General features: G+C 48.2%; 36 protein-coding genes and 1 pseudogene. 17 read left to right on the forward strand and 20 right to left on the reverse strand.

Features of this window, described 5'->3' with window-relative positions:
- Positions 1-76: 76 nt before the first annotated feature.
- The 3 genes from ACQY6I_RS17735 to ACQY6I_RS17745 all read right to left on the reverse strand — a co-directional run bounded on the left by ACQY6I_RS17735 (position 77) and on the right by ACQY6I_RS17745 (position 8,757).
- Positions 77-5,068 carry a DUF1592 domain-containing protein gene (locus tag ACQY6I_RS17735; protein WP_428242841.1) on the reverse strand — a complete coding sequence of 1,664 codons (4,992 nt, stop codon included), beginning with the start codon at positions 5,066-5,068 and terminating at the stop codon, positions 77-79.
- 938 nt (positions 5,069-6,006) lie between these two features.
- Positions 6,007-7,623, reverse strand: coding sequence for an S-layer protein (locus tag ACQY6I_RS17740; protein ID WP_428242842.1), 1,617 nt, complete (start codon positions 7,621-7,623; stop codon positions 6,007-6,009).
- A gap of 393 nt (positions 7,624-8,016) precedes the next feature.
- On the reverse strand, positions 8,017-8,757 hold the full coding sequence (locus tag ACQY6I_RS17745) for a metallophosphoesterase family protein (RefSeq protein WP_428242843.1): 741 nt from the start codon (positions 8,755-8,757) through the stop codon (positions 8,017-8,019).
- A 212-nt stretch (positions 8,758-8,969) separates the two neighbouring features.
- Between ACQY6I_RS17745 and ACQY6I_RS17750 the strand changes: the two genes are divergently transcribed.
- From ACQY6I_RS17750 to ACQY6I_RS17780, 7 genes are all read left to right on the forward strand, one after another.
- On the forward strand, positions 8,970-9,404 hold the full coding sequence (locus ACQY6I_RS17750) for a MarR family winged helix-turn-helix transcriptional regulator (RefSeq protein WP_428242844.1): 435 nt from the start codon (positions 8,970-8,972) through the stop codon (positions 9,402-9,404).
- Positions 9,405-9,629: 225 nt separating this feature from the next.
- On the forward strand, positions 9,630-10,877 hold the full coding sequence (locus ACQY6I_RS17755; RefSeq protein WP_428242845.1) for an MFS transporter: 1,248 nt from the start codon (positions 9,630-9,632) through the stop codon (positions 10,875-10,877).
- 206 nt (positions 10,878-11,083) lie between these two features.
- Positions 11,084-12,661: an alkaline phosphatase D family protein gene (locus ACQY6I_RS17760; RefSeq protein WP_428242846.1), complete on the forward strand. Its 1,578-nt coding sequence runs from the start codon at positions 11,084-11,086 to the stop codon at positions 12,659-12,661.
- Positions 12,662-12,712: 51 nt separating this feature from the next.
- Positions 12,713-13,273: an RNA 2'-phosphotransferase gene (locus ACQY6I_RS17765; RefSeq protein ID WP_428242847.1), complete on the forward strand. Its 561-nt coding sequence runs from the start codon at positions 12,713-12,715 to the stop codon at positions 13,271-13,273.
- Between the two features lie 627 nt (positions 13,274-13,900).
- Positions 13,901-15,424, forward strand: a complete 1,524-nt coding sequence (locus tag ACQY6I_RS17770; protein WP_428242848.1) for a sialate O-acetylesterase — start codon at positions 13,901-13,903, stop codon at positions 15,422-15,424.
- A 226-nt stretch (positions 15,425-15,650) separates the two neighbouring features.
- Positions 15,651-16,400, forward strand: a complete 750-nt coding sequence (locus ACQY6I_RS17775) for a hypothetical protein (protein WP_428242849.1) — start codon at positions 15,651-15,653, stop codon at positions 16,398-16,400.
- 368 nt (positions 16,401-16,768) lie between these two features.
- Positions 16,769-17,734, forward strand: a complete 966-nt coding sequence (locus tag ACQY6I_RS17780) for a transposase (RefSeq protein WP_428242850.1) — start codon at positions 16,769-16,771, stop codon at positions 17,732-17,734.
- Between the two features lie 298 nt (positions 17,735-18,032).
- Here ACQY6I_RS17780 and ACQY6I_RS17785 read toward each other — a convergent pair whose 3' ends face one another.
- From ACQY6I_RS17785 to ACQY6I_RS17860, 16 genes are read right to left on the reverse strand one after another with little or no spacing between them, the layout of a single operon-like run.
- Positions 18,033-21,902 (reverse strand): eCIS core domain-containing protein, encoded by a 3,870-nt coding sequence (locus ACQY6I_RS17785; RefSeq protein ID WP_428242851.1) that lies wholly within the window; start codon positions 21,900-21,902, stop codon positions 18,033-18,035.
- A gap of 24 nt (positions 21,903-21,926) precedes the next feature.
- Positions 21,927-23,294, reverse strand: coding sequence for an ATP-binding protein (locus ACQY6I_RS17790; RefSeq protein ID WP_428242852.1), 1,368 nt, complete (start codon positions 23,292-23,294; stop codon positions 21,927-21,929).
- Positions 23,261-24,754 (reverse strand): contractile injection system tape measure protein, encoded by a 1,494-nt coding sequence (locus ACQY6I_RS17795; protein WP_428242853.1) that lies wholly within the window; start codon positions 24,752-24,754, stop codon positions 23,261-23,263. Before ACQY6I_RS17795 ends, ACQY6I_RS17790 begins: the two co-directional genes overlap by 34 nt.
- Positions 24,755-24,758: 4 nt before the next feature.
- Positions 24,759-27,491, reverse strand: a complete 2,733-nt coding sequence (locus ACQY6I_RS17800; RefSeq protein WP_428242854.1) for a hypothetical protein — start codon at positions 27,489-27,491, stop codon at positions 24,759-24,761.
- A gap of 14 nt (positions 27,492-27,505) precedes the next feature.
- Positions 27,506-30,112, reverse strand: a complete 2,607-nt coding sequence (locus ACQY6I_RS17805; protein ID WP_428242855.1) for a hypothetical protein — start codon at positions 30,110-30,112, stop codon at positions 27,506-27,508.
- Between the two features lie 3 nt (positions 30,113-30,115).
- Complete coding sequence (locus ACQY6I_RS17810) at positions 30,116-33,190, reverse strand: baseplate J/gp47 family protein (protein WP_428242856.1); 3,075 nt, start codon at positions 33,188-33,190, stop codon at positions 30,116-30,118.
- Positions 33,190-33,636, reverse strand: coding sequence for a GPW/gp25 family protein (locus tag ACQY6I_RS17815; protein ID WP_428242857.1), 447 nt, complete (start codon positions 33,634-33,636; stop codon positions 33,190-33,192). Before ACQY6I_RS17815 ends, ACQY6I_RS17810 begins: the two co-directional genes overlap by 1 nt.
- 12 nt (positions 33,637-33,648) lie before the next feature.
- Positions 33,649-33,927 carry a PAAR domain-containing protein gene (locus ACQY6I_RS17820; RefSeq protein ID WP_428242858.1) on the reverse strand — a complete coding sequence of 93 codons (279 nt, stop codon included), beginning with the start codon at positions 33,925-33,927 and terminating at the stop codon, positions 33,649-33,651.
- A 9-nt stretch (positions 33,928-33,936) separates the two neighbouring features.
- The gene (gene vgrG / locus ACQY6I_RS17825) at positions 33,937-35,676 is read right to left on the reverse strand and encodes a type VI secretion system tip protein VgrG (protein WP_428242859.1); all 1,740 of its coding nucleotides are present in this window, start codon (positions 35,674-35,676) and stop codon (positions 33,937-33,939) included.
- 9 nt (positions 35,677-35,685) lie between these two features.
- Positions 35,686-36,354 (reverse strand): CIS tube protein, encoded by a 669-nt coding sequence (locus ACQY6I_RS17830; RefSeq protein WP_428242860.1) that lies wholly within the window; start codon positions 36,352-36,354, stop codon positions 35,686-35,688.
- Complete coding sequence (locus ACQY6I_RS17835; protein ID WP_428242861.1) at positions 36,344-36,505, reverse strand: DUF5908 family protein; 162 nt, start codon at positions 36,503-36,505, stop codon at positions 36,344-36,346. The genes ACQY6I_RS17830 and ACQY6I_RS17835 overlap by 11 nt, the downstream gene beginning before the upstream one ends.
- Positions 36,506-36,507: 2 nt before the next feature.
- Positions 36,508-36,957: a phage tail protein gene (locus ACQY6I_RS17840; protein ID WP_428242862.1), complete on the reverse strand. Its 450-nt coding sequence runs from the start codon at positions 36,955-36,957 to the stop codon at positions 36,508-36,510.
- Positions 36,958-36,987: 30 nt separating this feature from the next.
- Positions 36,988-37,422, reverse strand: a complete 435-nt coding sequence (locus ACQY6I_RS17845) for a phage tail protein (RefSeq protein WP_428242863.1) — start codon at positions 37,420-37,422, stop codon at positions 36,988-36,990.
- Positions 37,423-37,461: 39 nt separating this feature from the next.
- Positions 37,462-38,859, reverse strand: coding sequence for a phage tail sheath family protein (locus tag ACQY6I_RS17850; protein ID WP_428242864.1), 1,398 nt, complete (start codon positions 38,857-38,859; stop codon positions 37,462-37,464).
- Positions 38,860-38,871: 12 nt separating this feature from the next.
- Complete coding sequence (locus ACQY6I_RS17855) at positions 38,872-39,885, reverse strand: hypothetical protein (RefSeq protein ID WP_428242865.1); 1,014 nt, start codon at positions 39,883-39,885, stop codon at positions 38,872-38,874.
- A gap of 1 nt (position 39,886) precedes the next feature.
- The gene (locus ACQY6I_RS17860; protein ID WP_428242866.1) at positions 39,887-40,456 is read right to left on the reverse strand and encodes a DUF4255 domain-containing protein; all 570 of its coding nucleotides are present in this window, start codon (positions 40,454-40,456) and stop codon (positions 39,887-39,889) included.
- 1,409 nt (positions 40,457-41,865) lie between these two features.
- On the opposite strand from ACQY6I_RS17860, the gene dctP reads away from it, so the two are divergent.
- The 8 genes from dctP (at position 41,866) to ACQY6I_RS17900 (ending at position 49,301) form a co-directional block, all read left to right on the forward strand.
- Positions 41,866-42,876: a TRAP transporter substrate-binding protein DctP gene (dctP, locus tag ACQY6I_RS17865; protein WP_428242867.1), complete on the forward strand. Its 1,011-nt coding sequence runs from the start codon at positions 41,866-41,868 to the stop codon at positions 42,874-42,876.
- A gap of 159 nt (positions 42,877-43,035) precedes the next feature.
- Complete coding sequence (locus ACQY6I_RS17870; protein WP_428242868.1) at positions 43,036-43,614, forward strand: TRAP transporter small permease; 579 nt, start codon at positions 43,036-43,038, stop codon at positions 43,612-43,614.
- Between the two features lie 9 nt (positions 43,615-43,623).
- On the forward strand, positions 43,624-44,907 hold the full coding sequence (locus ACQY6I_RS17875) for a TRAP transporter large permease (protein WP_428242869.1): 1,284 nt from the start codon (positions 43,624-43,626) through the stop codon (positions 44,905-44,907).
- Between the two features lie 154 nt (positions 44,908-45,061).
- Positions 45,062-45,499 carry a universal stress protein gene (locus tag ACQY6I_RS17880; RefSeq protein ID WP_428242870.1) on the forward strand — a complete coding sequence of 146 codons (438 nt, stop codon included), beginning with the start codon at positions 45,062-45,064 and terminating at the stop codon, positions 45,497-45,499.
- Positions 45,500-45,799: 300 nt separating this feature from the next.
- Positions 45,800-46,507, forward strand: coding sequence for a GntR family transcriptional regulator (locus tag ACQY6I_RS17885; RefSeq protein WP_428242871.1), 708 nt, complete (start codon positions 45,800-45,802; stop codon positions 46,505-46,507).
- 343 nt (positions 46,508-46,850) lie between these two features.
- Positions 46,851-47,231 (forward strand): hypothetical protein, encoded by a 381-nt coding sequence (locus tag ACQY6I_RS17890; RefSeq protein ID WP_428242872.1) that lies wholly within the window; start codon positions 46,851-46,853, stop codon positions 47,229-47,231.
- A 352-nt stretch (positions 47,232-47,583) separates the two neighbouring features.
- Positions 47,584-48,756, forward strand: coding sequence for an MFS transporter (locus tag ACQY6I_RS17895; RefSeq protein ID WP_428242873.1), 1,173 nt, complete (start codon positions 47,584-47,586; stop codon positions 48,754-48,756).
- Positions 48,757-48,818: 62 nt separating this feature from the next.
- Positions 48,819-49,301: an N-acetyltransferase family protein gene (locus tag ACQY6I_RS17900; protein ID WP_428242874.1), complete on the forward strand. Its 483-nt coding sequence runs from the start codon at positions 48,819-48,821 to the stop codon at positions 49,299-49,301.
- A gap of 50 nt (positions 49,302-49,351) precedes the next feature.
- On the opposite strand, the gene ACQY6I_RS17905 is transcribed toward ACQY6I_RS17900, so the two are convergent.
- Positions 49,352-50,878, reverse strand: coding sequence for a glycosyl hydrolase 53 family protein (locus ACQY6I_RS17905; protein WP_428242875.1), 1,527 nt, complete (start codon positions 50,876-50,878; stop codon positions 49,352-49,354).
- A 619-nt stretch (positions 50,879-51,497) separates the two neighbouring features.
- Between ACQY6I_RS17905 and ACQY6I_RS17910 the strand changes: the two genes are divergently transcribed.
- Both ACQY6I_RS17910 and ACQY6I_RS17915 read left to right on the forward strand, forming a co-directional pair.
- A complete protein-coding gene (locus ACQY6I_RS17910; RefSeq protein WP_428242876.1) occupies positions 51,498-51,797 on the forward strand; it encodes a hypothetical protein in 300 nt (99 codons plus the stop codon).
- Positions 51,760-52,293, forward strand: a pseudogene (locus ACQY6I_RS17915) (hypothetical protein); the annotation flags it as partial. The gene ACQY6I_RS17910 and the pseudogene ACQY6I_RS17915, both read left to right, overlap by 38 nt.

The following is a 52,293-nucleotide window of genomic DNA, read 5'->3' on the forward strand; positions in this document are numbered from 1 at the left end:
AAGAAGTTGCGACGTTGCATCAACGCAGCTTGTTTTTCATGACTCATGTTAGACCTCTTCAATATCCGGTTTGCCATTAACGTACGACATTTTTACGGTAACGGACGCTGTCCATCGTGCCGAGTGCTTTCAGCAACTCAATGGTGCTGTAGTCGTTGGACTTCATAACGTTGTCCAGCTTCTGCACTTCACAGGTATAGTTATTGACCTCATCGTTGGAGAGCTCAATATCCATTGCCCGGTCCAGATAAGTTGACCCGGTCCCCATGGCCATCCGGAAAGTATTGTCGATAAAGCACTGACGGGTCACATCCAGATCAGCGATCGAATGCGCCAGTTCTTTAGCCCCGTTGAAGTTAATCGAATCTGTATCATCGGGGCTGGTAATACCGTACATCGTTCCCGAAGAGTCAATGGTCAAACCGTTGTAGTCCTGAGTTTGTGGCAAACCAACAGCATCGTAATCTTCAAAACCACCACCCAATGGGTTGATCATCTGAGCGTGGCAGGTTTGACACAAGCTGCCTGAAGTCTGGAACTCATACTTCTTACGGGCTGTCGCCAGGCCATTGTGTTCCTCAAGGTATTTTTCCCATTCGATTCTGGCCTGTTCACGGGCTTCATCGAAGTCATCACCGTTGAGTGATACACCGGTTGGCGGTGGAGGCACGTCATGACACATAAAGCGTTTACGTAAATAAACCGCTCTCAGGATTGGTCCGGTTTCCTGTTCATGAGCATGAACGGTCAGGAATGCGCCAGAAGTCACCAAGCCAGCACGGCTGTTGATGCCGGTCACTTTTTGCATGTTGTTACCGACCACGCCACCAAATCCATAGAAATCAGCCAGTGCCTTGTTGGCAAATGTGAAACTGCCGTCATAGAGTGCTGAGAATGGTTCACCTTGATCCAGTACCACATGATTGAAGACATCACGTATTTCCTGGGCCATGGCTTCACGTACTTCGGGGGTAAAGGTTGGGTACAAGTTGGGATCTTTGACCATATCCAATACCCGGTCCGTCCGCAGCCATTGTGCCGCAAAGTCACCAAAGTGTTTACGGGCACGATCAGTGGACAACAAGCGTTCCACTTGAGCGGATATTTGCTCATCAGTTTCCAGTCTTCCTTCTGCAGCTGCTTCCAGCAGAGTGTCGTCAGGTGTGGAACCTGTGAAGGTATAACTCAGATAGGAGGCCAATTGATAAGGTGTCAGGACATAAGCATTGCTGTCCAGTTCAACATCCGGCAGCGATGGTACGCTGACTTCGGCGGCTGAAATTTCCCATCGACTGATCGTCAGATCCTGCCCACCTTTGTATTCACCTTCCGCATCGACCTGTTTATTGATGACGGCAATGTACTGGTTACCGCTCAGGTCTTCAGTATGGAACTTATAGGTTTTCTCATAAGAGTGGTTGACTTCAACGGTTGCTATCGTCGTACCGTTAGACTCTATGGACATGGTCGGCCACAGGCCATTTTCGCTACTCTTCGAGCCTTTGACGGTTATCAGTACCAGGTCATCTCCGGTGAACGTTGCGTTGCTACCCTGTTGATTGTAAATCGCCAGAGTTTTTGTATTGCTGCTACTGATAATGGTTTGAATGGTGCCTGCCTGGTCATATACGGCATCGCCGTCACCGCCACCGCCATTTTCAACATCGCTTACGGAAATACCGGTTTCATCGCGATAGAGGAACTGTGGTGAGGTTAGTGCAGTTTTAAGAGCAAGGCCGATTCCATCATAAACGTTGCCGCCCGTGTAGTCTGCTGTGAACAATTCCTGATAGGCAATTGTCTCGTCTTCCGTGAGTGGTCGGCGGAACACTTTGGGCAGATAGTTTTCCACAAAGTTGGCGGCACAGGCATTGTCGTCATCGAAAGCAGAGCAGTTGATGATGCCTTCAAAGTTCTGTTCTGCCAATTTGTTGACGACCTTGGTAATGATCAGATCATAAGAATGTAACGCACCATTATCGATATTCGCCATGAGGTTATTGGAGAAACCGTCAATCATATTATCGGCTGGAATGGCATCGTAGGTACTTTGTCCCAAATCTGTCAGCAGATCGATTCCTGTCAGATCTTCAATAGAGTTCGAAAACTCGTTTCGAGTCAGCACTCTCAACATGCGAGGGCCGTAGTTGATATCGCAGGACAGCTCGCCACCAGGACCACCAGTGTTACCGTCATCCCACGTGCGGATATAGGCCGCGATGTCAGTTGCACAGGTGCCAGTACAGTTAGCGGCATTACCTTTGGGCATGGCATCGTTGATAAAGTTTGCCAGGGCCTGATTGTTGCTGCCGTAACTGGTTTTGGACGGATCTATTTTGATATTGCCTTGTCCAGTAGAGCCATGGCATCCAGCACATTGTGTGTCATACAGAGATTTACCGGATGCAGCATCGCCACCTGACGATCCGCCGCCGTCTCCAGAACCGCCGTCGCCAGAGCCACCATCACCAGAACCGCCGTCACCGGAACCACCATCACCACCGTCTCCTGATCCGTTGTCTGTCCAACTGCGAATATAGGCACTGATGTTGACTGCACAGGTACCCGTACAGTTAGCGGCGTTACCTCTCGGCATGACGTCATTGATAAAGTCTGTCAGTGACTGGCTGTTACTGCCATAAACAGATTTGGAGGAGTCAATTTTGATGCTGCCTTGGCCTTCCACGCCGTGACAACCAATACACTGGGTCTCGTACAATGATTTTCCTGTCGAGATGTCACCGGTTGAGCCATCACCACCGTCACCACCAGAGCCACCGTCGCCGCCATCACCACCAGAGCCATTGTCAGTACTGATTGGGTCACAACCAATGGCTTCTGTTGACACGACGAGGTCATCCATCCACACCTCAGCGCTGTTGCCACTGAAGCTATGGAAACCAAACATGACATAGTTGAACTTATCGCTCATCCAGTCTTTGCCCAGAGCGCCGTTATTCCAGTCTGCTCCGGAAGTAATGGAATGGACCAGTTCTCCATCGACCCACATACGTACTTCGTCATAGCTTGTATCGGCGTACAAGGCGGTCTCGACGCAATACCAGGTGTTTGGCATTAACGCTTTACCGGACTCCCACTGGCTGGCTATAGGCGCAATGTTATCGGTTGGAACGTCGTTAGTACCGAGAACTCCTTTGATCTGACCGATCCGCACTTCGTTATTGGCATCCTGGGTTTTCTTGATGCCCATTATGTGTTCATGGTTGTCGCCTGGAACATTACCCATTTGCTTGTTCATGCGGACAAAGGCACGCATATGCAGATGATCGGTCCCGGCCGGCAACTCGCGCACCAGCTGGGTCATACTGCCTTTAAAGTGAATGGAGTGTGTGCCACTGTAGGCGACTGAATCATCAACCAGGGCATAGGTGCCATAGTCTTTGGTGTTGGTCGTGTTGTAGTTATAACTCAGGAAGTTATCCCAATTGGCTGGCTGTCCATCGACGTCAGTGTTTTCAAAGGTTTCGCTGAACAATACGCCCGACGTTGAACCGCCGTTATCTCCGCCATTGTTGCCGCCGTTATCTCCACCGTTGTCGCCACCTGAGTCACCGCTCCAGGTGCGAATATAGGCAGCGATATCGGTTGCACAATCGCCAACACAGGCACTTGCATTGCCTATGGGCATGGCATCATTGATAAAGTTTTCCAGAGACTGACTACTGCTGCCATAAGCGGATTTGGTTGGGTCGATTTTGATATTGCCCTGACCTTCAGTGCCGTGACAGCGTTGACAGGTAGACTCGTACAATGATTGGCCATTGCTGGCGTCACCGCCGGAAGAACCGCCGTTATCACCACCATTGTCTCCACCGTTATCACCACCATTGTCGCCACCGTTATCACCACCTGAGTCACCGCTCCAGGTGCGAATATAGGCAGCGATATCGGTTGCACAATCGCCAACACAGGCACTTGCGTTGCCTATGGGCATGACATCATTGATAAAGTCTTTTAGAGATTGGTTGCTGCTGCCATAAACGGATTTGGTTGGGTCGATTTTGATATTGCCCTGGCCTTCAGTGCCGTGACAGCGCTGGCAGGTAGACTCGTACAACGTTTCGCCATTGCTGGCATCACCGCCGTTATCACCACCGTTGTCACCGCCACTATCACCACCGTTGTCGTTTACATCGCAACCAATTGGTTGAGTAGAGACAACAATGTCATCCATCCAGACATCTGTAGAGATGCTGCTGAGATTGTGAAACCCGAACATCACGTAGTTAAATTTATCGCTCGCCCAGTCACTGGGTAACGCATCGTTATTCCAGTCAGCTCCAGACGTGATGGAGTGGACCAGCTCACCATCCACCCACATATACAATTCGTCATAGCTTGTATCAGCATAAACGGCGCTTTCTATGCAATACCATTTTCCCGGTACCAGAGGGGAACTTGAACCCCAGTGGTCAAACGTTGGGGACAGATTGCCAGAAGGTACCACGCTGGTTCCCAGCGTACCCTGGACCTGGCCGATGCGGATTTCGTCGTAACCATCCTGGGTATTTTTAATACCCATGATGTGTTCCTGACTGTAATTCCGGGTGCCACCCATTTGGTCACTGAGTTTTACAAATGCACGCATGTGCAGGCGGTCAGTTCCTGCAGGCAGGGCGCGAATGATTTGCGTCTCGCTGCCTTTGAAATGAATGGCATGATCACCGGTGTGTGCGTCACCTGCCTCTACCAGTGCATAGTTGGTGGCATCGGGAGTATTGTTAGCATTGTAAATGTAACCAAGAAAGTTATCCCAATCTTCAGGTTGAGCATTTACACCGACTTGCTCGAAGTCTTCACTGTAAATGACCGGGCTGGAGTGGGTAGCCAACGCGGCAGAAAGTGTAGCATCTGTCAGTGTCGCGGAATTGATGCTCAGTAATTTAGGGTCAAGACTCGCATACTGCACGTTTGCCACTTCGCTATTAAGCGAAGTGTTGGTGTTCGACGATCTGGTTTGATCAGATTCGTCGCTCCCACATGCCTGTAGCAGAGTCAGAGAGGCAGCCACAATGGTTAGGCTGCTAATATATCGGATCCAGTACATATTGATTTCCTGATCTTGTTTTATAAGAAAACCGGTCGGGGCAGCCAGAAAATAACAGCAGGATTGATAACAGGATGATTAAAAAAACCTATCCTGTAACGACTCAATACATTTCTCTTAAGCTACGTCTTTATTAAAAAACATAATCTAAATTAAATGTAAATCGCACTTTTTAGCCGTATTTTGGTGGAAAAGATGCTTTAAAAATTGAATAAAAACGGTGTTTTTTTGTGGACAGATGACTCTCTGTATTTGAGTTTTTTACAGCTAACATATTATTTTTTTGAGTGCAATTTATAGAATAAAAATTAAAAATTTTTCATTTGTTTTTTCAGGTTTGGTGCGGTTTTTTTATATGAAAGTTGTGAACAGCCACGCAGTTATCTGACTTGGTTTTGATGGCTTGGTTCTAGCTGTTAACGATTGTGTTTCAACGCCTTCGGCTATGAAGTGCTTTCAAGAGAGGGGTTGTTAAATTTAGCGTCATATGTTTTCAAAGCATCTCCGTGTCGTTTTAGTACGTTAGGCTTATCGGAAGGATGCGGGTTTGAACGGATACCCTGGCATAGGTTGGTACGTCAGAGTTTGAAATATAACAGTGAGTGCGGGTTTTGTTTCAGTTTTTTCAGGGTTAATCGGTTTGGTTTTTATAATAACTTTCTAATTTACTGATAAAACGGATTGCATGTCATATTTTGAGTAAGTTGATGTTGAAAAAAGTCGGGGTCAAAGGACTTTGGCGGTGCTTTGAAATCAGGTTGTTTCTTGGTAAAACCTGAAAAAACTGAAAATGTGTGTTTCAGGCATTGAAATTTCAAAGTCAGTTGAGCAACTGCATTGTCATAATCAGGTGATTAAGAATCGATCTTTTTTAAGGTTGGAAGGGAGGTTCGTTACCAAACGAATTACGATTGGTAACGAACTGTCAGTGGTATTGATCAGTTGTGAACCGATATAAAAATTGGATTGGAATAGAACCACAGATCTGCGTAATTACGATTGTTAACATCTTCGTAATATTTCAGATAGTCGTCCATGGTCATAACCACTTTTTCAGAACGCTGTGGTTCGCCATTAACGGTTAGTCCTTCGACGTTGTAATCCAGGTTGGAACCACGAAGGCGCAGATATTGGTCTTTTTCTGCAGTGAAGGTATACGTCATCACATAGAAGCCTTCATTGTCCTGATACCAGTCTGAGGCGGTAAATGACTTTGCGACATGAGTACTGTCATTGTGATCGTTGTCGTAGGCTGCGGTGCCATGCACTGCTTTTTTACCTACGTCTCCCACGATCAGATCGATGTGATGCACTCCTGGATTTGCACTGTTATAGTTTTCATCATTTACCACTTGTTCGCGGTTATTGGTTTCCGGCACTTTGAAGCGGACGGTAACGGTAACGACTTCTCCTTGAGCGACGGACAGGTTGCCACCCATGGTTGTGGATGTACCGTTGTGATCCTGAAGGCTAAAATCGAGTGCGTTGATCAGATCTCCAAAGACCGAAAAAGTGTTGCCACTACGAAGTGCAGACAATAGGGTTTTGCTGTCGAGGTGGTCTCTTTTTTGTCCTTCTATCCAAGTATAGTTTTTAGCGTACTCACCAGGATAGTAACCACTGGCATAAGGAATGCGCGTCTTAAAGTGATGGTCCGAGTTGGCGGTGTTCCATATTTTCCGCCCTTCACCCAGAAGTGCATCCCACCAGCCGCCGAGTTCCGATACCACGGGATCAACGCCGCCATGAACACCATCTGCACTGGATGAACCGTAATCACCACGTTCGCCATTAAACTGATTTCCCACCATGCCTTCCGCCAGGAAAAAGACGTCGGGAGCGGCATCATTCAGCTCGCGGATATCCTTGATGGTGTAGCTGTTGGCGTAACGGCGAGGGTGATTCAACATGCCGTAGCTGCTGTCAGGGAACTTTTCTTCCAACCAGGCCAGCGCTGCCAATGCGTCTTCATGAGTGGCGTTCTGACGAACGATACCTTTGTCTTTCCAAGCCTGAAGGTCGGCTTCAGAAAAGTCGCTGTCGTTGTTTTTGTAGCTGAAACGGTATTCAAATTCTTTAATGGCGGCCAGCCGTTCTGCCTTATTGTTATCGTCCCAGAGAATGCCCACGTTGTAGTGTTCATGCGTTGGCATATCCCACTCAAATGTTGAGTAGATTAACTTATCCTGGTATTTGTCAGCCTGTAACGCGGCGACTCCAGGCAGTTCATATGTCGTTAGTGCATCGTAATACAATAATCCACCAACATCGTTGTCGTCGTTGTCCTGACTATTATTACGCATATGGTTGGAAATGCTGATGTAGTCCAACCCAAAATCATCAAAACCGTGGCTTAAAACATCTGCAAGGGGAGAGCGGGCATCCTGCGAGAGTGCTGTGTGCACATGCAGGTCACCGGTAACCCAGTAACCTTGACGGGCAGATCCGTTATCACTGCTATTGTCAGATGTTACTTGGTGCTTATCTTCAGTTCCGCAACTGCTCAATGCTGTGATTGCCATCAACAGTGGGACTACAACTATTCGATTCGTCATGAGTATACAGCCTGTCTTTATGTATGTTTCCGGACATTTATATCCATTGTTCGTGATCTAGGGTTTGATTGCTGTGTTAAATGTATCTGAGGCAATGGATAAAGGTCGTGCGTACCATAAAACGAAAATATGACAAATTAAGAACAGTTTTATGACAGATATTTTCCATATAAGAGTGGCCCGGAGAGTTGTTCGGATAACCTGTGGTGGTTGTTCACTGGGGTTGGCGGGATTGGCTGCGGTTGGTTACATTTGTTTAGGGGGGTCAAGGTGAATTGATAAAAAAATTTTCATCATAACTATTTTTTGATGAAGATGATGATGCAGATTCGTCCTATGAAGAAGCTGAGATTATAGAGCAAGCTGTGCCAGCTGCTAACATAACTGGTAGAGTTAAACCATGCCTGTGGTTAAATAACGTACCCAGTCATGGCGCTGTCGTTTCCCGGCATCCCTGGCCGCGTTCTGATAATCATAGGGGACTTTTATATGTTCAATCTTCCAACTCCCGGAAATTTTTTCAATCAATGCATAAGTGGCATGTGGCGCAAAATTCTGCATGGAGTGAAGAACGGGTTCATCATCGCTATAAGCGGGCAGACCAACACTACCGGGATTCACAATAAGCTGTTGTGTTGTGGTCATAACCATTCTGGGTATATGGGTATGACCGCATAAAATGACCTGAGAATGGTTGTCCTTCAGTAGTTCAATAATATCGCTGTCTGCACGTAGTTTTGGGTATCCGTCGCTAACGTCTTCGAGCAGATAAATCAGATCATCTGTTGGCGTGCCGTGGCAGAGATAAACCTCTTCCGTTAATTGCTGATCGAAAGGAAGTTGTCGCATCCACTCCAGAGGTTCTGGACCGAGATCCTGTAAAATAAATGCCATGGTCGGATTGTTACGAATGTCTTCTGCCGTAGACTCATAGATCTGCCTGTCCTGATTACCACGAATGGTTACCAATGAGTGCTGCATTAGCAATTCATAGGTGGCACGGGGTGCAACAGGGCCATAAAGAATGTCGCCCAGGTTAACGGTTATATCCACACTCCTTGTCTGTATATCATCCAAAGTGGCTTGTAAGGCATATACATTGCTGTGGATATCAGACAGTAGGGCGATTTTCATACAAAACCTTCTGAAGCGGGGAATTATTGCCTCATTTTGCCTAAAACCTTCGCTGCGAGCCAGTTTTGGTAGCATTGGAGCCATCGATGTTTTTCTAAGGAACCCCTATAAAGCTGATGGTATCTACCGTGTGGTTTAAAAGTATTGGTTGCTAATTTTAAATATGAAGGTAAACTTCACAGTTAAGCTTCATAAGTAACATAGTTCTGAATATGCCCCAGGATCTTGCGCATCAATTGGCGGTGGAATTAAGGCATCTGATTGCCCGTTCCCATCGGAAACTGAAAGAACAGGCCAACCTGGGAGATTTGAGCTGGACACAGGAACGGGTGTTGATTCATCTGTACCGACACGCGCCGGCCACGGTTTCTGACCTTGCTGTTTTGGAAGGTATGCGCTCACAGTCGATGGGTGCAACGGTTAACACGCTCAAACAGGCGGGGTATGTGATCGGCCAAAGTGATCCAAATGATGGTCGTAAAACCCTGTTGTATCTGTCCGACGAATTTAAACGACATATCAGGCAAAAACGCCTTGCCGGAGAAGAGTGGCTGGAGTCGCTGATTTCTCAACGCTTGACCGAGCGGGAGCAAAAGACACTGAAGAATTCCCTAAAAGCCTTTAAGAAGCTATTACAGGACGAGTAATTATCTGACCAGCCCGCCCCGGGCAGACCAGCAGATTCTCAGAATTCCCACGAGTGCCCGGCAGTTATTGGAAGCGGGTTATCACGTAGTGATCATCATTCTCTTGGATTGGCCTGAATGGTCAACGCCTGCCGTGTAGCGGGTGATAAATACAACTCCATCATTGCGGGATAGTGTGAAGTAACCTCAAAAAAAATGTTTGAGGTGTCATTTGAGGAGACGTCATTGAAACAGGCTTTCCGTTCTTTAGCGAATACGAATTATCGTCTCTGGGCGATAGGCGCCATCATATCCAATATCGGTACCTGGTTGCAGAGAACTGCACAGGACTGGATTGTGATTGCAGAATTGTCAGACAAGAATGCGTCTGCAGTCGGTATCGTGGTGGCATTACAGTTCTTACCACAGATTTTTTTATTACCCTTGACCGGTTGGGCAGCAGACCGGCTTGATCGCCGCAAGCTGTTGATTGCCACCCAGATTTTGATGGCCATCCTGGCACTGCTGCTGGGCAGCTTGGCGCTGTCCGGTCATATCCAGTTGTGGCAGGTATATGTCTGTGCATTGTTACTTGGGTGTGTTACAGCATTTGACGCCCCGGCCCGCCATGCTTTTGTCTCGGATCTGGTCAGTGAAGAGGATCTGCCCAATGCCGTGTCGCTCAATGCGTTGTCGTTCAATGCTGCCAGAATGATCGGGCCGGCCATTGCAGGTATCGTTATTGCCAGTCTGGGGTCTGGTTGGGGGTTTATCTCCAATGCCATATCATTCATCCCGGTGATTGCCATCATGATGATGCTGAAAGTGAAACCGTGTTGCGCAGGAGTAGAGACGGTCCAGGAAGGTCCGGAGTCTCGCCAAACACTGTTTGATGGTTTTCGCTATATCTGGAGCCACCCGGAAATGACCGTCACCCTGATGATGGTGTCTTTGATCAGTATGTTTGGTATGAATTTTCCGGTTTATCTGTCCGCCATGACCGTACATGTATTTACCGGTGGTTCTGAACAATATGGGTTGTTGACTTCTATTATGGCCATTGGTTCCATAACCGGCGCATTGGTAACTGCAATTCGTTTGAAACCGGATATGAGGTTTTTGACCGTATCCATGGGTGCTTTTGGAGTGACCTGTCTGGTGGCATCGGTCATGCCGGATTTCTGGATGTTCGCTGTTGCTTTGATTGCGGTAGGAACCACTGCACAACTGTTTACCACATCCTCAAACAGCCTGACCCAGATTTCCACTGATCGGAAATTGCGTGGCCGGGTGATGGCAATCTTCCTGAGTATTGCGCTTGGAGGAACCGCTTTGGGTGGTCCTATGGTGGGCTGGATTTCTGATAGCTATAGTCCGCGCTGGGCGATGGCAGTCAGTGGACTGGCGGCCATCGCAGCAACCCTGATAGGGGCATTGTTCCTGTATCGTCAGCAACTGACCAAGGTTGCTATCGCTGATAGTTCTGTGTCCTGATAGCCCTGAGTATCAGTAACATCGGATCTCTTTTCCAACATCTCTTCAATAATATGATTCCATGCCGGTTTTAATCGAACTGGCATGGTTCTTTGTATTTTAAGTCTTTATTGAAATGTTATATGGCTGTGTCATATGGCTGCCTTAAACCTGTGTCAGATTCCCTGATGTTGTATTTTCTAACTGACATCATCGGGAGAGGAGCAATGGGGTATAGTCGTCGTAAATTTATTCAGCAAAGTAGCCGAGGCGTTGTTGGTATCGGATTGTTAGGCACATCTGCATTGGGTATGTCACTGAGAGTGGGAGGTGGTCATCCTGAAATCGAACCAGGTGCTTTTAATTTTGGTGTTGCCAGTGGTGATCCTCGCCAGGACCGGGTAATTATCTGGACTCATTTTCAACCGACCGGACAAGGGAGCACAGCGGTACAATGGCAGATTGCACTGGACGAAGGCATGATAGATGTCGTTGCCGAAGGCATATTCATCACCAGTGAAGGCAGAGGGAATACCATCAAGGTCGATGTCAACGGATTGTTGCCAGGTACCACCTATTTTTATCAGTTCAGAGTGGGGAGAGCTTTTTCAGAGGTTGGGCGCACCCGGACAGCACCCGAAGGCGATATTGAGCTGGCCCGGTTTGCGGTTATTTCCTGTTCGAGTTATGCCCATGGTTACTTTAATGTTTATCGCATCTTGGCGGAGCGTGATGATCTTGATGGTGTTATCCATCTTGGGGATTACATTTATGAGTATGGCCAGGGTGAATATGACGAACGCTCATTACGCAACGAGCGCACGCTGACACCGGCGCATGAGCTGATTAACCTGACAGATTATCGTCGAAGATATGCATTGTATCGATTGGATACGGATCTACAGGCTGTGCACCGGCACCATCCCTTTATAACGGTTTGGGATGATCACGAATTCGCCAATGATGCCTTCCAGGATGGTGCGGAAAACCATAACGAAGGGGAGGGAGCATGGCGAGATCGTAAAGCCGCTGCCAGGCAGGCATATTTTGAATGGATGCCGATTCGGGAGCACCGTACCGGCGGTATCAGCCGGACTCTGCGTTATGGCGATCTGTTAGAACTGATCATGCTTGATACCCGGATTGAAGGGCGGGTGGCACAGCCCGGTGGGCCTGATCGTCAGTCTGAAGCACGGGATTTCAACCGAACTTTGCTGGGTTTTGAACAGGAGGCATGGTTGCAGCAACAGCTGTCCAGTACTACTGCACGCTGGAAGGTCATTGGTCAGCAGGTGATGATGGCTCAACGCTATTACATAAAATTGCCGGATTTGTTTGGTGGTGGTGCATCGCTATGGCTGGACTCCTGGGATGGATATGCCGCGACCCGGGACCGTCTGCTGACTCATATCCGTGATGAGGGAATTGATAACGTTGTGGTGTTGACCGGTGATGTTCACAGTTCGTTCGCGGCTGACCTTTCAGATAATCCGTATGATGCAAATAATTATGATCGCGACAGCGGGGCCGGTTCGCTGGCAGTGGAATTTGTGACGCCATCCATTACCTCTCCCGGCTTCCCGCCCGTGCTTGCTGAAACCGGAGCCGCCACCATTATGGCAGCCAGTCCTCATATCAAATATGCAGAATTACGTCGACATGGGTTTATACTCTTGACGCTGGATCGGGAACAGGCACGGTCGGACTGGTTTTATGTGGCGGATATTCTTCAACGGTCCACACAATATCGGTTGGCTTGCAGTTATCTCACTCGTGATAAAGAGAACTGCCTGGAGATTGCCTGAAGGTCGGTATAGCTGTGCAACGGTTCGGCGTTGTTTTTGGAGTGTATTTCGATGAAAGAATCTTTGAACCAAGTTTCAAAATACCTGAGTTTTCTGTTGCGTCATAAGCCTGATGAAATTGGCCTGACATTGGATGAATCCGGTTGGGCCTCTATTGATGAGCTGATTGAAAAGTCGGCATCGGTCAAGTTGACCAGAGAATTGATTACTGTTGTTGTAGAAACCAACGACAAACAGCGTTTTGCCATTGATGCCACTGGCTGTCGCATTCGAGCCAATCAAGGACATTCTATAGAGGTAAATCTGGCGTTACCGCCTATCGAGCCGCCCGAGTGGCTGTTGCATGGTACGGCCAGTCGTTTCGAATCTTCCATTCTGACGGATGGTCTGATTAGACAAAAACGACATCACGTGCATCTGACAGAGTCGGAAGTCGTGGCCAAGTCGGTTGGTGGGCGATACGGTAAGCCGGTTATCTTCAAAATTGCTGCTGGCTCTATGCATCAGGAAGGCTATCAGTTTTATAAAACGGTCAACAATGTCTGGCTGGTCTCTGATGTGCCGGCTCAGTTTTTGGAGAAATTGGTCCCGGACAAAGGGCGTGCTGAATGATGTGGGCGAAACAGATTGTTCTTCAGAGTTGTTTTTACTGAGTACGTAAAGAATCTCTGAAAACCAGCCTGTTTCCGAGCGAAGCATTGTCAGCTACGTCTGGAATCAATACCTTCTCAAGTTCCCTTTTATGCCAGAATAGTGCTGTTTTTCAAAGCTCCATGGGACTTTTTTGGGGCTCATCTTTTAAAGTTCTCTGGCTAACATTCGTGAATGAATATTTCTTAAATATTCAACATGATACCCATATCGCCAGGGATATCATTAATGCCTTTCAGTGATGGAGCGTTTACGGGAATGAGCGCTGGGTCACGATACTGACTAAAAATAATCTACCCGTTCACACTCATTAAGTATGGCAATAGTCTTAATAGTGTCAGGTGAATTAAATTGGCTGCAGTAAACCTTGTCCAGATAACGAATTCGTCGGTATGACTATAGACAGTGGACGCCCATTCTATAGAGAGAATATGGGCTGAAGCCGATAAGCGATACAGGTGATGCCATAGACGATTGAGCAAATGTTGTTCAGTGTGCTGTGGTTATTTCTCCAGCTAATAAATATACCGTCCCGTGGAGCTGGCAAGTGTCACCAATACCCTGTTTTCTCAATAAAAGAATATCTATATGAAAAAGCTCAACATGATTTTCAGTCTGACTGTATTGATGTCAGCATTGGTATTTCCGGCCATGGCTGAACCGGACCCGAATTTTCATATTTATCTCCTGGTGGGACAGTCAAATATGGAAGGCGCCGCCACAATTGAAGCTCAGGATCAGGTTACTAATCCCAGAGTGATGGTATTACAGGATGAAAACTGCCCGAGACTGGGAGCATCCTATGGTCAATGGCGGGTAGCTGCGCCTCCGTTGATCCGTTGTCTGAATTACCTGGGGTTGGGGCCTGGTGACAGTTTCGGCAAGGTAATGGCAGAGAACTCTCCATCGAGCGTGACCGTTGGTTTGGTCGGTGCTGCTCACGGTGGACAGAAAATTGAGTATTTTCTGAAAAATTGTGACGCCTACAATGCCTGTACTCCGAGCTTTGGCAGCACGCCAAATAATCTGCATGGTGGTTACGCCTGGTTGTTGGATCTGGCTCGCAAAGCCCAACAGCGTGGGGTGATTAAAGGCATTATCTTCCATCAGGGAGAAAGCAATACCAGTGATCCCGCTTGGCCTGGCCGGGTTAAACAACTGGTTACGGATATACGCAATGACCTCGGGGTTGGCGATATTCCGTTTATCGCCGGAGAATTGCCATATACGGGTTGTTGTTCCAGTCACAATCGGTTGATTGCCCAGCTGCCGTCGGTGATCTCAAATGCGCATGTGGTAAAAGCGGATGGCGGGCTTAATGTCCATGACGAATATCATTGGAATTCTGCCGGGGTTCGTGAGATGGGGCGTCGTTATGCTAATAAGATGCTTGAGCTGGTGGATACTGGTGCGAGTGACAATAATGGCGGTTCAGATGATAACAATGGTGGTTCTACGGGTGAGGGTGACAACACGATTGTTGTTCGTTTGAAAGGCGCCGCCGGTGATGAAGCCGTCAATCTGCAGGTGGGTGGTGTCACCATTCATGCATGGACAGCTTCAACCATCATGTCGGATACCACCGTACATACCAATGCCACTGGTGCGATTCGGGTCGGCTTTACCAATGATGGTGGTGACCGCGATGTACAGGTTGACTATGTCATTGTGAATGGTGTGGTTCGTCAGGCAGAAGATCAGGACGACAATACCGGTGTCTGGGGTGACAGCAGTTGTGGTGGTGGCAGTTTCTCTGAATGGTTGCACTGCAATGGTTCTATCGGGTTTGGTAACGTAGACGGATCAACAACAGATCCTGGTGATGGGTCATCGGATTCCGGTTCCACGGAACCCAGTCATGTAACGGCCAAGCTTGAAATGACCAATGATTGGGGAAGTGGTTATTGTGCGGCGTTGGTTGTTACCAATGATGGTGGGCCAGCTACTGAATGGGTAGTTGAATTTACCATTGAAGGCCAGGTTGACAGTTTGTGGAATGGTAGCTGGAGTCAGGTTGGCTCGTCTCTCAAGGTATCATCCGGGTCGAACTGGAATGGCAAACTTGCAACCGGACAAAGTAGCCGCGCCACCGGATTCTGTGCCACTCGCTGATCATGGTATGGCTTCACCGGGGTCTCACCTGACTCCGGTGCAAATTTATTCATATTGCTGATGAGCTGCTTGCAATGGAGTATGCTCATTATTTACCTCCCGATTTACCTCCCAGTATTATGTGCTGGATATTCGTTAACCGGCTCAAACCCCTATAAGGCTGATCTACCCGATTTTTTTTATAGGATGGATGTCGTAGCATGCGGGTTTTGCTTAGAGATGTATCATGAATCATACCCAGACAGCTGCTCAGCTATTATTTCAGGCCCGCCGTAGTGGTGATCAAATTGGACGATTACCAGAAACATGCCGCCCACACGCGCTCGACGAAGCATTGTTGATACAGGAAGAAGTTTCCAGGTTGCATGCGGCAGAGGGTGAAGAGATCGCTGGTTGGAAATGTTTGCTGCCCAGCGACGACAAGGTTGTGGTGGCACCGATTTATCAGCGTCTGGTCCATCGGAGCGGCACCTGTTCGTTAGCGCCGATCAACAATGCAGCGGCTATCGAACCTGAACTCGCTTTTGTCTTTTCTGAAACCCTTGCGCCCCGAGGAACCTCCTATTCTGAGGAGGAAGTTTGTGCGGCCATTGGTGAAGTCCGCATGGCTCTGGAGTTAATACGTGGTCGCTACAGTGATCCGGATAGTTGTCAGTTTCCAGAATTACTGGCGGACGGGCTCTTTAATCAGGGACTTTATTTAGGTCCAGTGGTCTCGGAATCGCCTGCTGCTTTTCTGATTCAAGTGGAGTATTCCCACGAAGACATCCGATTGGATGGTCATCATCCTAATGCTGATGCGCGTGCACCCTTAACCTGGCTGGTTAACTTTCTCAATGAGCGGGGACACACTATTGAGGCTGGACAAGCGGTGATCACAGGTTCTTATGCTGGGGTTATTAATGTCCCATTTACTCAAATAACAGTCAGATACGGTGACTTTGGCTCCATGACGGTTGACCTCAAGCAGTCTTGACTATTCATTGGGTAACCTGGCGATGTTGCACACAACATCGCCATCATATCGATAGTACTGGTAGCTCCATCTGTTGCTCGGTACAACACGCTGTCAGCGTCGTTTTAGAGCAATAAATACAGTACAGGTACTAACCAAGCGGCAACATTGTTGGGTGCGATTTCTGGATCGCAGCTGTCCAGAATACCATCCTGATCTGCATCCAGGCTCAGCGGAATAGTCTGATTGTCTGTAGAGGGATTTAATACAAAGACAAAGAGACAAAGGACACCCACTTTATCTATTAGCTAGACACCCATTTTAAGTCTTGATTCTGAATTCCAAGAAAGGCATTATTCAAAATACTGTATATTTATCAGGATATAGCCATGGCCCGATCAAGGAAGTCGCAAATATCACTCGATGCCACCTCGTACTATCACTGTATCTCCCGCTGCGTTCGGCGGGCTTTTCTCTGTGGCTTCGACCCCTTTACTCAAATCAGTTACGAACACCGTCGCCAATGGGTTGAAGATCGCTTGTTATGGCTGGGTGAGATATTCGCCATCGATATCTGTGCCTACGCGGTCATGACCAATCATGTGCATGTGGTCTTGCACATCAATCCCCGGCAGAGTGAACAATGGTCTGTCAAAGACGTCATTCTGCGTTGGCATCGGCTTTATAAAGGCGTTCCTCTGAGCCATCGCTATTTGAATGGCGACTGTTTTTCCCCAGCTGAAGAAGCGGCACTGGCCACATTAGTGGAGCAATGGCGGGAAACTCTGACGTCCATCAGCCGCTTTATGGCAGTATTGAACGAAGGCATTGCCCGGCGCGCCAATCGGGAGGATCAATGCACCGGGCGCTTCTGGGAAGGTCGGTTTAAGTCCCAGGCATTACTGGATGAAAAAGCACTAATGGCCTGTATGGCTTATGTTGATCTGAATCCCATCCGAGCGAAAATCGCAGAAACACCCGACACATCAGACCACACATCGATTCAAAAACGCATCAAATCCATTCAGGAGAATGGCCGGCAACCCAGAGAATTACGGCCGTTTGTCGGTCACTATCAACAGGATATGCCGGAAGGTCTGCCTTTTCCGCTCAAAGACTATCTGGAACTGGTGGATTGGACGGGGCGGGCAATGCGGGAAGACAAACCCGGTTTTATCGCAGCAGAACAACCATCGATACTTGAACGTATTCATCTCTCAGACAGACAATGGCACCGCTTGACCCGACACTTTGAAAAACAATTCAAATGCTTTGCCGGTCAGCAGTCATCGTTTGAAAACATCAAAAACTGCTTCAAATTGCATCGCATGCCGCCAAATTTGTTGGCGGGTTAATCAAGAATTCCCTTAAAAGACAGTGCACTGGATACTTTCAAGAAATTCGTCTTGCTGCAGCTCGTACATGCATCAGCAGTTTCCCCCAATTACACCCCAGTTATTACATCAGTAGCATCCAAATTGCCTTGGTTAAACTTGTTTATCGTTTTTGCCGTGTTAGTTTACGGAAAAAGGGAATTTCGTTTCTTCGTATGGCTGTCTATTTATGCCATTTTTTCAGTGGGTGTCCTATTTTATTATTTTATTTTAAATGGGTGTCTTAGCTATTTCAGTTTCAATACTCTGCCTTTTGGAGTCAGGATCTTAGGTTCATTAAAAACCGTTTTAGCGGGGTCCAGAATCTGGGATGTACGCCGTTGGAGCCTATATGTTTATCTGCGCTTAGTGGTACGAAGTTGGAGTTGTTACCGCCAAAGTTGACTGGTTTTATGTGGTGAATCTGGGTGCCCCGTGCCCAGCGGTTTTTCCAGGCCTGTTTCAAAATGTCTCTTCTGCTGGCGGGTAATTTGTCGAGTAGTGCGACCATGTTGTCTTTGTTGACGGGGCCGGTCAGCATGGCTTGTTCTTGGGCATTGAGTTGGCTGTGTATATAACGCCATTTTTGTTGTCCGCGAATCAAACCGCCAGTGGCGTCAATATCGACCAGTCCTGCGCTGTTAAGTTGGGCAATTCTGGCGGCATCAGCGGTTGGTTCTGTTTGCCACCAGTTGCGCATGACCTCCGGAAAGGCTTCGCGCGTGGCGCTGTAAGAGGCGGCTTCGTCCGGATCACTGCGGTCTACTGCTTGAAATGCAGTCGGGGGCGTGCCGTAAATACCATTGGCGGCGGAAATAGTATATTCCACGGTGGCTGTACTCGGCGCATTGACGATCTGATCGCCAGTTTGACCGGCTTGTGGTGGGTGTTTGAGTTTGCTCAATGTAACGCTGCCGGAAAATATTGCTGTCTGAAAGCTGCCACTGCGACTGGAACGGGAGTAGCCGCTGATCATGGTTGCTCCTCCGGAATTCAGGATGTCCACTCGATCTGGCAGAGTGCTGGTGCTGGCACCAGTGGGAGCGTTGGGCGAGGATTTTTGTGTAGGTTGACGACGTCTGGGGCTCATTTCGCCGATGACCCACCAGACTCCTCCTTCCAGCAATGGTTCCAGTAAGCTGAAACCATAACGTGCTTTGATGGCTCTTAACGCTGGACGTATAACAGCTTCGCCGATTCGATTGCCGGGCAGGCGATTGACTACGGCAACGGCAGCGGCCATCCCCTGACGTGCTCTTTGTTCCGGATCTTGAGGCACACCGGCCTGGACAATAAACCTACCGGCCCGGCGTGCCTGAGCGACGATCCAATTTACCACTCGGTCGATGCCACGGTTTATCGGTCTTCGTACCCGGTCAATGATATTTCTCACTGCAGTAGAAACCCGGCCAAGCCCGGCAAAACGGGCGAGAAAACTGATCACCAGTGTTAACATACCGGCCATTGTGGTTTCCACCCGGTTGGCGGCGGCATTCAGACGACCTGCAGCAATCGCTGAAATGGAATTGATAAATGACATCGCCACCCTGGCAATGGTGCGCAAACGTTCTACAAAAAACATAATGGTGTTATAGGTTGCAATAATGGCCTGCACGAATGCGCCAACGGGGTTCAACATGGACACCAGTTTAATCACAGCCTGAGTCACGATGTTTTGAGTGACGAAGGTGATGATTTGTTCGATTACCATGTCGCGCAGGTTGCTAAGGCCTTCAAGCAATTGTCGCCATGCCGCTGCCGGACCTTCAGTGATCAAGGTGCGAATCAGGTCGAAGCCGGCTTCCATAGCCGTCACGGCACGTTCACCCACAACCCGTACCAGGCGGGTACGGATGTTCTGCCAGGTCAGTCCCAGCACACTGAGCACAAACTTTAAAATTTCCCTCAGAGTAAAAGCCTGAGGGATGTAAACGTCAGCACCGCTCATGGTTCCAGTGAGCCAGTTAATCAGAGAGGTACGTAAGTGGCGCATAAAGTTGCGGCGGAATTTTTGAAATCCGAGTTTTCCCGCACGAACCAGATTTCCGATAAACCCGATAGGGTTACGAATGATGTTTCTGAATGCTGCAGCAGCACGACGTAGATAGGGCATGGCCCCAGGCGCAACGACTTCAAAAATGATTTGCAGCAGCTGCAATACAGTGCCGCCTGCCCAGCTGATGAAGCGTCCGACAAAATTTCCGAATACCCGGAACACTCGACCGAGCACTGAGGGTATGTCTAGCAGATCTCGGATTTGCAAGGCACGAAACACATTCATGAACAGCGTGGGAATCTGACGGACAAAACCCAGTAGTCCTGCCATTGCTCCCTGAAACCAGGCCCAGGCGCGGGCAATGGCGTTGGCTCGCTTGATGTTATTCCACACTTCTTCCTGTCCGATCAGCTTCATGAATCCACCGATGAGCGTCTCTGCATTGCGGGGAACCGGATCGCCGGTAATCGGATTGGAGCCTAGTAGTGCAGTGAGCAGATCCCAGCCACGAGTGCGGGCAACTCGCTCGGCCAACGGACGCAACACCGCATCGCGAATAAACTGAAGAATGGTGTTGAATATGCCACTTACAAAACGTTTGATGCGGTTGATGGGGTCAGTGAATATACGTTTGGCCCTTGCCCAGACACCGCTGAGATCGAAAATATCTCGCCAGCTCAGGGAGTCGAGGAAACGGTCCAGTGCATCGCGTATCAGTGTCCAGGTCATACCGAGACCGTTGATTTGTTGCTCTACCCAATGGCCAACCCGCTCGAAGATCCCGTGATTATCCAACGCTCGGGTGATCAGAATACCGCCAGGTAGAAACTCGACGATGGCGCGAAGGATATTCGCTGCGCTACGTTCAACCCGGTCGCGGTTGATGGGATTCATCCCCAGGATGATGGTGAACATGCGAAAGCCAGGAATCAGATAAGCCTTGTCGGCAAAATAATCCAGCGCGTCACTAATGCCAAGTCGATTGATTTTGGTTTCGCTGCGCGCTTCTACAGGCACGTCCGGCCGTTCCTCATCAGCACTCCGCTGAACGGCACCTCCCTGTTGAATGGTATGGGTCAGCTCATGGGCCATCAGTTCCTTACCGTCATCGCTATCAGGCTGGTACTGGTCTTTACCAAAGAAAATATGATTATGGACCGCAAACGCTTTGGCATTCACCTGAGTATTGAGTTTGGCGGCCTCCCCATCTTTATGAACTCTGACATTGCTGAAATCTGCATTGAAGCGCGGCTCCATAAACTTGCGTACCGACAAAGGCAGCGGTTCACCACCAGTCATGCTACTTCGGATTTGCGCGCTGACACTACCAGATACATCGGGTGTCCCTTCAGCTTTGGCCTGTACTGGCTCCTCGGAGTTAGCGCTGCGCTGAACGGAGGTTTCTTCGTCTGGCTTTGTCTGAAAGTGGGTGTCCTGCTGTTGCTGTGGGTGTCCTGTTACTAAATCGCTGGCAGCCTTACGCTGAACATCTGGAGTTTCTTCATCTGGTTTTGTCTGAATGGCCTCGGGTTCTTTCGTCGCCTGGCGTTGAAGTGTGCTGTTTACTTGGCTTTTAAGGTGGGTGTCCTGTTGTAAGCTGGCAGCCTTACGCTGAACATCTGGAGTTTCTTCATCTGGTTTTGTCTGAATGGCTTCGGGTTCTTTCGTCGCCTGGCGTTGAAGTGTACTGTTTGCTTGGCTTTTAAGGTGGGTGTCCTGTTGTAAGGAGAGACGCTTGATGTCCACTTGTTCGTCGGTGTTTTTTGACCGTAGGGTGGTGGTTTCATCGGTTGTTTTTGTTTGGATTGGTGGTTGTTGTTCTGTCCGGTTTATCTGGGGGGAGGTAAACCGGGCGATGTAGGGGGATTTCAGTTTGGTGCTGACTGTCTCGGATTCTTTTTCTTTGATTTGGCGGAAAACGCTGCGATTGCCTTGGCGGACGTAGCTGATACTGGAGTCGGCTATGGCCATACGCATGATTTTTTGCGCGGTGTGGTCGGCTTCTTTTTCTTGCGGGTCATCGGGCGATGAAACTTTGCTGGCCATTTGTAGCCGGGTACGGCTCAATCCCTGGGCGCTGTCCATTGCCGGGCTCTGTGTCTGGGCGGCGGCCTGGTTTTTGCGGCTGGTGCTACTTTTTTTTGCGGTTTCCATAAACGTCGTCCGATGTCATGTCGATTACAGCCGTTTTCCTTCTTTTAGATATTCACGTCGGATGCCTTCTTCAATGTCGTTCTGTTGCAGTCGATGATCACCCCGGGCCAGCATGCGCAGAGAGGCGAAACGTACTGCATTGAGGATGGTGCCACCTGACAGTGCATATTTATCCGCAATTTTCTGCAACTCCAGGTCGTCTTCCAGAGTGTTTGAGAGTGGTAGTGCGTTACGCCAGATTTTCAGACGTTCTGCCGCTTGTGGCATGGGAAATTCGATAATGGATTGAAAGCGTCGTTTGAATGCGTCGTCAATGTTGCTCTTAAAGTTGGATGCCAGGATCACGACGCCGTCAAATTCCTCCACCCGCTGTAACAGAAAGCTGATTTCCTGGTTGGCATAGCGGTCGCGGGCATCATCGACTTTGGTGCGTTTGCCAAATAATGCGTCCGCTTCGTCGAAAAACAAAATCCAGCGACGGTGCTCGGCCGTATCAAATACTCTGGCCAGGTTTTTTTCGGTCTCGCCAATATATTTTGAGACCATCAGGCTCAGGTCTACTTTGTAGACGTCACTATCGCAATATTTGCCCAGTAAGCAGGCTGACAGGGTTTTTCCGGTACCAGGGGGCCCACAAAACAGGCTGGTGAATCCCGGCGCGAGTTTGCCGCGCATGCCAAGCTGGTCGAGCAGCTGGTCGCCGTAGAGAATCCAGTGACGTATTTCATCCAATTGTTCGATAATGCCTTTGGGAAGAATCAGGTGATCCCAGTTCAATTGGGTTTTTATGAGCTTGGCCGGAAAGTCACTGTTGAACTGAGGGTGGTATTCGTGTCCGGTCGTCAGTTGCTGTACCAGGTCGCGATGGATGATCAGCGCGCTCGCCGCCCAGGGTTCTTGCGCCGGGGATTCGAGGATCTGCAAAATACCTTCGCGTATTAATGGAGCATCCGGTTGTAGTGCGTTCTGAGTATCGAAGCGTTGGTCCAGATGGATGCCGGCACAGATAAACAGTGCAGTTTCTATGGTGGGTAGAAAACCGCCATGGGCACTACCAAGCTGACCGCCGAATTCAGTAAAACCGCGTTGTGTCTCGGTGTTGCGAATCAGTAAAACATCGAGTAGCTGTGGCTGGATATGAGGCGTCAGGCACAACACCAGAATCAACCTTTCCGTAATAGTGAGTTTGAGTTGTTCGGTCAATTGGCCATATGCCGAGGCGCCGAGTTGTGGCGGATTTTGCCAGGCCGGGTCTGGAGCGTGATCGGCTTCATCAAAGTAACCCACCAGCCGCTGCTGCAATACCTGCGAAAACCATTGCAGCTCCTGCTCCAGGTCTGTCGCGATATTGTGATTGTTTACCAGCTGACTTGTATCGGTTTGTGCATCCACGGCAGTTTCACTATGGTCAAAGAGTAAGGAAGAAAATCCAACAGGACATCATGGCCCAGGCGTTCCAGTTTCAGGATCGTTTGATGGTCCTCGTATTGAATAAAACCCGGTCGTTGCAGGAAGGCCCGGCGCAGACCATCGATGGAAGTGTTGTTCAGTTTGTGCCAGTGGCTGATCATGGCCAGGAGTGCGGCATCAGCCTGCTGGATATCGGAGTCTGTGAGCATGTCCGGACTGATCAATAAAGGAGTATCTGGCACCAGTGCCAATAATACCCTGATGATCGGCAGTTCATGGGCAAGCGCCAGTTGGTGACCGTTCAGACAGTAGTGGATCAGTGCCACCGCTTTGCAGGTATGCGAAGGATTGTCCGGAAGACGGGCAGTATTGATGTTGCAGGCTGAAAAAAGCGTCTTTAAATAAGGGTAGATTAGAATGCCACCGGCCAGGGAAATCGGTGTTAGCTCAGATTTTAAGGTGATGAATTTGTCCGGTATTTGCTCTGTCGCTGTAGCCGTTATTGCGGGTGTTATGGTCGTGTGGGTATTTACCGGCCGGGATGTTGGCGTATCGGTGAGGATCATCGTGGTCAGTTGTTGCAGAAAAACCGCCAGCCGTGAGGATTGAGAATACTGTTTCTGGCGTTGCCAGATATCGAGCCATTGCTGTTTTTGTTGTGGGTCTGGAGCAAATACGGCTAGTAGTGTCTGAGGTGCTGACAGAATCTGATCTGCTTGGATAAATGAAATCTGCTGACAGATGAACGCTGCCAGACAGAACCAGCGCTGACCTTCATTTTTATACGGTAATTTGCTGGTTATTAGGTATTCCATTAATAGCCGGTCAACGGTGTCCAGTGCTTGAGGAACGGTGTTGAGTAACGCAAGGACCTGGCTGTAGATGTCTGCGTTTGGCAGCAGTTGTAACCAGCGTACGATGGCTTCAACTTTGGCTTCTGACACCAGTCTCGGTTGTAGCTGCTGCTGGCAGGTGATGACCCATGTTTGCAGATGGTCGTGGATATTCGGCTCGTGTGCGCAAAACCAGGGCAGTGAGCCGGACTGCAGGTAATGGCACAATATGTCGACGGGATTCCAGTTTTGTCCGTTGGTGACTGTCTGATCATCGTTTGCGGCATTTGTGGCAGCAGAAACAGTGACTGCCTGCTCATCATAGGAGTGATGATTTGTGTCAACCTGACTGAACAGCACGGATAGTTGTTGTTCGATCTGATCTGGCAAACCGTTGAAATCATTAATGTCATTCAGTTTGACACAGAGTCGGATGGGTGGAATATGGTGGTATTGCTGTTGCTCTGTCTGCAGACGATCAAAATGATGTTCAAATGGGGATAGTATTTCTTCCCAGTGTGAGGAAAACCGTTGGCGCAGTATCAGGGCATCTTGCTGATGCCGGGTTCTGACCTGGATGTTCAAACGCCTGATTCGATGTTGTGCCATGATGTTAACCGATGCCGCCCATGATAATTTTTATGCCATTAGCCAGATTGCGATTGCTGGAGCTGTCGCTGATTTTCCCCAAACTGACGCTGACTTCCCGAGCCAGACTCTGATTGTCTGTTACGGCCCCCACGCCTTTTTCGATACCTTGTAATACCTGATAACCATCGCTGCCGACGTTCACCTCAGTGTTGTTGATAGACATGTATTCAGCAGCCTGACCAATGGTTTTAATCAGGTTCTGTTGGCGTTCCTGCAACGCCCGCTGATAGAACTGGCGGGAATCGTCTGGCAGGCTGTCGTCGGTAGCACCCTGACGATATTTCTCGATCAGGGTTCGATCCTGTGCCATCTGCCCGGTCAGGCTATTGAGGATGTCATCATTGAGTCCGGCTTTTACATCACCGCCGGCCAGGTTGGTGGATTTGATCTGATAGATGCTGTCGATAATGCCCAGAGACTCTTTGAATGCATCGGTATAAGTCGTTTGCAGGTTAAATTTTGTATTCCATTCCCGATCCAGACCGGTTTTGAAATCAGTCATTTGCAGACCAAAGTAATGGTCCCGGGACGGCAGCAGATTGATGCCACTGTCGATGACCCAACCCGGCCGTATTCCGGGTTTGGGCAGAGTGGGTTCTTCAGCTGCCTGCTGCTCGGGTTCAGGCAGATAGTGAGATAACATAATGTCACCAACCACCGTGCCGCTGCTGTCGTAAAGCAGTACGAAGGTTCCGCCTCGTATGACGCCGCCAGTATGTTCCATGCCGGGGTACTGTTGTACGAAGCTGCGCAGCAGCCGTTTTTCGTCCTGTTGCTGATCCTTCTGATCGATCAATACATCCAGCCAGTCCAGCCATTCCACCCGGGTGCCACCGATCAGGATGTCAAAAGGGGTGTTAAATTCGGTTTTAACCACCTTGCCAAGCTGGAACTTATATTCACCGACGTTGGTCATGGTGTCGCTGATGTCTGATTTCCAGCTGGTATCGGCACGATATTGTGAGTATGGCAGATTGATTTTCTGCTGGGCGGTTTTAGTCCTTGCTGTAATTGCCGCATTTTTCCGTTCTGATAACTGACTGACTTTTACGCTGTCACTCCCCGTGGTTTCGTCGTTGATCACGCCTTGCTCAATTGCAGTGTCGATGTTTTGTTTGAAACGATTGCTAAAGCGGTTGACATCATTGAGGTTGTGGCTGAGGTCCTGACGCAACAGGTAGTGTAACCGGTGCAGGTCGTTATATCCGGCACCCCGCCGGCCAACGATTCCAGTATGGCTGGTGCCGATCAGGACACTGGTCACGCTGAAAGGTAGTTGTTGTGCGTTGAGGGAGTTTTTGATCTGATTCAAAGCGGTGTTGATCGGTAGGTCGAGATGGCCTTCAATGCGGAAAAAATCAAACTCATTCAGGCTGTATTGCAATGGATCCGATGCTGCTCCGGTGGCCTCATAACTATCAGCATGATAACCATAGTTGTGTGCCGACATCCCTTGTTGATGCAAGGCAAAGTTCCAGTATTCCACCACGCTGTGTTGTTCATCGATCTGGTAGTAACAGGGAATGGCACTGTGTTCCAGAGGACGAGTCAGGCTGCTGGGGGTGATTTTGATAGTTGTCAGGCGACCAGGAAGTGAAAACTGCTCCAACAATGTTTGGATTTTACGGGCCAGGAATCTCGCGTGATCCAGAGTGTGATGACGATTGATGGCGGCTGACGGATAAAAATCAAAGCGATTTTGCTGTGGATTTGTCAGATTGCCCAGTAGCAGATGTTTTGGGAAGCCATTGATATCCGGATTGCACCAGGGGCGATCGGTATAGAGGGTGGATTTAAAATCGTTCCAGGTATGACACAGGTCGACCAGAAAATCGTAATAGTACTGAACACCGCGTGTGGTGTTGGAAATGCTGCCCTGCAGGTTCTGCAATCGGGTTGTCCAACCAGGGCCGGGGTCTCCGTCAAACTGGCCCTGCAATAGAAATCCAGCTTGAGGCCAAATGCTGGAGAATGCCTGGGTCAGTTGTTGGACCATGTTCTGACAGGCAGTGAGAAACAGAGTGTTCAATTGTGATTCCCGGCTGGTTGTAGCGTTGATCTGCACCCTGGGAATGGTCAGTTGTGGCAGTGTCCTGGATGCCTGTCGGGATGTCTGTAACTGCGGCATTAATGCCCCGGCCTGACTGCTGGCGATGAGTAACAGCTTTGGCCGGCTGACATAGTCCTGACCATGATTGTCACAATCGCTGCCGGTACACAGGTCATCGTCTTTAATATAACTTTCCATCAGCAACAGCGCAGTCATGGCACTCAGTGTATCGTTGCTGTCACTGGTAAACGTCACCAGACTGTGTGCCAGTACATCCGTCGCGCCCACTGGTACCAATTCGTAGACTGGCAGCATGGTGGTGTCATTCAGATAGAAGGGCGAATATCTGGGGGCATCGGTGCCATACAGTTTATAGCGATCGAAGGTGATTGGGTGATCAATCTGAATCAGATCGCCATCGGTGGTGATGCCGGTACCTGTTTCAAGTTGGATCTGATCGTTGCTGAAACGAATAGTAAGGCCGCAAACGATGCCTGTACCGGTCAGTTGGATGCGGCTTATGCGGTCCTGATCATCAAGGTATTGGCTGACACTGTTAAGTTGTGCTTCGGTTAATACCTGATCTTTTTCAAATACACTGTAACCGCTGGCCACTTCAGCAAGACTGTTATGTAAGGTTGGCATAGTCTTTCATCCCATCATTGATCCGGAGATTCGCTGTCGCTGGCAGTAGACAGTGATCCCAGAGCGGTGTTATTGAGAATAAACCGGCTGTCTGTTGCAGGGTCACTGCAGTCATACAGCTGTTCGGTCGGGTAAACATTTTTTATGTTGTACAGGCGCTCGATCAGGCTTTGTAAAATTGTCTGCCGATCTGCACTGGTTCTACCGGACTTCACAGATATCCAGGCGCGGTAAACGGATTCCAGCGACGCCATATCAGCCTGACTGATCCAGCAGATCTTGGGCATGATGTGCGCCGGTACTTCTGCGCGGATAACGGATTCGGCGAAGTGACGAAAGTCCTGGTTGGAAAACCGGGCGGCGTAGGCAGGCAGAATAATGTGAATACGATAACTGTACGGATCATGTTCCTCGCATGAATCGCACTGTCTGTCCACACAGACGGGTAGAAAGGGATCGTCGGGTTGTTCTGGCCATAACAAAATATTTTCGATCAGATACAGACCTTCATCTGAATAGTTGAGCCGTAGATAGTCGATCAGTTCAGCAATGGCGCTTTCCATCATTTCCGGTTGATCGAAATACTCGATCCGCCTGGCCACCACCTCGCCGTTATCATTGACGATATTGAAATAATGTTTTTGGTTGCTGCTGAGTTTACGTGAATAACCATTGGGATTAGACGCATGGAATATTGCAGTGGTCATGGCGGCCGTGGCTTCTTCGGTCGTGCTGTAGTGGGTGCTGCTGCTCAATAAAATGGCATTGCTCAGCCGGTGCCGGATACGAAAACGAAACTCGTCATCGGGAGTCGTGTCGATTTCAGCGTAGATGTCGTAGCTGATTTCACTCAGGTTACGTCGGCGGGAATTACGAATGCCCAGCAGGGCTGTCAGCCGGCGTTCGAGACCGGAGATGTTATCGCTGTTCCAGAGCGCCTCATCGTCTTGCAGGTGATAATTGTAAGCCAGACTACGATCACGACTCAGCGATGGATATTGTTTCAGGAATTCGCACTTGTATTGAATCAAGGTTTCTGGCCCCACTTCAAAAGACGAATACATGATATGTGCGAGGTCCGTAAATTGTTCTGCAAATCGCGCGATCAGGTGATCGAGAAAACGTGAGCGTCGGTCGACGAGGTTCACCTTATCCTCGATTTGATTTTCCAGGCTGGCCACGGGATCGGCATCGGCATAGATTTTTTGCCAGTCGGTGAAACTGTTGACCGTCTGATAAAAATAGCTGCGCAGTTGGGTCGGATCGGTGCAAAACAGTTCTCGAATATGCGCGAGCTGAGCAAAGTAATTGGCCAGAATTTGTTCCATAAATAATAGATAGGCGCGCAGTTGCAGAACCTTGGCGGGATGGTTGGGGTCCAGTCCCGGCGGTACTCCGGTATCTCCAAGTCCGTAGATGGATGGGAAGTCGTGCTGCAGACTGGTGTATTGACCTGGGTTGCGAAAATGTCCAAGTGGTATCGGCAGGTCTTCATTGGATGCGGTATCCAGTTTGAGCCGTTGCTGTTGTTGCAGCGTTGTCAGTTCTGCCTCTACCTGATCCGGTTGGGGGACAATTGGCATTACGCCTTTATGGAAAATCAGTCGGCTGCCTGCCTGGTCGAGTACGGCTTTTTTGCCAGCCGGGATGGTCTGACGCCAGCGATCTTCGACAGCCACCATGGCTGTGACGGGAGTGATGATCAGTTCGGTCACGGCCAGTATGCCGGGAATATCCATCAGGATATTGATCAGATCAGACAGGCGGATTTCGCTACGTAGCTCTGCCTGACGCAGTTCATCGTCCAGAATAAATCCACAGGTCAATGACGGACCGTTAAAGATGTCATCGCTACGGTAGTGGCGACCATCGGCTTTGGTTTTGGCCAACACCTCCGACAATCGGTAATTGTGGACGACTGGTGCCAGGTAATTTTGTACCGCGAATAGAATTCGCGCTTTTACCTCATTGACGCTGGCGTCTTTCTGCAGTTCGATGTTGCCACAGAGGCGGTAGGGTTCGGTCTCAACGGCGGAGAAGGTTACGAAATCCTCACACAGACTTCGGTTGGCATGTAAAGTATCCTGGGCAAGTTGGGTGGCATCCTGCTGTTCAGTGACGGTCAGATCTTCGTTGAAGTCCAACCGAACCTGATAGCGTCCCTGAATATTCACCCGTTCCACACCGGCGCTGCCCGGATCATCTGCCAATAGTTGGGCGTGTGGCAGATCAACATAACAATGGCTGGAAAGCGGCAATATCCAGGCATTTTTGATACCAGGCAGATCTATTAGCAATTTTCGATAATCCAGCTCCGTCAACGGTCGGTTGGTCAATATCTGCCGGGCGGAGAAGAATTGTTCAGCCATGTTGGCAGCGTTGTCTGTTGGACTTGCCAGCAGGTCGGTGATTGGCATGGATGCCCGGTAACTCAGGTCTGTCAGGGCATAACACAGGATCTCCAGGGTGGTCATACCGGGATCATGCACGTTGTAATCGGTCCAGATCTGTTTTGACCACCGCTGTATCTGTTGTAAGCCCTGTTCATACAGTTGTTGCAGGTTCAATTCCGCAGATTCGTCCTGACGTTGGAGAGTGGCTTGCTGCAAGATGGTCATCATTGATTACTCCATCGGTAAGATCTGATGCGTTGGCGCTGATATCAGAATGGTATCTGGTGTGGCCGGCAGTACGCCTGAAGTAGCCGTCGTAACTGTCGTTGTATCGGTAAAACTACGTAGTTCGACCGCACTGATATAATCAACATATTCGAGCTCTTCAATGAAATCGATCAGGACCGATTTATAAATCCGGCCGCCAAACTGCATCTCTGTGGCATCGCTGAATGCCCATGGTGATAAGTTCTGAATCAGCGCCTGCTGTAATTGTTGTTGGTAGTAGTTGAATTCGAAACCCGTATGAAAACTGACTTTGAACGACAACTGTATTTGCTGATAAAGAGGGTTACGTACATGTATTTCGACGCCCATCCCTGTCCGTTGTTTCAGCATGGTTTTGATCGCCGCAATTTCGGCACTGTCGACTTTGGGTTTTAATGGATCGATCGCATTGCGGTTGCTCAGATTTGGAATAACCACTGCGAGTATGTGCCCGGGAGCAGACCAGGAACCAGGTCGGGCATGAGGAACCACCTTGACTCTATGAATAGACGGAAAATGATCCAGTATCAGGCGTTCGTAATCCCAGCTGTTGATGGCTCTGTCTTTATGGCGCAGGCGTTCAGCAACCCTGGTATTGAAACCATCATCCTGCTCAACCGTTTTACCTCCAAAAGAAGCGTATGGCTGAGCAACAGACTTGATGGCGGCCATCGGAGTCTTCAGCTTTTTGAGACTACCAGCCGGTAATGGTGTAGCCAGCCGCAAGGGATCGTTATTATGGTCAGTAAACTGTACGGTCACTGCATTGGTCAGGACGGCAAGCAGTGACGGAAGTGCTGTGGTATGTGCTTTGACACTGGCTTTGAGCCAGATCAGGCCAGCCGGCAGCAGGGTATTGGCGGTGCTGGCCTGGGTTGGAATGACCAACTGAATCACCCCGCTGGTGAGCAGGCCGTTGGTACTGTCTCTGGCGACATCTGAAGTGGACATCGGTTTCCAGTAGTTATCGCATAATACTGCCCAGTCAACCTGCTGCGGATCGAGTTCGGGATCGGCGCTGCCTTCGGCGACCTGAAATAACAGGCTGATGCTGTCACCACCCGTTAGTCCGTCAAGACCGATCAATAGTTCTCCACGATTGGGAATGTCCGGTAATAAAGTAACGCTTTTATCCGTCAGGAAATCGAACTGATCACGTTGGTATGTGTGTTCACGGTATTGCCCCGATTCGCGGATGTGATAAAACCGTAGTTGCTCGTGAGTAAAGTCCGTTAATGAGTGGCTGTTCAGGGCGATTACACCAGAATTTGCCTTATAGCTGAGCGTCAGGGATTGCAGAACCGGAGTATAGGGTTCGTTGAGCAGTGTGGGTTCGGCATCGGGCTGCCAGACTTTGCTGAATTTCAGGATGTTACGGACATATTCGCGCCGATATTCCTGGTGTAGAAAATCTTGTTCCAGAGACAGGGTAATATAGCCGTTGGCAGATTCAGTGATACCCGGTATGCGGCCAGCCGCATAAACCGGAAAACGCAATTGCAATTTTTGCAGATCGTTCCAGGCCCAGCTGCCTTTGGTATGTCGCAGCGACCATGCGACGGTTGCCGGGGTGAAGGAGCGGCGACCTGTCGATGTGGCAGTTTTGAAGGTTAGACGGTGTCGATGGCTGGCGTGACTGGCGTCAAACAGTGTTTTGCCACTCTGTTGAAAGTGCCAGTTGTGTCCGTCGGCAAAGGTGATTGAGGTGGTAAACGATGTATTGCTGACGGTGGTCACGTAATCGTGATAATGGCTGCCAAGAGAGTCGGGAATGTCCTGCCAGTCGAAGCTTAGAGACAGTTCGGTCAGGGGTTTGCTCAAGGACTCCGGATGACCAATACGCAGCCGTGATCCTTGCTGCGGTTCCGGTCCGAAAGGCATGAAGGCTTTGGTTGCGTCCAGAGTACCCAGGTCATTTTCCAGTTGCTGTATCGGCACATCGCTGACATCCACCTGAATGGCCATACTGTTGATTCGAATACCAGCAAATACCTGGGTTCCTGTACTGCTTTGATCGGTATTCAACAAGCATTGTAGGACCGGTGCTCCAGCATCGTAATCGTAACCATGCAATGCCGGGTCGTAGTCGATGATGGCTTCCTGATCGGCATTGATGGTCACATTGAATATCAACGTCGAGCCTTCAACGTGAGGTGTTATGGTGCCAAGTTCCAGCCAGTTAGAGGCTGCTGTCAGATACAGTTTAAATGCTTGAACTAAACGTTCCGGGCGGAGTTGTTGGTGCTGAACGCCACTGAGGCTGCAGATCAGTTTAATTTTCCGCAGACCGGACTGCATCCTTAATATCGATGAGGAAATGGCAAAACCTAGTTCTGCCGCCGGTAGCTGTGCATGACCGAATGGCGGCCATTTACCATCCTCAGTATCAAGTGCTGTACCCAGGCCATCACTGGAGTTGGCGATTGGAGCGTGGCGAAGGGTGCCGAGATTATTTTGATCATGATAATTGCTTTTGAGAAATACCACACTCGCTGGTTGAATAACGGTTGTAAACAACGGTTGGTACAGTCGTTCTATACCAGTGTCGTCTTTGCCGGCTGTCAGGCTGTGTTCCGGTGTAATCAGCACGGCCGTGGCGTTGTTTTTCAACGTGAAAATGGCATGGGCCTGATCCGGGCGGGCGGGTTGGGGAGTGAGTCCGAGTACCTGACGATAGTAAAAATCCAGATGCTTACCGGTCAGTTCATTGATCACCCGTTGTGGATGTTGGTACAGCGCCAGAAAACTGCGAATCAAGGCCAGATGAGGTGACGTATCGTCCTTTAATCCGGCCAGCCATTGCGGCAGGTTTTCTGCTGTGAAAGGGAAGAAATTGTCCCACCGACCTGCCGGCGTGTCAGCATTATCGTGATGATAGTAATGAATATGGCCAGCGAACTGCTGCATGAATGCCAGCAGTTGTTCGGTGCTGTGTTCATCAATATCAATATAATGTTTGTCCAGCGCTTCCGGAAAGCGCTCCGATTGTGCCTGACCAGGCGTGAAGAATGTTAGCTGAATGATTTCCTGATCACTCATCAGCGCGGCACTCCTGTTCCATTGCTGACTTCGCTGCTGTCATTGAGATAAAACGGGTAGACCAGATTGAAGCGTGAGTTGGTTGCCCTGACTTGATAATCAATGGAAAAAAGCAGCATGCCTTCCGTTAATTTCGAACTGTCCAGTTCCACTGCCAGTACATTGATGCGTGATTCGTAAACCAGCAGAGTGGTTTTGACTTTATCTTTCAAAAACGTCTGGGTGGTCGTGGTCATGGGTTCAAACAGGTAGTTTTGCAGGTTCAGTCCGTATTTTGGGTGCAGGATGCGTTCACCAGCGCTGGTGCCCAGTAATATTTTCAGGCTGGCAACTATGTCTTCTTCATCCTCGGTCATCGAGACTTGTCCAGAGGTCAGTTCAAACATTGGCGGAAAACTCCAGCCGCGACCGAGAAAGGATGTGGTGGGAATCTGTTCGTCTGCCATATCGATATCCTGTTAACCAATACTGACGGTGGGGGCGCCGACAACGACCATGGCACCACAGCCGCAGGTGTCAGTGGTTCTGAGTGCTGGCTTGCCGGCAATCAAAACGGTGCTACTGCCGGAGATAAACGGACTGCCGGTGGGCTGATGACTGACGGGAGGTAACGAGCATATGTGTATATCGCCCAGGACCGCCGCGGGCATGCCGGCAATTAAGACCGTTGGCACGCCTGGACCGGCTACTACACCACCATGATTACTGCTGTCTCCGACTCTGACCGCTGCTGGCATCTTGTTCTCCTAATTGATCTGTACCATGGGGGCTTTGACTTTGGTCATGACTGAACTGGAAATTTCAGCGCTTTTCGTTCCCTGGAGTTTTAAGTCAGTGCTTGCCTCAGCGGATACTGATGCGTCCGCATTAAGGGTTAGTTCGGTGCCCGATTTAACGCTTATGGCCTTAGGGCTGGTGATCTGAATACCTGCCTCGTTCATGATGATGGCGTTGCCATGCTGATCTTCGAGACTGACACTCTTTTGATCTTCAGACAGTTGCAAGCGGTTTCCTTTTGGTGTCTGCAGGGTCATTTCCACCGTATCGTCATTGAACAGCCATTGCATTTTTGAGCGCGTTTGCAGCACTTTTTCATGATTGTCGTCGCTGCCTTGCAAGGGGGCGGGTCTGGCACTGCTGTGCAACATACCCAGGATGATAGCTTTGCGAGGATCATCGTTGAGAAAACCCAAGATCACTTCATCGCCAATTTCCGGGCGGAATACCGAGCCACGTTTCGGTCCGGCGTCCAGGCATGCCAGTCGTGCCCAGGTACCTTCGTCGTCACTGGCCATTAGTGGCATGCGTACTCTGATCCGGTATTCGTTATCCGGGTCTTCATTACTGACAACGATGCCAATGTGCAGGCCGTTGATACCGGGTATTAGCGCTGTCGAGTCAGTGGATGCGGTTTTGTCCGCCAACTGCTCGACAGGCTCTATGCCACCGAACTGGAAATGCGTTTTCCAGCCCTGTGTCGGGTCGAACTGATGGCGGATGCCCGTCACAATCGCCTGGCCATTAAAGCGTTCGCCGACACCGGAGATACTCACGGTATCGCCGACGTTAACCGAGCCGATGCCTTCACATTTAATCCGGCCGCTGATCAGATTCTGTTGTTGATGTCGCCATTTTGCTTTGATCCAGATATGTGCTTCGTCATCGTTCAAAGCGGGATGCCGCAGTACTTTGCCATCCAGTGCAAATACTTCTGCCAGATTTTCATCGGTGATATTTCCTGCATTGCTCTCGGCAGGGTTTTCACCTTCTACGCGATTGAGTTGTTGTTCACTTATATCCCAGGTATGACTTTGATAGCTGGAAAAATGCATGCGGCTGTCGATTTGCAGGTCGGCTTCAAGAATAACGGCACCGAAGGATAGTTCGATCACCGGGTCATGGCGGTTGAGACTTTGCAGATCCACCTGGTTTCCCCGACAAATAAGATGACGGTCGTTGGCGCGCGCGCGCAGCAGGCAAAAATCCCAGTCGCTGGCGTTATATTGCACCAGTTGTTGATGGTGTACGGTGGTGGTTTCTATATTACCCATGACTTCCGCGTCACTGAGCAAAGTGGTAATCACATCGCTGTCGAGGCTGTCGAAAAAGTAATTGCAATTTTGTCTGACAGTCATTTGGCTAGCCGCGTGACGGCATTCGACAATCAATTGTGGAGCGCTGTTGTTGCGCACTTTCAGGCTGTGTCGTATGACTTTGCCGGAAAACAGGCTATGACTGTCATTACCAGTTCCTGCAGTAATTTCGACCATTTGTCCCGGCATAAAGGTATCTGCTGTTGAAAGTGGAAAATTACCACTGGCGGCATCCCCGTCCTGATAAACCAGACGTACTGAGGCAATTCTATCGACGCTGTTCTGGATGCTGGCCGATAGCAGGTGCTGGCTTGTGGGTATGGGTTCACCGGCCACCAGGACTGTCAGTTGCCGATGTCGGGAGGGAATAGGCAGGCTGCGTGATGTGGTCATGATGGCTCCTCAGGAGGTTTTGCTCAGTGGTGGAAAATATACCCGGGTGCCGGGTTTTAGTTGGCGGAAATTATCCATACCATTGGCGCGTGCCACTTTCAGGTAATAACGACTGTCACCGTAAATTTGATAGCACAATTGCGGCAGCGTATCGCCAGCCTTGATGACCCGCATGTGGGTCAGATCCGGAGAGGAGTCCTGGGCCAGAGCCACACGGGTTTCATCATCGGAGGTGTCAGTAAAATTGGCAGAGATAACTGCTCTGAGCGGTTCGCCGCTGGGTTTGAACATCTTGTAGGCAATGGAGGCTGATTTCAGTACGCAGCGTTTAACCTGTAGAGTTCCCCAGATGACTTTGAGGTAATTTGGCCGGTGAATATTGCCATTATAACCCGTCACAGTCTGAAACGTTTCGACGGCTTCCTGCACGTCTATCAATGTGCCATTAGCACCGGTACCATCAATAAAAAAACTCAGAGACAGATCACCTGGTTTGACTTTTTTGAATGCCATTCGGCTGCCGGTGGTACCGGAACCCTGAGCGCTGTCATATTCCATCTCATAGGCAATGGTTACTTCGCTCGGATTAACATAAGCCGTAAATTCCGCTATGGCGTCGCCCGAGAAATCTTCGCTCTCATAGGCCTTGATCAGTAGTTTTTCCAGTTCACCGTTCATGTCGTTGTTCCAGTATTTCCAATACCTGCTCGACACATTGTTCGATCAGCTGTTGTTTGTCTTCACTGTCTGAAGGTTTGCTGGCGGCACCACCGGAAGCCTGATTGCTGACCTCCACAGTGATAACCACTTCATCAACGATGATTGGCATGTCTAACCCTCGCTATCTGTGCTGAAATATTGATAAAAAAACTGTAGCGATTCGACCACAATGGCATTGTTGGTGGCGGATAAGTCTGAACAGCTCCATTTGGTTGGATAGGCATTTACCACATGCCAGGTCAGCAATGGATTACGCTCTTCATTGAGTAGTGTGATATCTATATTCTTGGGAGTAATGATAAAGTTTTCGATACAGTCACGAACCCACTTGACGATTTCTGAATTCAGCAATAAACCACGTTTCAGCGTCAGTTCGGGATGTTTTACCCGTTGTGGGTATTTTTGTAGGAAACGGTTTTGGCCGCCTTCCGCAATCTCCTCGGTCGACATCTCAATGTTGAGGCCGCCAACATCGGTAAAGTGCACGTCGTGATCGTTGGCTTTCAAGCCAATGACTTCGACCTTAAAATGGAACCCGACGGGAGGGTAGTACTGAGTCATGTTCTGATCCTTTAGAGTTGTACGCAGTATTTATTCGTTCTGTACTTCAATGCCTTCATGGGCCAGTTCAATGGCTTCGATAGCGACTTCATTGCCGCTGGACTTTAACTGTGGCCCTTCTACCTTGACCGGAAATGCTTTCAAAACCTTCCATACCATTACCGGGTTTTGGTCTTCATCTTTTAAAATGATCGTGACAGTCCGACGTTCGATCTGGTTGAGCTTGACAGTAGTCAGCCACTTCATGAAGTCGTTGTCACTTTTGACGATGCCTCGTTTCAATGTAACGTTGCTGTATTTGCGCAGACCCGGCATCTTCATGGTAGAGAATTCAGGTGAGTCACCATGACGGTATTCAATGGCTTGTATTTCCTGGGTCAGACCGGACACCTCAGAAAAACTGTTGCGTTCGCCTCCCCAGGTCACTTCGAAATAAAAAACGGGTAGTGGATAAACTTGTTGCATGGTCCTGTTCCTTATCAAAAGGCTTGTATTTGGCCGTTGTTATGATGTCTGCAATTTGTGGGAAAATTTCAGAATGATGAATTCCGCTGGCCTGACCACCGCCATGCCAATCTCGACGTTCATTCGTCCCTCCAGAATATCCTGGACATCCATCGTGATGCCGAGACCGCAGCGGACAAAGAAGGCATCCTGGGGGGTGGCACCCGCCAATGCGCCTTCACGCCATTTCTGCACCAGATAGTTTTCTATCATGCCTCTGACCTTGACCCAGGTATTGGCGTCATTCGGTTCAAACACTGCCCAGTGAGTGGATTTCATGACGGATTCCTCCACCATATTGAAAAACCGTCTCACCGAGATGTAGCGCCATTCATTATCGTTACCTGCCAGGGTGCGGGCGCCCCAAACCAGCGTTCCGCGTCCCATGAATGCGCGTACAGCATTGATTGACAGGCCTCCGGTGGCATCAATATTAAGCTGGTCCTGCACACTGTTATCAATTTTCACGAATGGTTCGATCACATTGGCCAGACTCACATTTGCCGGTGCTTTCCAGACTCCGCGGTTGTTATCAGTGGTGGCATACACTCCGGCAACGGCAGCAGAAGGTGGTAACACGATATAGTGTTCTTTGAGTCTGCTTTTAACGAAGTTGTACAGTGTGGTATTGCTGGTTTTCTGGCTGGCCAGGGTGACGATATTGTCTGTATCGTTATCAATGGTAATGTTGACATTGCTTTCATCATCGGCGACTACAAAGTTGAGGCCGGTCCTGATAAATGGAAAATACGCTGCTCCATACTTCAGATAATTGCTGCCAAAATAGCCACGGTTGGTGCTCAGGTCTGACGCGTTGGCTGTGATGTTTATGTTGCCTTGATAAATATCGAAGATGGCAAAGCGGTCGCCGAGGGTGTTGCACTGCAGCAATACTGCCTGTACCAGAGTGTTGTAACCGCTGCTCAATTTGACCGCCTCGGGAATGACGATCAGTGTTGGTTCGTCTTCGGATTGTACGGGTGCCAGACCATCCTGGAGTCCATTGCCGCCGTTTAAATCGATCGATGCCGTCTCCTGATACAGACCCACTGACACCACGTAACAGCGACCGCCACCATTGGCAAAGAACATTTCCATGGCGTGATACAGAATGTAGCTCAGTGTCGGTTCGGTGAAATCGCTCTGGCTGTAGCCACCGTTACCATCACTGTCGACGGAAATGGCGATGGCCTCGATCCTGGGGCCGCCAAAATATTGTTGATATTGCTTCAATGAGGTGATCTGCGTGGGTTTCAGCAACAGGTCATCTGCGGTGGTTTTCCGGGCTTTTTCTGTGTAACCGATGAAAACAGGAATGGCCGTTTCCACTTCAGCCACCGAGGGCGGAAAAACGGATATTTCTTCAACGTATACACCCGGTGTGCGGTAGGTTGCCATGGCATAGATCTCCTAGGGTTTCTCAAGTTGAATGACGAACGATGGCTGAGTTTTTTCCTGGCTGGCCGAGGGTAAATCCGCGATCAGGACTTCGCCATTGAGGTTAAGTTGAATGTGTTTTCTCGGTGTTTGCTGTCGTTTTTGTACCGAGTTGGATTTGAAGACGACCAGATGTTGATCATCGTCTGCCAATAGTTCGGCATGGATGTCATCGCTGCTGAATGCGGCCGGGAGAACAGGGTTGAAGACAATTTCGCTACGGCCATCCTCATTGAAGCCGGTATCGGTGACAGATAGTGAATTGAATTCGGTATCGGAATAGTGATTGGCGACGACGTAGTATTTTAAAATGTCGTTTTTGGCGCTGAAATCAATCTGATAGGTACTGGCGTTGTTATAGCTGTCAGCAGTAATTTGTATCTCGACCAGTGCAAAAATACCGGACCGGAACAGCTCCGGAGCATAAAAGTAATCATGATCAGAACTGTCACCGGGGGTTGATTCAGTGATGCGCAGTCGTCCTTCGGAAACCTGAAGCCGGGATAGCTCAAAGTCAACGTCGTTGTGTGTATCGCCAGTGCTGCAGTTGGTAACAGCCAGAACAGTTTCGTCGGACAGTTTCAGCGTGATTTGATTGGGGCGTTCTGAAAAAGTCAGTGTGTGTCTTAACAGATGACTGCATAGAGTGATTGGTATGGCAGAATCCAGCAGGCTGGTGTCTGTCGTGTTCTGATAAAGCAGTGTTCCGGCAGATATATCGACATCGGTAAAGTTGCTGAAGTTAGGATTGTTCAACTGTAATCCGATCAACAATGTTGCATTGTTTAGCGGTGATATTGGCAAGGCATCATTGTTGGCCGTGTACAATGCATAGAGAACATGGTCTTTTTGGCGGAAAATTATTCTTCCCTGCTGCGCCTGTTGAGCACTTTGTGCGGGTATCAGAAAGGAAAAATCCGGACAATTACCCTGATAATATTCGTGTCTGATATGCAGTGTGAACAGCGGAAGCAGGCGGGTATTCATGCTACTGTCCTCCGGTACTGGTATTGACTATGGTGACCGGCGGTAGGATGGTTGCCGGAGTCTGATCCTGAATACTGACCAGCCGTACACGATACACAATGGACGGGAGATATTTGCCACCGAGATAGGCCCATATCTGATTCAGCTGATCATAATTCAAGGTCTGTAGTTCTACGGCCAGGCGCTCAATGTTTTCGTTCAAAGCCGGATACCGCTCCCGGCTGAACGAGCGATGACTTTGAAAGTAGGTGAGTACCAGGGACAGATGCTTTAAGGCTTGATCGTAATGTGAGTAGTTGGCGGAAAACAAAATGAACAGATTGAGCTTCAGACGTGGTTCCACCTGGATATTCTGGCCTTGTTGAAAACGGTTTTCGCGGTTTTGTTCTTTTAGGGAGGTGTCTTCTTCGATATTGATGATAGTGGCTGCAATACTATCTTGCGGTACCACATATTTACCGCTGTCGTTGACGATGGCACCTGCGGCAACGGTTGTACCAATGGCCCCCGTTTTAGCCTGAAAAAATGCATTCAGTTCGCCGTCGAAAAAATCTAGCACACGATCAAGCATGTCCTTGCCAGTCCTTGTTTATGGATATCCTTGAATAAAATACGGCGATTTTTTTACTCAGTGATTCCTTGGTTATTTTTATTGGTTACTGCTAGTTAGTGTCGTCACTATATGAACTTTTAATTAAAAAAATCAAGATAAAAAATAGTCGTATTTTATGTGGTGGGATTTTCTCTGATAAAATTTGTGAGTCGTAAAAAGCTATCACGAAAATTTATTTTCCTTGTTAATTAATCAGTTATATTCATCATTTGAAAATAACAATTTTTCTGGTGTGATTTTTGTTTTATTACGGAATGTGATGGAGTTTTGCTTTATCAATCAGGGAGTTATGGGAAAAATTATAAAATTTTGATAAGTGCGTCAAAAAAATAGAAAAGATCAGTCATTCTGATCAAATATCTTTGCTGAAGTCGACATCATGCAACATCACAACGTTGTTAGCGGTGCATTGGAGATGAATTTCTGTATTTGAATTCTGACTATTACCTTTAGGTTGTTGCACAAATCAAGTGCATACTATTCTGCACGCATTCATAGGAAGTTGATTACGGAGCGCAGTATCGCTATCGGTGATATGCTCGGACAAGAATGATGATGACAGGAACCGTCTTGCAATGGCCCATCATGCGGATCATGCGGTGGTTTTGGGAGCGGACAGTATCAAAATGATTACTGGTTTTTGAGGCTTTCTCAGACTTAAACCGTCAATGGCGTGTCATTCCAACTGTGTTGAGTCTCGAAGCGTTGATATTGCTATAGCGCTAATACACTTTTCATATTATCCGTCAGATCGACATTTGAACTGATATCTACATCCAGTACTTTGCCTTCCTCTTCCTCTTGAACCCAACGAACGGTTGTAGCACAAATTATTAACTTCTTTATTACCGGCAGAGTCTGTTGATTATCAACAATCCTGACAACTGAGTCTGTTCGTAGATACCTGCCAGACTGTTTGTAATATCGAACGACTAAGGCAGTTGCTCTGTTATGCCTTGTCCGGCATCTGATAAACAGTCCGAAATACCAGACAAGAGTGATCCTTCCAAGCTGGTGTGTTTTCTATAGGTCGGTTGTATTTGTGATCCGGTGACGTATGAAGGATTGTTGGATGGTAGTAAAAGCGGATCGTCATAGAAGTACCTGGCAAATGGGTAGATGTGTACAAGTATGGGAATTTGTTGGGAAACAATGGGTATAAAATGGTCTAACTTTCTATATTTGTATACAACTCCTTGATTTTTCAGCATAGAACTGTATTTTGAATAGGGCTTTGTCTCGGCCTATGTTGATCGGAAAACACGTTCTGAGGTGCATGAAATGTTTCAGATGATGATGTGTGGAAAAAATGAGATTTTCGTAGTTAGGACACAAGCATTACCAAATTAGAAACCAGAGGGAAAAACATGACCAACAGTAGATTTGTCAAACTCGCTGCCTGTCTGTTTGTCACAACGGTCGTTATGCCTATGGCAACCCAGGCAGATACATGGCGTTATGCGTTTGAAGAAGCCATTGATGAAGTCCAGGGTGTTTATGCCAGTAAATTTAAAGAAGAAATTGAGAAGAATTCTGACCATGAGGTGGAGTTGTACCCTTATGGTACGTTGGGAGAGTCTGCCGATATTATGGAACAGGCGCAGGCCGGTATTCTGCAGTTTGTGGATCAGTCTCCTGGTTTTACCGGCTCGTTGATTCCGGAGGCCCAGGTATTTTTTGTGCCTTATCTGTTACCCACGGATACGAAGAAGCTGAATGAGTTCTTTCGTACCAGTAAAGCCATTCATGGAGATTTCAAAAAACTGTATTCCAAACAAGGCTTGGAATTGTTGACCATGTTTCCAGAGGGCGAGGTTGCGATGACCACCAAAAAACCCGTGCACAGTCCTGCAGATCTGAAAGAGGTCAAGTTCCGGGTTATGACTAATCCGTTATTGGTCGAGGCATACAAGGCTTTTGGAGCCACGCCAACTCCATTGCCATGGGGTGAAGTGTATGGCGGTCTGCAAACCAACATCATTCAGGGGCAGGAGAACCCAACGTCCTTTATTGAGTCAACCAAGCTCTATGAAGTGACGGATAATATTATCTACGCTGGTCATAATAATTTCACTACCGCCGTTATGGCCAATCAGGATTTCTACAATGGTCTGAATAAAAAAGATCGCAAGATGATTCAGAAGGCTGCGAAAACAGCTTTTGAGTACATTTTGACCTATCAGAATGGTTTGGAAAAAGAAGCTCTGAAGAAGATCAAAAAGGCGCGGCCAGAGATTCAGGTGATCGTTTTATCTGAAAAAGAGCGTAAGCCTTTCCAAGCTGCGGCTGCTCAGGTGGAAGATAAATTTATTGAGATGACTGGTAAGAGTGGACAGAAAATTCTGAAACAAATGAAAGCTGACCTTAAAAACCTCTGACCGACACAGCTATTGTTGTGAGAACCACTCATTCAGCCGGCAAGCGTGCTGGCTGAATCATCCGTTTTGTAAGTCGGTTCCCATGGTTCTGGTCTGATGTCACGACACATTGTTTAGCGACAACCATGGGGACCATCCAAGATTTTAAGGACTTTATCAATGGATAAAGATCATCACCCAGCCTCGAATAACGGTGTGGTATCAACGATAGCTGCCCGTGTCGATTTTCTCATCGGTTGTTTTGAATCATTTGTACTGGCGACAGCCGTCTTGCTAATGGCAGCTAATACCATTGCCAATGTCATTGGTCGTTTTGTTTTTCATAGCAGCCTGTTTTTCAGCGAAGAAGTCAATCGCATCCTGATTGTCATGATTACCTTTGCCGGCATCGGGTATGCCGCCAGGCATGGTCGGCATATTCGTATGTCGGCCATTTATGATGTTCTGAGCTGGAACATCCGAAAGATCATGATGATTTTCATCACTCTGTTTTCAGCATTGGTAATGCTGACACTTTGTTATTTTTCGATCCAGTATATATCCAAGGTCGCCAGCTCTGGCCGGATATTGCCAGCACTGCAGATACCGGTTTATTGGATATATCTATGGGTTCCCGTGGGTTTTCTGATAACGGCCGTACAATATGCTTTAACTGCACTGAAGAATATGCTCCAGAAAGATATTTATTTATCGGTCAGCGTGCTTGAGGGGTATGAAGACAGTGAAACAGAGGTATAGGAGGTTATCATGGCGGGTATAATTTTTCTGGTCATGATTATTCTGTTGCTACTGGGATTTCCCATGATGATCCCGTTGATAGTCGGTGCCATTGTTGGTTTTTATGAAATCTTTCATGGGATTGGCAAGATGGATTTTATGGTGCAGCAGTTTATGGCGGGTATTCGTCCAGCGTCTTTAATTGCTGTGCCAATGTTTATTTTTGCGGCTGACATTATGACCCGTGGCCAGTCTGCTGGTCGTCTGATTGAAATGGTGATGCGCTTTATTGGTCACATCAAAGGTGGTTTGGCAGTCAGTACAGCAACTGCATGTACTTTATTCGGTGCAGTGTCGGGATCCACTCAAGCGACAGTGGTAGCGGTTGGGTCGCCTTTGCGGCCAAGAATGTTACAGGCTGGATATAAAGACTCCTTTATATTGGCGTTGATCATCAATTCCAGTGATATCGCTTTCCTGATTCCACCGAGTATCGGCATGATCATTTACGGAGTGGTCTCCAATACATCGATCTCTGAGTTGTTTATCGCGGGTATTGGTCCTGGTTTGCTGATACTTGTTCTGTTTTCGATATACAGTGTTATTTATGCCTATGTTTATGAAGTTCCGGTAGAACCGAAAGCCAGTTGGTCAGAACGTTTGGTGGCTGTACAAAGAGCTGTCTGGCCATTGGGTTTTCCTGTCATTATTGTCGGTGGTATTTATGGTGGTGTGTTCAGTCCCACCGAAGCGGCTGCAGTTTGTGTGTTGTATGCCCTGGTATTGGAAGTGATCGTATTTCGTTCGCTGTCACCGGCAGATATTTACAAGACCGCCAAGTCCACAGGTTTGATTACGGGAGTGGTGTTTATCCTAGTGGCAGCCGGTGCGGCATTTTCCTGGGTGATATCCTTTGCCCGTATCCCTCAGGAGTTGTTGGAAACCATTGGTGTGGCAGATATGAGCCAGATGGGTGTGTTGTTCGTCATCTCCATTTCGTTTTTTATCGGTTGCATGTTTGTAGATCCAATTGTGGTGATACTGGTTCTGGTTCCGATTTTTGCACCGGTGGTGAAGTCTGTTGGGCTTGATCCAGTGTTGGTTGGTACCATCATAACGTTGCAGGTGGCAATCGGGTCGGCTACGCCACCATTCGGCTGCGATATTTTTACGGCTATAGCGGTGTTTAGAAAACCATATGCAGATGTGGTACGGGGAACGCCGCCATTTGTATTGATTTTATTGTGTGTGGCCGTGCTATTAATTTTCTTTCCACAAATCGCCTTGTTCTTTCGTGACCTGGCTTTCAATTAAAGAGTGTTGATTCGTTGGATCATTGAAAATATAAGGTTTTTGCAATTCCCTCGAACCGTTTGAGTGCGGGTGGTTAGCTTGGTTTGAGGGCCGGCAACAGAGAATATCAGGAAGATATTTTGTGTGGCCGGATGAATAAAAAGGGAGGCATGAAATGTTCAAACATATTCTGATCGCAACAGATGGGTCTGACGGTGCTTGTGAAGCTCTGAAAGTGGCGGTGGAAATGCAGAAGATATTTGACGCAGATTTATGGATATTATCTGTATTTCGACACCACTCTCTGCGGGAGGCTTCGATGTCGATGGTTAGGCCGGTTGACCCTGAAAACATGGATCTGATGATGAAGCACTATGCCAGCGATGTTGCGGAAAGGTGTAAGCGGTATGCCCTTGAGCAATATTGTCCGAAGGTACGGGCATTTGTTAAGAGTGGCCGGCCAGCCAAAACCATCGTACGGTTTGCTGAAGAGAAAGGAGCGGATCTGATTATTCTGGGACATCGCGGTTTGGGTAATACAGAGGGATTCATCCTGGGGAGTGTATCTCATAAAGTCAGTGGTATGGCGCGATGTCCGGTTATGGTTGTTTAGTCAGTCTCTGTATACTAACCAGTGTTACCGATGCTGTTTTTAACAACACGCTCAAGTTACCTGTTTATGGCTGGTAAACTCTTGGCACATCCGGTGCTCTGGTGTGTGACCAGCCGAGTAGCTCTGATTCGCTCCCGACAGGCTGACCAAATATCATAGGTCTGGCCTGAATGGCTCACTGACTTTGTTTAAAATTTCCTTGGACAGCACTTTGATTGTCGGGGAGGCAGTAGAGCCTGGAGAGTAGCAGTTAATGATTGTGCCTGGATACGTTAACCTCTTGAAGGAAATCATTATTTTATGAATGTTGAGCATGAACCCGTTACACCGATGGTGGGGGCGAGCCGGTTTGAATTTATCTATTTGACACTGCGTAACCGTATCTGTTTGTTGGATTACGAACCAGGTGCCAGGTTGTCGGAGGAAACACTGGCGCGGGAGTTTTCGGTCAGTCGTACTCCGATGCGCAGAGTATTGGGACGGCTTGAGGCTGAAGGGTTGGTAGAGGTTCGTCACGGTGTTGGTAACCTGGTTACCAACATTGAACTTTCTTACTTATGTGATGTATTTCGACTGCGAATGGAAATCGTTCCTCAGATTGGTTTGTTGTCGCCCTTACCAGTTACTGCCGGGCTGTTGGATAGAATTGTAACGGTCGAAAATGACTGTATGTTGTTGGCTGGCAATCATCAGCCAAAACGGGCATTTGCTCAATTGAATATCGTGTTTTTTGAACTATTGATGGAACTGGTGGGTAACCCGTCGTTACGTGAAATACTGTCGTTACTGTTTTACCGTTCATCAAGAATGTGGCCATATCTGATGACTGATGAGGCGGTTCAGGTAGAAGCTGGCATTTTTCAGCGGGAAATCAGTGAAACCCGACAGCTGTTACAGAGTGGCGCTATTGCTGCGGTAGGACAATTGCGACGTACCCATATTTCCATGGCCTTACAGCGATTGAGGCAATTGCTGGAGCAGCAGGGCAGGGGACAAACTTCCCCATAAGTGGTTGGCAGTATCGCTTATAACAAAACGTGTGTTTGTAATGCTGGTTAATTGTTAGCGCCTGATCATGTTGTTCAATTCATTCATCATTTTTCTGTATTGACACCTGAGCCCATTCTGACCTGTGGCCATAGCGCTTAATCATTTGCTAATGACAGTCCAGGGTGCTTTTTCGCAAGGGCTCAGTCATCAAAAGCCGATTATCATTCATGTTGGAATCTGCAAGGAATGAAATCATACTAATTAACTAATTATGACATGTTGTGGGTGGGTTAGCCTTGTCGGGCTTCTTATTGGTATCAGAAGTGACAATAACAATAATTTTCCTAATAGGAGACTACTCATGTCTGTCAGAATGATCGGATTGGTTATGCTTTCTGTTCTATCGTTAGGCTCAAAAGCAGCCTGTTCCCTTCAAAGCAATGATATTTATTTGATGCCGGGGCAGAGTACTTTACAGATCGGCTCCGTCAGTAATCTGGCATTTGCCATGTATTTTCTGGACCAAAGAATCAGTGGCGGCGGTTTGATCGCAACCTTTCAGGCACTACCGGGATTTTTTAAAGATTCGCGTTATGGATTTACCGGGCAGGGCGCTACTTTATATACCTCATTGAGTGCATTGCCAACGGCCAGCGGTAAAGTGGCTAATGTAACCCAGCGTATTTATAGCGTTACGGGCAGTACGGTTTGCTCTTCCAGTTTCAATGTTATCATTCAATAAATAACTGCTGTCTCCAGTCAGGTTCTGATCGTGAGATTGACGCCTGACTGATGCTCAAATCATCTTCAGTATGTAATTTCTCCAACGTACTTTCCATGTTTAAGAATTCCATCGGTTGAAAAATATTTTCATTAACCTGGAAATAATTTTCATCGATTAAGCCAAAAACGTGGCGTCTGTTTTTGTCGGCACGCGTAAGTTTTCATGCTGATCAAACGCATAAAGATTCCGTGTGTTTTGTTGTCAATAAATTTGACATAAATCCTTTTCTGAATCATTTGACAATATGCCAGTGAAGCAAGGACACTTTCCTGCCCATGTGTCGGGCGCTGTATCGTGGAAGGCTGAGAAAATGAAGAAACCTGGGGTTTTGTTATTGCTGATTGCCTATCTGGGATTTATCAGCTTGGGTCTTCCAGATGCGACTCATGGTGTTAATTGGCCTTTTGTGCGCGAAACCTTCGACCTTCCCAACGCTTGGCTGGGTATGATTTTGACCTGTACTGGCATTGGTTATTTTTGTTCCAGCATGTCTGCGGGGTTGATCCTGAACCGTTTGGGGGTTGGGTCGCTATTGGCTGGCAGTTCATTGTTGGTTTTTATTGCTTTGACTGGATTTGCACTTGCCCAGTATTGGGTGGTGTTCTTGCTGTTTGCAATATTGCTTGGGCTCGGTTCTGGAGCTATTGATACTGGTTTAAATGCATATGCTGCAGAACATTTCTCTACCCGGCAAATGAACTGGCTGCATGCTGCATTTGGTGTTGGTGCTATGACAGGGCCGATGATCGCCACAGCTGTTTTGGTGGCATCCGGTAACTGGCGGGTGGGTTACGGGACAATTGGTTTCATCCTGTTGCTGATGGCAGGATTGTTTTTTCTAACCCGTCATCAGTTGGAAGATCGTTCTGATCAATTACATGCAGCTGATGAGCTGAATTTGCCGGATGGGTACTCACATGTTTTCCGGCAAACTGTGGTCTGGTTTCATATATTGTTGTTTTTTATATATACCGGTATCGAGATTGGTATTGGTCAATGGGCGTTTACGGTGTTGACGGAAGGACGGTCGATTGATACTGCTTTGGCTGGACTCTGGACATCTTTCTTCTGGGGTGCACTTGCGGCTGGCAGGATATTTTTTGGGGTGGTGGTTGCCCGTATACCAACTGATTGGGTGATTCGATTGGCGATGTGGGGGACACTGATAGGCACAGTGGTTTTCTGCATTGATGGTTTGCCGCTGCTGAGTCTCATTGGACTGCTAGTCACGGGGTTTTGTTTGGCGCCGATATTTCCCTGCCTGATGTCACGAACACCACAACGAGTCGGTAAAAAACTGGCTCCACGGGTCATTGGTATTCAGGTCAGTATGGCCTTGATAAGCGGGGTTAGTCTGCCATTCTCAATGGGGTATATTGCCTCTTTTTGGGGGCTAGAAAGCATTGGCGTGACAGTGCTGGTACTGGTGATAATGTTGGTACTGGTCCACGAAACACTGATGATGCATACTCGGGAGCGTTGAGTTAGTTCGCAGTTTGGCCACTAGTGGTTGGTCAAAAAAATAGGATTATGTAGGAGAGGTCAGTGAGTTTACTTTCTATTCGCAAAGCGGTGATATCGGATTCAGGGCAGTTATTACAGTTTATTAAAGAGTTAGCATGTTATGAAAATGCTGAGCAGGAAGTGATTGCCACTGTGGAGGATATAAAACGGTCAATTTTCGGTCCGGATTCCACTGTTGAAGCGCTGCTTTGTGAGCAGGATGGCAAGGCAATTGGTTTTGCTGTTTATTTTTTCAACTATTCAACCTGGTTGGGCAAAAACGGACTGTATCTTGAAGATCTTTATATTTCTCCGGAATATCGTCACCTCGGCGCGGGTAAGCAACTGTTGAAGTATTTGGCAAAACAAGCCGTCGCAGGAGGATGTGAGCGATTCGAATGGAGTGTTTTAGACTGGAATGAACCGGCTATCCGGTTTTATGAATCGATTGGTGCCAAGGCTAAAGAGGAGTGGTTGGGATACCGTTTGAGCGGACAGGCTTTACTGGATTTTAGCCACAGTTGAGTAAAGGTTGTGCGGCAAAAGAGTTTTGCTTTTGCCGCTATTGAGTTGGATCAGTTTTGCAGGATTTGCCACTGTTGGTTCCAACCACCATTGTCGGACCATTGAATGTCGAGTGCGCCATCAGCGGTTGACTTTGCTTTGATATCCAGCAGTTTTCCGCTGTTACGGTTTTTGATTTTGACGTAACCGTTACCCACATCCAGAATCAACCATTGCTGGTTCCAACCGCCATTATCGGACCATTGAATATTTTGGGCACCGTTTTCGGTTGAAGCGGCCTCGATATCCATGACCTTATTGCTGTTGATGTTCTTTATTTTATAAAAACCGTTACCAATGGCCGTGAATTGCCACTGCTGACTGGCCCAGCCTCCATAACCGTATTGCTCGATAACGGCACCGTCGGCACTAGAGCCCGCGGCAACATTCAGTGCTTTACCGCTGTTACGGTTTACGATGCGATAAGTTTTGGTGCTGTCCACTTTGATTTGGCCATCACTGAAGGCGTCCAGAGCTTTGGTAAACTTCAAGACCTTATTGGAAACCAGCGTCGTAGCACCCAGAGGGTAGCCGTCGGGCAATACCGAAGAGTTTGCTTCCGGCTCCCAATAGAAAACGCCGATTCCTTTTCCGTTGGGTACGGCTTTGACCAGATCAATGGTGTCTTTAACGGTCCAGTAACTGTCGGTGGGGTTGGTTTGCAGGCCGCCGACTTCGGTGACCATGACTTCTTTGCCATACGTTGCGGCCATGTTATTCAGGTTATAGGCCAGATCGTCGGTGATCTCCCAATAGGACTCGCCATCCCAGTAGGGATAAAAAGAAAAGCCGATAACATCGGTTTTGCCCCCATAGACATTCAGAAAATTGTTGAAGTACCAGCGGGCAGCAGCATTGTTGGTTCCGTGAGCAAGATGACTGACTACTTTTGAAGAGGCGCTGACGGCCTTAACGGCATCATAGCCAGCGTTCAGAAAACGGGTCAGGTTCGCGAAGTTGGACGTGCTGCCTTGGGGGAGCAGTATTCCGGGATCCATCTCATTGCCAACCTGTACCCATTCTGGCGTGATGCCGGCATTTTTGAGGCCATTCATGACATCATAAGTGTGATTATAAACGGCTGTTTCGAGTTGTGAGACGCTATAATTCTGCCACGCAGCTGGTTTGATCTGATGGCCGGGGTCGGCAAATACATCACTGTAGTGAAAATCCACCATGACACGCATTCCCATATTAGTGGCTCGCTGGGCGGCAGCAATGACACTGGCTTTATCGGCATAACCCAGCATGGTCCAGGTTGAGCCATCTTTATGCCAGTAGGCACTGGGATCCGGATTGACAAAAACCCGCAGACGAACGGCATTGATGCCATGGTCTTTAAGAATTTGCAGTGGATCCTGCTGGACATTGTTATCGTTAACCCAACTGACTCCTTCGTTTTCCAACTGCTTCATCCACCCAATGTCCGCGCCATAGGCAAATACCGGTGCGGCCCAGGCGCTGTTTAGCGATAACCCTGCTAACAGCCCGATCAGCACCATGATTTTTAAATATAACCACCGAATGTGTGATGACATGTGAATACCTCAATTGTTTGTTGTTTTTGTATGGGAAGGCTCTTTAGGTAAATATTATCGATATATTTATCTTATTGGAACTGGATTGTTAATAAAGTACTAGGAATGGGCATCTTGGTGCAGCGCGGATGCTACATTCGAGTCTAGAGGGAAATATTCGTGGCGAGTTTGGAACCAGATGTGCTCAATATTATTTTCCCGGAAGTAAATGAGCATCTTGAAGTGATTTTTAACATGGAAGTCGCAATGTAAGTAGAAAATCAAACCTGTCAGAAGCTGTTGACAATTACTTGGAGCTTGAGCTGCCACACGATGTTATGGTGATAATGATAAGCAAAATATTTAATTAAATAACAATTTCTTAATTTGCTGTCTCAAACGTTACAGCTATTTTCTGTTCATTTTCTCCGTGGGTATATATTGAAACATGATTATTTTCCGGCTATAGAAATTTATTTTGTTGGGAAAAATGTGATTTTTGTCTCAATTTTACGTGTCGCGCATCTACAAAACTCCAGTATCTCTTTATTATTTTGAAAATTTTTGCGGTTTTATTTCTAAATATTGAAGAAATAAGCAAAATCATTTGATTGGCTCTTTACCGGCCTCAGGAGGATGTATGAAAAGGAATGCTTCACCCCGCATTCGTTTTGTTTTCCCGTTACTTGCTACTCTATTTGCGTTACTCGCGACGGTATCTACTCAAGCAGTGGACACCGGTTTTTTGGATAATCATGTGAACGATGATGGTAGTATTGCTTTGTCGTCGGATGTCAGCGTGTCCTTCCAGTCTACCGTAGAGTCCTTGAATACTTTTATAGAATATGGTGAAGGCGATGTTGCTTATATTAATCGGGCATTAGCCTACCTGAACAGCTCCAGTGCGGATTCTTCCACTGAAAACATCTTACATTCCTGAGGCTGATCCGGATACCGGCGAGATTGATCCGGCGGACTTACCTGACACCCTGCCGGGTTACCTGATCAACCTGACCGCAGAATTCAGTGAAAACGATACAGTTGTAGAAACAGCTGCCGCCGGAAAAATGGGTGGAGAACTCTATGAAACTCTTGTTTTGTGGTCACCGAGTCAAGGGTGGGATCAGGCGGTGAATCATCCAATCGTCGGTGAGTATCGAGCGATCGGGTTGGACCTTCAAGGCGCCAATGCAGAAGAAGCGGCTAAACTACAGGCACAAATCGAAGAGACCAAAGCCATTTTGGAAGAAGAATACATCAACAATCAGAATCCCGATGCGACAGTTGGTGATGTGCTGGGCACCCATAAAGTCATTATTCAAGAGCATCAACAACTGGCCGCCGGTTTACCCTATGAACTGGTGGCCAGAACTAATAACTACTCAACGTTGCCCGGCAGCCTGAGACATAAATTCCGCTACACCCTGGGCACAGAA

Origin of the sequence: Gynuella sp., assembly GCF_050297175.1 — a bacterium.
Lineage (GTDB): Bacteria > Pseudomonadota > Gammaproteobacteria > Pseudomonadales > Natronospirillaceae > Gynuella.

Coding starts and splice junctions, on each gene's coding strand:
- ACQY6I_RS17735 (WP_428242841.1), bottom strand. CDS start 5,068: ATGTACTGGATCCGATATATTAGCAGCCTAACCATTGTGGCTGCCTCT.
- ACQY6I_RS17740 (WP_428242842.1), bottom strand. CDS start 7,623: ATGACGAATCGAATAGTTGTAGTCCCACTGTTGATGGCAATCACAGCA.
- ACQY6I_RS17745 (WP_428242843.1), bottom strand. CDS start 8,757: ATGAAAATCGCCCTACTGTCTGATATCCACAGCAATGTATATGCCTTA.
- ACQY6I_RS17750 (WP_428242844.1), top strand. CDS start 8,970: ATGCCCCAGGATCTTGCGCATCAATTGGCGGTGGAATTAAGGCATCTG.
- ACQY6I_RS17760 (WP_428242846.1), top strand. CDS start 11,084: ATGGGGTATAGTCGTCGTAAATTTATTCAGCAAAGTAGCCGAGGCGTT.
- ACQY6I_RS17765 (WP_428242847.1), top strand. CDS start 12,713: ATGAAAGAATCTTTGAACCAAGTTTCAAAATACCTGAGTTTTCTGTTG.
- ACQY6I_RS17770 (WP_428242848.1), top strand. CDS start 13,901: ATGAAAAAGCTCAACATGATTTTCAGTCTGACTGTATTGATGTCAGCA.
- ACQY6I_RS17775 (WP_428242849.1), top strand. CDS start 15,651: ATGAATCATACCCAGACAGCTGCTCAGCTATTATTTCAGGCCCGCCGT.
- ACQY6I_RS17780 (WP_428242850.1), top strand. CDS start 16,769: ATGGCCCGATCAAGGAAGTCGCAAATATCACTCGATGCCACCTCGTAC.
- ACQY6I_RS17785 (WP_428242851.1), bottom strand. CDS start 21,902: ATGGAAACCGCAAAAAAAAGTAGCACCAGCCGCAAAAACCAGGCCGCC.
- ACQY6I_RS17795 (WP_428242853.1), bottom strand. CDS start 24,754: ATGGCACAACATCGAATCAGGCGTTTGAACATCCAGGTCAGAACCCGG.
- ACQY6I_RS17800 (WP_428242854.1), bottom strand. CDS start 27,491: ATGCCAACCTTACATAACAGTCTTGCTGAAGTGGCCAGCGGTTACAGT.
- ACQY6I_RS17805 (WP_428242855.1), bottom strand. CDS start 30,112: ATGATGACCATCTTGCAGCAAGCCACTCTCCAACGTCAGGACGAATCT.
- ACQY6I_RS17810 (WP_428242856.1), bottom strand. CDS start 33,190: ATGAGTGATCAGGAAATCATTCAGCTAACATTCTTCACGCCTGGTCAG.
- ACQY6I_RS17815 (WP_428242857.1), bottom strand. CDS start 33,636: ATGGCAGACGAACAGATTCCCACCACATCCTTTCTCGGTCGCGGCTGG.
- ACQY6I_RS17820 (WP_428242858.1), bottom strand. CDS start 33,927: ATGCCAGCAGCGGTCAGAGTCGGAGACAGCAGTAATCATGGTGGTGTA.
- vgrG (WP_428242859.1), bottom strand. CDS start 35,676: ATGACCACATCACGCAGCCTGCCTATTCCCTCCCGACATCGGCAACTG.
- ACQY6I_RS17830 (WP_428242860.1), bottom strand. CDS start 36,354: ATGAACGGTGAACTGGAAAAACTACTGATCAAGGCCTATGAGAGCGAA.
- ACQY6I_RS17835 (WP_428242861.1), bottom strand. CDS start 36,505: ATGCCAATCATCGTTGATGAAGTGGTTATCACTGTGGAGGTCAGCAAT.
- ACQY6I_RS17840 (WP_428242862.1), bottom strand. CDS start 36,957: ATGACTCAGTACTACCCTCCCGTCGGGTTCCATTTTAAGGTCGAAGTC.
- ACQY6I_RS17845 (WP_428242863.1), bottom strand. CDS start 37,422: ATGCAACAAGTTTATCCACTACCCGTTTTTTATTTCGAAGTGACCTGG.
- ACQY6I_RS17850 (WP_428242864.1), bottom strand. CDS start 38,859: ATGGCAACCTACCGCACACCGGGTGTATACGTTGAAGAAATATCCGTT.
- ACQY6I_RS17855 (WP_428242865.1), bottom strand. CDS start 39,885: ATGAATACCCGCCTGCTTCCGCTGTTCACACTGCATATCAGACACGAA.
- ACQY6I_RS17860 (WP_428242866.1), bottom strand. CDS start 40,456: ATGCTTGATCGTGTGCTAGATTTTTTCGACGGCGAACTGAATGCATTT.
- dctP (WP_428242867.1), top strand. CDS start 41,866: ATGACCAACAGTAGATTTGTCAAACTCGCTGCCTGTCTGTTTGTCACA.
- ACQY6I_RS17870 (WP_428242868.1), top strand. CDS start 43,036: ATGGATAAAGATCATCACCCAGCCTCGAATAACGGTGTGGTATCAACG.
- ACQY6I_RS17875 (WP_428242869.1), top strand. CDS start 43,624: ATGGCGGGTATAATTTTTCTGGTCATGATTATTCTGTTGCTACTGGGA.
- ACQY6I_RS17880 (WP_428242870.1), top strand. CDS start 45,062: ATGTTCAAACATATTCTGATCGCAACAGATGGGTCTGACGGTGCTTGT.
- ACQY6I_RS17885 (WP_428242871.1), top strand. CDS start 45,800: ATGAATGTTGAGCATGAACCCGTTACACCGATGGTGGGGGCGAGCCGG.
- ACQY6I_RS17890 (WP_428242872.1), top strand. CDS start 46,851: ATGTCTGTCAGAATGATCGGATTGGTTATGCTTTCTGTTCTATCGTTA.
- ACQY6I_RS17895 (WP_428242873.1), top strand. CDS start 47,584: ATGAAGAAACCTGGGGTTTTGTTATTGCTGATTGCCTATCTGGGATTT.
- ACQY6I_RS17905 (WP_428242875.1), bottom strand. CDS start 50,878: ATGTCATCACACATTCGGTGGTTATATTTAAAAATCATGGTGCTGATC.
- ACQY6I_RS17910 (WP_428242876.1), top strand. CDS start 51,498: ATGAAAAGGAATGCTTCACCCCGCATTCGTTTTGTTTTCCCGTTACTT.